General features: G+C 60.7%; 53 protein-coding genes (1 of these 53 running past the window's edge). 27 read left to right on the top strand and 26 right to left on the bottom strand.

Annotated features, from left to right (window positions below; genetic code table 11):
* The 8 genes from ACXAIC_RS08710 to ACXAIC_RS08675 all read right to left on the bottom strand — a co-directional run.
* On the bottom strand, positions 1–626 hold the 5' portion of the coding sequence (locus ACXAIC_RS08710) for an ABC transporter ATP-binding protein (RefSeq protein WP_475175941.1). Its footprint begins 481 nt before the window's first position; 626 of the gene's 1,107 nt are visible here — the first part of the coding sequence; it begins with the start codon at positions 624–626; its stop codon lies off the left edge, out of view.
* Positions 627–630: 4 nt separating this feature from the next.
* The gene (locus tag ACXAIC_RS08705; protein ID WP_475175937.1) at positions 631–1,413 is read right to left on the bottom strand and encodes an ABC transporter permease; all 783 of its coding nucleotides are present in this window, start codon (positions 1,411–1,413) and stop codon (positions 631–633) included.
* Complete coding sequence (locus ACXAIC_RS08700) at positions 1,410–2,417, bottom strand: ABC transporter permease (RefSeq protein ID WP_475175932.1); 1,008 nt, start codon at positions 2,415–2,417, stop codon at positions 1,410–1,412. Before ACXAIC_RS08700 ends, ACXAIC_RS08705 begins: the two co-directional genes overlap by 4 nt.
* Before the next feature lie 130 nt (positions 2,418–2,547).
* Positions 2,548–3,654: an ABC transporter substrate-binding protein gene (locus ACXAIC_RS08695; protein ID WP_475175930.1), complete on the bottom strand. Its 1,107-nt coding sequence runs from the start codon at positions 3,652–3,654 to the stop codon at positions 2,548–2,550.
* A 72-nt stretch (positions 3,655–3,726) separates the two neighbouring features.
* Positions 3,727–4,839 (bottom strand): NAD/NADP octopine/nopaline dehydrogenase family protein, encoded by a 1,113-nt coding sequence (locus tag ACXAIC_RS08690; protein WP_475175926.1) that lies wholly within the window; start codon positions 4,837–4,839, stop codon positions 3,727–3,729.
* The gene (locus ACXAIC_RS08685) at positions 4,836–5,420 is read right to left on the bottom strand and encodes a peroxidase-related enzyme (RefSeq protein WP_475175923.1); all 585 of its coding nucleotides are present in this window, start codon (positions 5,418–5,420) and stop codon (positions 4,836–4,838) included. Before ACXAIC_RS08685 ends, ACXAIC_RS08690 begins: the two co-directional genes overlap by 4 nt.
* Positions 5,417–5,914: a hypothetical protein gene (locus tag ACXAIC_RS08680; protein WP_475175920.1), complete on the bottom strand. Its 498-nt coding sequence runs from the start codon at positions 5,912–5,914 to the stop codon at positions 5,417–5,419. The genes ACXAIC_RS08685 and ACXAIC_RS08680 overlap by 4 nt, the downstream gene beginning before the upstream one ends.
* Positions 5,911–7,398, bottom strand: coding sequence for an NAD(P)-binding domain-containing protein (locus ACXAIC_RS08675; protein WP_475175918.1), 1,488 nt, complete (start codon positions 7,396–7,398; stop codon positions 5,911–5,913). The genes ACXAIC_RS08680 and ACXAIC_RS08675 overlap by 4 nt, the downstream gene beginning before the upstream one ends.
* Positions 7,399–8,392: 994 nt before the next feature.
* Here ACXAIC_RS08675 and ACXAIC_RS08670 point away from each other — a divergent pair.
* The 9 genes from ACXAIC_RS08670 (at position 8,393) to ACXAIC_RS08630 (ending at position 15,763) form a co-directional block, all read left to right on the top strand.
* Positions 8,393–9,478 (top strand): BMP family ABC transporter substrate-binding protein, encoded by a 1,086-nt coding sequence (locus ACXAIC_RS08670; RefSeq protein ID WP_475175914.1) that lies wholly within the window; start codon positions 8,393–8,395, stop codon positions 9,476–9,478.
* A gap of 15 nt (positions 9,479–9,493) precedes the next feature.
* The gene (locus ACXAIC_RS08665; protein ID WP_475175911.1) at positions 9,494–10,999 is read left to right on the top strand and encodes an ABC transporter ATP-binding protein; all 1,506 of its coding nucleotides are present in this window, start codon (positions 9,494–9,496) and stop codon (positions 10,997–10,999) included.
* Entirely contained in the window at positions 10,992–12,131 is a 1,140-nt protein-coding gene (locus ACXAIC_RS08660) for an ABC transporter permease (protein WP_475175907.1), read from the top strand. Before ACXAIC_RS08665 ends, ACXAIC_RS08660 begins: the two co-directional genes overlap by 8 nt.
* Positions 12,128–13,018, top strand: coding sequence for an ABC transporter permease (locus tag ACXAIC_RS08655; protein ID WP_475175902.1), 891 nt, complete (start codon positions 12,128–12,130; stop codon positions 13,016–13,018). The genes ACXAIC_RS08660 and ACXAIC_RS08655 overlap by 4 nt, the downstream gene beginning before the upstream one ends.
* 37 nt (positions 13,019–13,055) lie before the next feature.
* Positions 13,056–13,478 carry a 2-oxoglutarate and iron-dependent oxygenase domain-containing protein gene (locus ACXAIC_RS08650; RefSeq protein WP_475175897.1) on the top strand — a complete coding sequence of 141 codons (423 nt, stop codon included), beginning with the start codon at positions 13,056–13,058 and terminating at the stop codon, positions 13,476–13,478.
* 33 nt (positions 13,479–13,511) lie between these two features.
* Positions 13,512–14,039 (top strand): isopenicillin N synthase family dioxygenase, encoded by a 528-nt coding sequence (locus ACXAIC_RS08645; protein WP_475175894.1) that lies wholly within the window; start codon positions 13,512–13,514, stop codon positions 14,037–14,039.
* A gap of 9 nt (positions 14,040–14,048) precedes the next feature.
* The gene (locus ACXAIC_RS08640) at positions 14,049–14,438 is read left to right on the top strand and encodes a VOC family protein (RefSeq protein WP_475175889.1); all 390 of its coding nucleotides are present in this window, start codon (positions 14,049–14,051) and stop codon (positions 14,436–14,438) included.
* A gap of 88 nt (positions 14,439–14,526) precedes the next feature.
* Positions 14,527–15,210: a cysteine hydrolase family protein gene (locus ACXAIC_RS08635; RefSeq protein WP_475175888.1), complete on the top strand. Its 684-nt coding sequence runs from the start codon at positions 14,527–14,529 to the stop codon at positions 15,208–15,210.
* 76 nt (positions 15,211–15,286) lie between these two features.
* Complete coding sequence (locus tag ACXAIC_RS08630) at positions 15,287–15,763, top strand: Lrp/AsnC family transcriptional regulator (protein ID WP_475175884.1); 477 nt, start codon at positions 15,287–15,289, stop codon at positions 15,761–15,763.
* A gap of 57 nt (positions 15,764–15,820) precedes the next feature.
* Here ACXAIC_RS08630 and ACXAIC_RS08625 read toward each other — a convergent pair whose 3' ends face one another.
* From ACXAIC_RS08625 to phnF, 10 genes are all read right to left on the bottom strand, one after another.
* On the bottom strand, positions 15,821–17,458 hold the full coding sequence (locus tag ACXAIC_RS08625; RefSeq protein ID WP_475175881.1) for a dihydroxyacetone kinase subunit DhaK: 1,638 nt from the start codon (positions 17,456–17,458) through the stop codon (positions 15,821–15,823).
* Positions 17,459–17,469: 11 nt separating this feature from the next.
* Positions 17,470–18,465, bottom strand: a complete 996-nt coding sequence (locus ACXAIC_RS08620; RefSeq protein WP_475175877.1) for an ABC transporter ATP-binding protein — start codon at positions 18,463–18,465, stop codon at positions 17,470–17,472.
* On the bottom strand, positions 18,458–19,555 hold the full coding sequence (locus ACXAIC_RS08615; protein WP_475175874.1) for an ABC transporter ATP-binding protein: 1,098 nt from the start codon (positions 19,553–19,555) through the stop codon (positions 18,458–18,460). Before ACXAIC_RS08615 ends, ACXAIC_RS08620 begins: the two co-directional genes overlap by 8 nt.
* Positions 19,556–19,567: 12 nt before the next feature.
* Complete coding sequence (locus ACXAIC_RS08610; RefSeq protein WP_475175871.1) at positions 19,568–19,756, bottom strand: hypothetical protein; 189 nt, start codon at positions 19,754–19,756, stop codon at positions 19,568–19,570.
* Positions 19,753–20,694, bottom strand: coding sequence for a carbohydrate ABC transporter permease (locus ACXAIC_RS08605; RefSeq protein ID WP_475175867.1), 942 nt, complete (start codon positions 20,692–20,694; stop codon positions 19,753–19,755). The genes ACXAIC_RS08610 and ACXAIC_RS08605 overlap by 4 nt, the downstream gene beginning before the upstream one ends.
* Positions 20,691–21,638: a carbohydrate ABC transporter permease gene (locus ACXAIC_RS08600; RefSeq protein ID WP_475175864.1), complete on the bottom strand. Its 948-nt coding sequence runs from the start codon at positions 21,636–21,638 to the stop codon at positions 20,691–20,693. Before ACXAIC_RS08600 ends, ACXAIC_RS08605 begins: the two co-directional genes overlap by 4 nt.
* A 140-nt stretch (positions 21,639–21,778) precedes the next feature.
* On the bottom strand, positions 21,779–23,098 hold the full coding sequence (locus ACXAIC_RS08595; RefSeq protein WP_475175859.1) for an ABC transporter substrate-binding protein: 1,320 nt from the start codon (positions 23,096–23,098) through the stop codon (positions 21,779–21,781).
* A gap of 255 nt (positions 23,099–23,353) precedes the next feature.
* Positions 23,354–24,382, bottom strand: a complete 1,029-nt coding sequence (locus tag ACXAIC_RS08590; RefSeq protein WP_475175855.1) for a LacI family DNA-binding transcriptional regulator — start codon at positions 24,380–24,382, stop codon at positions 23,354–23,356.
* 191 nt (positions 24,383–24,573) lie between these two features.
* Positions 24,574–25,167 (bottom strand): hypothetical protein, encoded by a 594-nt coding sequence (locus ACXAIC_RS08585; protein WP_475175853.1) that lies wholly within the window; start codon positions 25,165–25,167, stop codon positions 24,574–24,576.
* A gap of 62 nt (positions 25,168–25,229) precedes the next feature.
* Positions 25,230–25,970 (bottom strand): phosphonate metabolism transcriptional regulator PhnF, encoded by a 741-nt coding sequence (phnF, locus tag ACXAIC_RS08580; RefSeq protein WP_475175851.1) that lies wholly within the window; start codon positions 25,968–25,970, stop codon positions 25,230–25,232.
* Positions 25,971–26,212: 242 nt separating this feature from the next.
* Here phnF and phnG point away from each other — a divergent pair, with 242 nt between their 5' ends.
* The 9 genes from phnG to phnN all read left to right on the top strand — a co-directional run bounded on the left by phnG (position 26,213) and on the right by phnN (position 33,465).
* On the top strand, positions 26,213–26,626 hold the full coding sequence (phnG, locus tag ACXAIC_RS08575) for a phosphonate C-P lyase system protein PhnG (protein ID WP_475176408.1): 414 nt from the start codon (positions 26,213–26,215) through the stop codon (positions 26,624–26,626).
* Complete coding sequence (phnH, locus tag ACXAIC_RS08570; protein WP_475175849.1) at positions 26,626–27,267, top strand: phosphonate C-P lyase system protein PhnH; 642 nt, start codon at positions 26,626–26,628, stop codon at positions 27,265–27,267. The genes phnG and phnH overlap by 1 nt, the downstream gene beginning before the upstream one ends.
* Before the next feature lie 4 nt (positions 27,268–27,271).
* Positions 27,272–28,393, top strand: coding sequence for a carbon-phosphorus lyase complex subunit (locus ACXAIC_RS08565; RefSeq protein WP_475175845.1), 1,122 nt, complete (start codon positions 27,272–27,274; stop codon positions 28,391–28,393).
* Positions 28,390–29,319, top strand: a complete 930-nt coding sequence (locus tag ACXAIC_RS08560; protein ID WP_475175841.1) for an alpha-D-ribose 1-methylphosphonate 5-phosphate C-P-lyase PhnJ — start codon at positions 28,390–28,392, stop codon at positions 29,317–29,319. Before ACXAIC_RS08565 ends, ACXAIC_RS08560 begins: the two co-directional genes overlap by 4 nt.
* Entirely contained in the window at positions 29,316–30,104 is a 789-nt protein-coding gene (gene phnK / locus ACXAIC_RS08555) for a phosphonate C-P lyase system protein PhnK (RefSeq protein WP_475175836.1), read from the top strand. The genes ACXAIC_RS08560 and phnK overlap by 4 nt, the downstream gene beginning before the upstream one ends.
* Positions 30,105–30,117: 13 nt before the next feature.
* Positions 30,118–30,822, top strand: coding sequence for a phosphonate C-P lyase system protein PhnL (gene phnL / locus ACXAIC_RS08550; protein WP_475175832.1), 705 nt, complete (start codon positions 30,118–30,120; stop codon positions 30,820–30,822).
* Between the two features lie 90 nt (positions 30,823–30,912).
* Positions 30,913–31,692 carry a DUF1045 domain-containing protein gene (locus tag ACXAIC_RS08545; RefSeq protein ID WP_475175831.1) on the top strand — a complete coding sequence of 260 codons (780 nt, stop codon included), beginning with the start codon at positions 30,913–30,915 and terminating at the stop codon, positions 31,690–31,692.
* The gene (locus ACXAIC_RS08540; protein ID WP_475175826.1) at positions 31,689–32,834 is read left to right on the top strand and encodes an alpha-D-ribose 1-methylphosphonate 5-triphosphate diphosphatase; all 1,146 of its coding nucleotides are present in this window, start codon (positions 31,689–31,691) and stop codon (positions 32,832–32,834) included. Before ACXAIC_RS08545 ends, ACXAIC_RS08540 begins: the two co-directional genes overlap by 4 nt.
* A complete protein-coding gene (phnN, locus tag ACXAIC_RS08535) occupies positions 32,827–33,465 on the top strand; it encodes a phosphonate metabolism protein/1,5-bisphosphokinase (PRPP-forming) PhnN (protein WP_475175823.1) in 639 nt (212 codons plus the stop codon). The genes ACXAIC_RS08540 and phnN overlap by 8 nt, the downstream gene beginning before the upstream one ends.
* A gap of 40 nt (positions 33,466–33,505) precedes the next feature.
* On the opposite strand, the gene ACXAIC_RS08530 is transcribed toward phnN, so the two are convergent.
* Entirely contained in the window at positions 33,506–34,309 is an 804-nt protein-coding gene (locus ACXAIC_RS08530; protein ID WP_475175820.1) for a ChbG/HpnK family deacetylase, read from the bottom strand.
* Positions 34,310–34,467: 158 nt separating this feature from the next.
* On the opposite strand from ACXAIC_RS08530, the gene ACXAIC_RS08525 reads away from it, so the two are divergent.
* Positions 34,468–35,310 (top strand): hypothetical protein, encoded by an 843-nt coding sequence (locus ACXAIC_RS08525; protein ID WP_475175815.1) that lies wholly within the window; start codon positions 34,468–34,470, stop codon positions 35,308–35,310.
* 75 nt (positions 35,311–35,385) lie between these two features.
* Here the strand turns inward: ACXAIC_RS08525 and ACXAIC_RS08520 are convergent, their stop codons facing one another.
* From ACXAIC_RS08520 to ACXAIC_RS08500, 5 genes are all read right to left on the bottom strand, one after another.
* Entirely contained in the window at positions 35,386–38,286 is a 2,901-nt protein-coding gene (locus ACXAIC_RS08520) for an AsmA family protein (RefSeq protein ID WP_475175812.1), read from the bottom strand.
* A 138-nt stretch (positions 38,287–38,424) separates the two neighbouring features.
* Positions 38,425–39,582 carry a DUF1513 domain-containing protein gene (locus tag ACXAIC_RS08515; RefSeq protein WP_475175808.1) on the bottom strand — a complete coding sequence of 386 codons (1,158 nt, stop codon included), beginning with the start codon at positions 39,580–39,582 and terminating at the stop codon, positions 38,425–38,427.
* Entirely contained in the window at positions 39,563–40,636 is a 1,074-nt protein-coding gene (locus tag ACXAIC_RS08510) for an imelysin family protein (protein WP_475175805.1), read from the bottom strand. The genes ACXAIC_RS08515 and ACXAIC_RS08510 overlap by 20 nt, the downstream gene beginning before the upstream one ends.
* Positions 40,636–42,165 carry a di-heme oxidoreductase family protein gene (locus ACXAIC_RS08505; protein ID WP_475175801.1) on the bottom strand — a complete coding sequence of 510 codons (1,530 nt, stop codon included), beginning with the start codon at positions 42,163–42,165 and terminating at the stop codon, positions 40,636–40,638. Before ACXAIC_RS08505 ends, ACXAIC_RS08510 begins: the two co-directional genes overlap by 1 nt.
* 86 nt (positions 42,166–42,251) lie before the next feature.
* Entirely contained in the window at positions 42,252–43,514 is a 1,263-nt protein-coding gene (locus tag ACXAIC_RS08500; RefSeq protein ID WP_475175797.1) for an imelysin family protein, read from the bottom strand.
* A gap of 359 nt (positions 43,515–43,873) precedes the next feature.
* On the opposite strand from ACXAIC_RS08500, the gene ACXAIC_RS08495 reads away from it, so the two are divergent.
* A complete protein-coding gene (locus ACXAIC_RS08495) occupies positions 43,874–44,350 on the top strand; it encodes a tellurite resistance TerB family protein (RefSeq protein ID WP_475175793.1) in 477 nt (158 codons plus the stop codon).
* Between the two features lie 128 nt (positions 44,351–44,478).
* Entirely contained in the window at positions 44,479–45,234 is a 756-nt protein-coding gene (locus tag ACXAIC_RS08490) for a glutamine amidotransferase (protein ID WP_475175788.1), read from the top strand.
* A 25-nt stretch (positions 45,235–45,259) separates the two neighbouring features.
* Here ACXAIC_RS08490 and ACXAIC_RS08485 read toward each other — a convergent pair whose 3' ends face one another.
* On the bottom strand, positions 45,260–46,708 hold the full coding sequence (locus ACXAIC_RS08485) for a DUF6880 family protein (RefSeq protein WP_475175784.1): 1,449 nt from the start codon (positions 46,706–46,708) through the stop codon (positions 45,260–45,262).
* 18 nt (positions 46,709–46,726) lie between these two features.
* Complete coding sequence (gene pyc / locus ACXAIC_RS08480) at positions 46,727–50,167, bottom strand: pyruvate carboxylase (protein WP_475175779.1); 3,441 nt, start codon at positions 50,165–50,167, stop codon at positions 46,727–46,729.
* Between the two features lie 143 nt (positions 50,168–50,310).
* On the opposite strand from pyc, the gene ACXAIC_RS08475 reads away from it, so the two are divergent.
* The 6 genes from ACXAIC_RS08475 (at position 50,311) to ACXAIC_RS08450 (ending at position 57,384) form a co-directional block, all read left to right on the top strand.
* Positions 50,311–50,520 (top strand): hypothetical protein, encoded by a 210-nt coding sequence (locus ACXAIC_RS08475; RefSeq protein WP_475175775.1) that lies wholly within the window; start codon positions 50,311–50,313, stop codon positions 50,518–50,520.
* 542 nt (positions 50,521–51,062) lie between these two features.
* Positions 51,063–54,245 carry a helicase-related protein gene (locus ACXAIC_RS08470; protein WP_475175772.1) on the top strand — a complete coding sequence of 1,061 codons (3,183 nt, stop codon included), beginning with the start codon at positions 51,063–51,065 and terminating at the stop codon, positions 54,243–54,245.
* Positions 54,246–54,280: 35 nt separating this feature from the next.
* Entirely contained in the window at positions 54,281–54,646 is a 366-nt protein-coding gene (locus ACXAIC_RS08465) for an RNA-binding S4 domain-containing protein (RefSeq protein ID WP_475176405.1), read from the top strand.
* A gap of 224 nt (positions 54,647–54,870) precedes the next feature.
* Positions 54,871–55,203: a ferredoxin FdxA gene (gene fdxA / locus ACXAIC_RS08460; protein WP_475175767.1), complete on the top strand. Its 333-nt coding sequence runs from the start codon at positions 54,871–54,873 to the stop codon at positions 55,201–55,203.
* A 455-nt stretch (positions 55,204–55,658) separates the two neighbouring features.
* On the top strand, positions 55,659–56,249 hold the full coding sequence (locus ACXAIC_RS08455) for a CarD family transcriptional regulator (RefSeq protein ID WP_475175763.1): 591 nt from the start codon (positions 55,659–55,661) through the stop codon (positions 56,247–56,249).
* 271 nt (positions 56,250–56,520) lie between these two features.
* Positions 56,521–57,384 (top strand): RNA polymerase factor sigma-32, encoded by an 864-nt coding sequence (locus ACXAIC_RS08450; RefSeq protein ID WP_475175759.1) that lies wholly within the window; start codon positions 56,521–56,523, stop codon positions 57,382–57,384.
* The last annotated feature ends 287 nt before the right edge of the window (positions 57,385–57,671 follow it).

Below are 57,671 nucleotides of genomic sequence, written 5' to 3'. Positions count from 1 at the left end.
ATGGTCAAGGCCTCGTCCTGATCATGGGTCACGAAAAAGAAGGTCTTGGAGGTGCGCCTCTGGATGGATTTCAGCTCCGTCTGGACCTGGCCGCGCAATTTGGCATCCAGCGCGCCCAAGGGCTCATCCAGCAGCAACAGCGCCGGGTCCGGCGCCAGCGCCCGGGCCAGAGCCACCCGCTGCCGCTGCCCGCCCGACAGCTGATCGGGCAGCCGGTCTGCCAGGGCGGTGAGTTCCAGAAACCCCATCAGATCGTCACAGCGCGCGGTGATCACCCGTTTGCCGAGCCCTTTCAGCTCCAGCCCGAAGGCAATGTTCCGGCGCACGGTCATATGGGGAAACAGGGCATAGTCCTGAAACACCATATTGACCTTGCGCCGGTTCGGCGGCAGCCGGGTGACATCTTCACCATTGACGATCACCCGGCCCGAGGTCGGCGTCTCAAACCCGCCGAGAATGCGCAAGGTGGTCGACTTGCCGCAGCCGGACGGACCGAGAAAGGTGACGAACTCGCCTTCTCGGATCGACAGGCTGAGGCTTTTAAGGGCCTGCGTGTCTCCAAAACTCTTGCTGACCCCCTCCAGCCGGACGATGTCTTGCGCAGAGCTGTTATGTATGTCTGGCATCTTGTTATCCTTTTTTCAGCCTGCGCATGGAGCGTTCCGCCCAGATCCCCAAAAGGGCGGTCAGAACAAGAACCACGGTTGAAATGGCATTGATTTCCGGAGACATGCCCGAGCGCAACTTGGCGAAGATCAGCACCGGCAGGGTCGGCTGATAGCCGCCCAGGAAGAAAGAGCGGACAAAGTCGTCAAAACTGATCAGCATGCAGAACACCCCACCACCGATCAGCGCCGGGCGCAGATAGGGCAGCACCACCCGGAGAAAGGCAATCAGCGGATCGGCCCCCAGATCCCGGGCCGCATCCAGATAGCTGGGCGGCAGCGTGCTTAGCCGGGCGGAGACGATCAGCACGACAAAGGGCACATTATGCACCGCGTGGCACCAGATGATGGCGCCGGTACCGGGAGGAATGCCCCAGAGCTGGGCATAGATCCGGAAGGAAATGGCCGAGATGATGCCCGGAATCAGAGCCGGCAGCAGCGTCAGCCCGTAAATCAGCCCCTTGCCGGCAAAACCGCGCCCGTTGAGCAGAACCGCAATCCAGACACCGACACACAGGGACACCAGGGTGGAGGCTATCCCGATCACCATGGAATAGCCGAAGGCGGTCATGACTTCAGTGTTTTCAAACACCCGCATGTACCAGTCCAGGGTCCAGGAGCGGATCGGAAAGCCGATAAACTTGGAATCCTTGAAACCCATCAGGACCATCAGCGCCAGAGGCACGAAGATATAAAGGACAAAGGCCCAATAGAGCATCGCCATGATCAGGCGGGTGTGGCGGGTCATCGGGGCGCTCCCTTCTGAAGCCGCGTCATCAGGCGGCCGAAGACCAAGCTAATGGCAAGGGCGGTGACAAACATCAGACAGGCAAAGGCCGCCCCCGTGGGCCATTCATCCCCGGCCGTATGGAAAAACCCGGCAATGGTCTGGGCGAAGACCGTGGTTGAAGGCCCGCCCAGCAAAATGGGGGTGGCGTAATAGCCGGTCGAAATCAGGAAAACGAGCGTACATCCGGACGACACCCCTTCCAGGGACAGCGGCAGAGTGACCCGCCAGAAGCGCGTCCAGGGCCCGGCCCCCAGATCCGCAGCGGCATCTGTATAGCTGCGCGGCAGTTTTTCCAGCGCCGAATAGAGGGGCAGCAGCATGTAGAGCGCACTCAGATAGATGATACCGACCGACAGGGAAAAGCCCGTATACATGAAGGGGATCGGACGGTCGATCAGGCCCGCCCACTTGAGCACCAGGTTCACGGCGCCATTGTTGCCCAAGAGGATCATGACGGCATAGGTGCGCACGATCTCGCCAACCCAGAACGGGATCAGCAGCAGCAGCAGAAACACCATCTGGTTGGAGCGTTTCACATGGCGGGCCAGAAAATAGGCGACCGGATAGGTCAGGATCAGGGTGGCCAGGGTCAGCGTCGCGGCAAAGAGCAGCGTGCGCAGAAACGGCATCAGGAAAATGGAACTGCCGAAAAACCGTGTGTAATTGTCCAGCGTGTAGTGATGCAGGTGGCCGGGCGCAACCGGATAGGCATCCACAAAGCTCACATAGAACATTTGGATCATGGGCCCGAGATGCTGGGTAAGCACCCAGATCACCGGGAAGGCCGCCAGAAGCGCGAATTGCCGTGTGGGCGAACTCAGCAGAAGAGCAGCAAAGGCCTGATAGACCCCTGCGCTGGAGACAGCGCCCCAAAAGCTCCGCCGGTCATGGCGCCCGTCTTGCCCGTCATCATCCTGCCGCAGGGAAGCGGCCGCCGGTCCAGGCGGAACTTTTCCTGACATTGATATTTCCTTTAAACAGACCGCAAATCTGATATCCGCCGCCGCGCAACAAGTCCTGTGCGCAGCGGCGCTGAATAAGACGGCCAATCCGTCAAAGGAGCCCCGCAAGTGGAGCTCCCTGCGGCAGTCCCTAGGCGGCCTTGACCTCTTCCACGGCCGGATCAACAAGATCGTATTTCATCTTGTTGGCTTCGGCGCGGAAAAATTTCAGATTGGCAATCTGATCTTCCGGGAAGCTTGTGGAGGCCTTTTCCGCATCCGTCAGAAATTGCGACGCGTCCTTGTAGGTGGAGATGAAACCCGAGGCCTTGGTCATCTCCGCCCCGATTTCCCCCGATGCCAGCAGCGCATTCAAGAACGTATAGGCATTGTCCGGGTTGGGGGCATTGTTGGCCACGTTATAAGTATAAACAAAGCCATAGCTGCCTTCCTTCGGAATGCTCATGGCGACCGGGAAACCGTCATTCATCAGGGCGGCAACCGGGCCGTTCCAGGCACAGGCGAGGGAGATGTCCTGATTGACGAACATCTGCTGCACCTCGGCGCCGCTGTCATAATATTTGCGCACCAGCGGTTTCTTATCGATCAGATAGTCTCGCGCTTCGGCAACAATCCGGGCTGCTTTTTCCGGGTCGTCCATATAGGCGACCATGTTGCCGTCATAGCCCATTTTCAGCATCACGATGGACATCATGTCCTGTAGCACATAGGCGGTCTGCCCGGCATATTTTTCAGAGAACAGCGTGTCCCAGGTTGCAGCATCCTCCGGCGACACCAGATCGGTGTTGTAGGCCAGAACCTCCATGCCGGACAGGATCGGCGCCCCCCATTTGTGGCCATTGATCGTCGCCCAGTCGCTTTCTGAATAGACCGGGTTGATATTGCCCCAGTTTGACAGACGGCCGGTGTCCAGCGGGGCCAGAAGGTCGCTGTCGATGAATTGCAGGAAGCGGTGACCGGCCACGGTCACGATGTCGACGGTCGGGTTCGCCGCTTCGGCCGCCAGCAGGTTGAACTGCTTACCCTGATCATCCACCAGACGAATGTTCACCTTGATGCCGGTCTCGTCTTCAAACTGTTTCTTGAACGCGTCGGGGACGAAATTGGCATAGGTCCAGATATTCACCTCCCCGCCAGCCGCCTGGGAGCGGCGCAAATAGGCTGGGGATGCCAGCACGGCTCCGGTGGCCGCAGCTGTTCCAAGAAAGGTTCTTCTGTTCAAAGTGAATTTGGTCATGTCGTTCTCCATGTTTCGCCTTGAGCCGGTTGTCCGGTCTTGCGGCGCAGTCCCCTCATCCGCCCGGTCAGGTCAGCCCTCACCGGCCGCTCCCGCCAAGTGGCCCCTCTGGGCCGCCCGGCACAAGTCCTCTAACGTCATCTTATCCAGTCCGAGGGCGGGAAGCAGATCGTTTTCAGCAAAAAAATCCCGTCCATACATGGCCGAGAAGATTTCGACCCCAGCCCGGTGGAGCCGGGCCGGGCATCCGGCCAGTTCGCCAAGGGCAACCGTCACGGCAAGGCCGAACGGCACATCCTCCGTCACATAGCGGCTGTCGGCGGTTGACGGCCCGGTGCCGCCCCGGCCCAGCTTGTCCATTTCCTGGTTCATCTCGCTGATGGAGGCCACCGGAACATGAAAGGACAGATGAAAATGCTCGAAAATCGTGCGGACCGGCAGCCCCAGCTTACGGGCAATGGCAAGGCGCTCCTCGTCCAGCGCCTCCAGCAGCCGCCCAACAGTCGGCGTGACATTCTCGCCCTGGCCCCAGGTTTCGCCCTTTTCCATGCGGGTCATGTTGGCCAGCGCAATGCCCATATGGTTCTGGGGATTGAGGTTGGACAGGCTGATGGCCAGAAGCCCGTCGCGCAGCTGAAACCGCTTCCCGAACATATGTTCACACAAGGATTGACCGGCAGCGACCGCGTTTTCCGGCAGCACGCACATGTCGACCAGAGAGCGCACCGTGTTGACCTGAACCTTTTCCGGCCCCTGTCTGCGCCCTGTGACCACCGTCGTGCCCCAGGCGATCACCGGCAGGCTAACGCCGCGCCGGGCCAGTGCATCGGCAAGATAAAGCGCTCCGAAAGAGGCATGTGAGGAAATCACCACCGGCTGATGATCCCGCAAATGGGGCACCAGGGCATCCATGACCGGTTTGTGACTATAGCCGGGAACCGCGATGAGAACCACATCATTGGCTGCAGCCAGCTCCTGGGCCGACACCGCAATAGCGGGCGAAAAGCTGAGTTCGACGGCCCCGGACGAGGTTAGCGTGCCCGTTTCCCGAAGGCCCGCCGTGCTTTTTCCGGAAGGCGACCAGAGCATCGGCGCATGCCCCAATTGATGCAACAGAGCTGACGTGCCGAAAGCGATCGAACCGGCGCCTGCAATCCCGACCTTGAGAGGTTTCTGGTCAATCATGAGGGCACCTTTCGTACCGGATCACCAAGCACATGCATAAGGCGATTGGCCCAGCCAAACAGGGCGGAGGACAGAATAAGATCGAGGATCTCGGCTTCGTCCAGACCTGCCGCCTTCAAGGCCGTTATCTGGTCCGGCGTGGCCTCCGGCGGGCTTTTCGACAGGCTATAGGCAAAGTCAAAAATCGCCCGGTCACGGGCAGAAAGATCCGCCTCTGTGCCTTTGGCAAAGAGCGCATCGGTCACTGCCGTATCCTTGGCAATCTGTACATGGCGGCTGGCATGGACAGCCGCGCAATAGATGCAGTGATTGACCATGGAGGCGGCAAGCGCGCCAAGCTCCCGTTCGTCCCGGGACAGTCCCCCCTTGTCATACATGATCGCGTTGAAGAGCGGCGAGCGGACTTTCAGCGTTTCAACATCATGGGCGAGCGTCAGCACATAGGCCGAGACCTTCGTGTTGGACGGGGTCACCTTCAGGGCGTCGAGCTGTTCGGGCGTTGCCTCGTCCAGCTTCACCGGCGCCACCCTTGGGCTCCACTCGGGAACGGTCCGGGTGAACTTGCGGATGACATCACTCATGCCCCCATCCCTTTCAGCAGCTGCAGGCCGGCAAAGACGCGGACTTGATAGGACATGAAGGCATTGATTTCACACAAGCGCACGATGTCCGCATCGCTCACCCCCTTGTCTTGCAGGGCCGTGATGTCCGCAGCTTCCACCTCCCGTGTCTTGGCTGTCACTTTGTCCATGAAGGCACACACATGGTCGAGGCCAAGCGCGCTGCCCGTCTCAGCAGGATCGGCGAGCTTCGCGATGTGCGGATCGCTGATCAGCGCCCTGTAGCGGTCAAAAAGGGCCAACGCCCCATTAAGCGCGGCCACCCTTGCGGACAACGCCGCCCGCAGATCAGGCGTCCAGCCGCCCGGGTCCTGAGGGGTTAAAACCGCCTCTTCCGTCTCCTGGGTCAGGGCCAGAATGTTGCCGCGCAAGTCAAGCGCATCCGACAGTGCTGCAGTGCGCGCTGGGGCCAACAGATCCAGCAAAGTGCTTTTTTCAGGACAGCCCGCGCTCATGACACTTCTCCTACCGGGTACGACGGCTGCTGCGGCAACGGGGTTGGCGTCCACTCAGATCCGTCCAGCTCGGGCTTGGAATAGTTCAAGAACCCTTGCCAATGCACCAGCGTATCTTCCCGGTAAAGTTGGGAGGCAATGGCCTTGGCCAGCCAGCTGGCCCCGTCAGAAATGCCCGGAATATCTCCGGAGACCTTGCCCAGACTGGCTGTTGCGCCGTAGTTGAAACAATAAACATTGGCGAGCCAGGGCGCGTTTCCACGTGTCTTTTCCCGGAAGGTGAAGTCCCCGTTCAGATAGGGAAACAGGCTGAGGTCCTCATTTTTTTCCTCATCCGGCGCCGTATAGACGTCCCGCCAAAGTTCGATTTCACGGGCCGCCGGGCCGAATTCGGACCGGGCCATGGGTTCAACGGAAAAGCCGGTTCCCAGAATGACAAAATCCGCCTCGTGGATGTTGTTCCCGCCGAGAAAAAGCGTCAGACCCCGGCCGGTCTCCTCAACTTTGGTCACGGGCAGATCGAAATGGAAATGTGCGTTCTTGTGCCGGGACACCCGCAAGGTGGACCCATGAGGCGGCGGCGTCTGGGTCGCGAAGGAATAATTCATGAATCGCCAGCGCCATTCATCAGACATGGCGCCGTAGCCTGCGGTGAAGCCATAGCTCCCGATGCCCATCATCTTGTTGATGGTCGGCATGTCCTTGCGCCGGATCAGGTGGCGCACTTCGGCCGCGCCATGTTCCAGCGCTTCGGCTGCATTGTCGACCGCCGAGGCGCCAACCCCGATCACCGCCACCTTCTTGTCCTTCAGCGCGGCAAAGTCGATCGGATCGGCACTATGGGCCCAATAGGTGCGGGAAACCCCTTCCATGAAACCGGGAATGTTCGGGATGCCCGTGCCATCCCGCCCAGTGGCCATCACAAGTTTGCGGGTCAGGATTGTCTTTTGTCCCGCCCCACTCACATGCAGGCGCAGCAGATCGCCCTCCGGCTCGATAAGATCCAGGGCGACACCATTTTCAACCGGAATGTTGAAGACCGCCCGGTACCACTTGAGATAGTCCATCCACATGGGCCGGGGGATCTTATCGAGCTCGTCCCAGGCTGCTGCCCCGAACTGGGCCCTGAACCAGGCCTGGAAGGTCAGGAGCCCATGGCCATAGGCCGGGCCGGTCAGGGTCTTGGGGGAGCGCAAGGTTTCCATTCTGGCGTAGGTCAGCCAGGGCCCTTCCAGACCTTCTGGGCTGCGGTCCAGCACCCGGATGTTGTCAATGCCACCCGTGCGCAGGGCCATCCAGGCGAGCAGACCGCACATGCCCCCGCCGATAATGACGACATCGCTCACGGCTTCCCCGCCAACTTCTCTTTGCGGCACCCAGGATTTTCCCGGCCAGCAAAGATAGGTCAGGCTCTCCCACAACCGTTCTTCCAGCACCGCAAGACCGGCGCCGTCCAGCGGAAAAGGGGAACTCGAGTCAGACATGATACAATCCTTCTTTCTCCGCGTCAGCGGTCCTGCCGGAGTGGGGGGCCATCTTCCCATGTCCTGTCCGAGGGCAGCACCTCTGTGTGACGGCTGGACAAATGGCGGGCTCGCGGCGCCCTTAAAAGCAGGTGCTGAACAGCTTTCCTCAATGCAAGGCAGCGCGAAACGGGACAGTGGCTGGGGGAACAGAACACTCCCCGGATAGACCGTTGGTATAAGCATCTGAAATGAGTGTGTAAATGCCACACCGGCACGAAAACGTCCGGCGCACCGGCCATCCTATGCCTGTAGGTCCTGCTGCGCTTCGGCACCTGGTCCGGACCTTGGAACGGGCCCTGCGGATAGGCATCGCCATCCCATCTGAGCACGCCCCCCCTGCCCCGAGGCGCGCGCCGGTCAGAGGGCTCACGTCTTCCGGAGCTGCCCGCCTCCCTGCCACGTTTCAAACAGAAGCCAAACCCATCCATAACGACTATGGTGACAATTCAAATTGTCGAATTCATCACATTAATTTAGCAAAAATTTCTAAAATTGAGGTCATTTGATAGAATCAAATGAATAAAGAAAGATCAAAAATCAACTGCCTCCACCCAAAACATTTGAGCTGAGACGCTGCAAGCCCCTACGTTCAATCGCGGTTCGTCGGACCAGTCAGTTTTTGGAAAGCTTTCATGGAACACGGCCGATCGGCCCACCGTCATGCATAAAGCAAAACCACAACTCAAAAAAGCTCAACATTCAATCTTAATGATTATTTTCTGAACAGCAGAAGCATACTTAATAGACAAATTCCCCCTATTTGATCTGAATCAGAATTTTTACTTGACGGTCTAATTTTTTCCTTCGTACGATAAAGATCTCGTTCCGAAAATTCGAAATATCCGAACCCTATCAAATCGCTTTTAAGGTGATTTTTCGATTTGCGCGCGTCAACCGCACGAATTCGATGAAGTGTGGGCAGATTAAAATAATCTTAGACAGGAGACCCAAAATGGAGAGACTTCGGAAGGCCGCTCTCTTTGCTGGAATTGGTGCACTCGGACTTGCCCAATTTACAGTCGGCGCATCTGCAGACTTCGCAGCTGAGGGCAACCCGAAGCCCGCTGTTATTCTCTTTGGCGATGCCAATGACGGCGGCTGGTCCCAGTCGATTGACGAGTCCCGCAAGACGCTTGAAGCCGAGCTGGGTGTGCGCATTCCCCAGGCGGAAAATATCGCTGAATCGGCAACCGCCATACGTCCGGCGGCCGAACTGTTCATTGAACGCGGCGCCAACATCATTTTGGGTTCTGCATTCGGCTATTCCGACACATTCAAGGAACTGTCCGAACAATATCCGGACACGGTTTTCATCAATCCGGCCGGCACAACCAACGGCCCCAATCTGAAAAGCATTTATGGCCGCACCTATGAAAGCCAATACCTGTGCGGCATGGTCGCCGGCGGCCTGACCAAATCCAACAAGATTGGATTTGTTGCCGCCAATCCGTTTGGTCTCGTCAACTGGACCGTCAATGCCTACCTGCTCGGCGCCCGGCAGGTGAACCCGGACGCGAACCTCTCCGTTGTCTTCACAGGCGCCTGGGCAGATCCGGTCAAGGAGCGTGCAGCGGCGGAAGCCCTGATTGAGCAGGGTGTTGACGTCATCGGCCAGCATGTGGACACCCCCACCGTTCAGGTTGTTGCCGGTGAGCATAATATCTATGGAACCGGCCACCACCGCGACCTGTCCGAATTCAGCGCCGCGACCCAATGTTCCTCCATCTGGACCTGGGACCGGTTCTTGAAGCCGGAAATTGAAAAGATCTCCGCTGGCACGTTCGAACCGGCTGAATATGGCGCTTTCCTGTCCATCAAGGACGGCCTGATCGATATCGCCTGCTGCGGTGAGGCCGTGTCCGACGAGCTGAAAGCAAAGGTGATGGCAGAACGTGACGCGATCATCGCGGGCAAGCAGATCTTCGCAGGTCCCCTGTCCGACCGGGACGGAACACAAAGGGTCAAGGACGGCGAGGTGCTATCAGACGGCGACCTTTGGAACATGGACTGGTACGTCGACGGCGTGTCCGGGCAGTAGACTGGTCACCCGCTCATGGCCAACGCACTGAGACTGAATGCTGTTTCGAAGAGCTTCGGAAGCTTCAAGGCACTTGACCAGGTGGATTTCACGGTGCGATCCGGCGAAGTCCACACCCTTCTGGGAGAAAACGGCGCAGGCAAGTCCACATTGATGAACATTGCCTGCGGCCTTTACGCTCCCGACCATGGCAGCGTGGAAATGGACGGCAACGCCATTTCCCTGTCCGATCCCCGGGACGCGGCGGCACAGGGCATCGGCATGGTGCACCAGCACTTCAAGCTGGTGCCCGCCTTCTCGGTTCTGGAAAACCTTGTGCTGTTCAATCCCCGCCGTTCCGAACAGGAGACCGCAGACAAAGCGGAAACCCTGGCGCGTGAAATGGGCTTCGAACTCAATCTGAAACAACGGACGGACACCCTAAGCGTGGCCGAGCAGCAGCGTCTGGAGATCCTGAAAGTGCTGGTGGCCGGAGCCCGCTTCCTCATTCTGGACGAGCCCACCGCTGTGCTCAGCGACCGGGAGGCCAAAGTCCTGATGGGCCTGATACGCGGTCTTGCCGATGCCGGGAGCGCTGTGATCCTGGTCACCCACAAACTGCATGAAGCTCTCCAGCACAGCGACCGGATTACGGTAATGCGGGGCGGGCGCAAGGTTGCCGAGACAGTTCCTGCAGCCATGGACCCGGTCAAACTCACCACGCTGATTGTCGGCGAACAGGTGATCGAAACACCAGCTCCGTCCCCCGCCACCGGCGCCACCCGCGTCCGCCTGTCCGAGGTGCGTGTTGCGGGCAAGGGCGGCACCAGGGGCCTCGACGGCGCCGGGTTCCGGGTGCGCAGCGGCGAAATTTATGGTGTGGCAGGCGTTTCCGGCAACGGCCAGAACGAACTGGCAGACGCCATCATGGGACTGGCAGAGGTAAACGGCGGCAGCATCGAATTTGAAGGCCATGGCGACATTGCCCCGCTTGGACCGGGGGCCCGCCGGAAGACCGGCCTGGCCGCCATTCCCGTGGACCGCTACCGCCACGGCCTCGCCGGGCGCCGCAGCGTTGCGGACAATTATGCGGTCAATGGGGTTCTTGCAGGCCGCTACGGCAGCTGGGCCTGGTTCAACCGCTCACTGGCGCGCAAACACGCCCAGAACGCCATTGTGGCCTTTGATGTCCAGGGCGTCCGCGGCATGGGCATGCGGGCCGGGCTTCTGTCCGGCGGCAATGCGCAAAAGCTTGTCATCGCCCGGGAATTTGAGAGGGAGCCGGACGTGGTGCTGGCACACAGCCCCTCCCGCGGGCTCGATATCCGGGCGGGCGCGGCCGTTCATGACCGCCTGCGGGCAGCCCGCAACCGGGGCGCCGCCGTGATCCTGATCAGTGAGGATCTTGATGAGATCTTTCTTTTGTCCGACCGCATCGGCGTCCTCTCTGCCGGGCGCATGGTCGCCGAATTTGACGCCCCGGCCGACCGGAACGAGGTGGGACAGGCCATGATTTCCCGTGACGGACTCCGGCATGACTGACCAGACAGCAAATGCGCACCCCGCCGCCAACCCAGACCAGCACACCGGTGCCGCGCCGCGCAAACGCCGGCTTCGGCTTGTCCCGCTCCTGGAAGCACGGCAGACCGTTGCCGAAAGCCATCGGGTGGTGTGCTATGGCCTCAGTCTGCTGGCGGCCTTTGCGCTCTCGGTTGGGCTGCTGGCTTCAGCGGGCGTGTCTCCTCTGGACCTGATCCGGGAAGTCACTACGGTCGCGTTTTCCAGCCCCCGTGCGCTCGGCTCGGTCCTGGCGCAAGCCGCGCCACTGGCCATTGCAGGCCTGGCAACAGCGGTCGCCTTCCGGGCAAATTTCTGGAACATCGGCCTGGAAGGGCAAATGATCCTGGGAGCCATCTTTGCAACAGCGGTCGCCCTGTATGATATCGGACCGGAGCCCCTGCGCCTGCTGCTGATGGCCCTGGCGGCCATGGCCGGTGGCATCTTCTGGATCACCGGCCCGGCCCTTCTCAAACACCGCCTTGGTGTCAGCGAGGTCATTACCACCTTGCTGCTGAACTATGTGGCCTTCAACCTGCTTCTGCACCTGCTCTACGGCCCCTGGAAAGACCCGGTCAGCAGCTTTCCCCATTCAGCGCAATATGACGCCTTTGAGCGGCTGCCCCTGCTGGGCTGGCTCAATCTGACCTGGACCCTGCCGCTGGCCGCCCTTCTGGCGCTGGGGCTCTGGTGGATCCTCTCCCGCAGCCGCGTTGGCTATCTGCTTGATCTGACAAGCTCGAACACGGACATGGCCCGGGCCGTCGGCGTGCCCGTCGCCGGGCTCACCTTCGCGGCCATGCTGGCGTCCGGCGCCATTGGCGGACTGACCGGCTTTTCCATCGTGGCCGGGGTGGAATTCCGCATGACCCAGGATTTTTTCTCCGGTTATCTTTTTTCCGGCGTTCTGATTGCCTTTCTCGGCCGCAATCATCCCATCGGGGTCGTCGCAGTCGCTTTTTTCATGGCGGTTCTGTTTCTGGTTGGCCAAAGCCTGCAGGTTTTCTTTCAGGTGCCCTCCGCTCTTGTGCAGCTCGTCCAGGCACTCTTCATCCTCTGCGTGGCCGCCTCTGAATTCTTCCTCACCTACCGCATGCACTGGAGGGCCCCCGCATGACCGAGTTTCTGCTGAACTGGCTGCTCAACGTGCCCGCCTTTGCCGTGCCATTTGCCCTGGCCGCGCTCGGGCTGATCCTCAGCGAGAGGGCCGGGATCCTCAATCTCGGGGCGGAAGGGTTCATGCTGGCGGGGGCCCTTGCCGGGATCGGCCTGATGATCAACGGCGCTTCGCCCGTCACGGCCCTTGGCGGCGCGGTTCTGGCGGGCAGTGCCATGGGGCTGTTTTTTGCCTTTCTCACCGCAAGCCTGCGGATCAACCATGTGATTGCCGGTCTCGCTCTGGTTTTCTTCGCTGACGCGCTGACCCGCTACATCGCCTCTGATGCGGGCTGGACCAACAAGGCGGTCCATGGCCTGGAACCGGTGTTTCTGGGGCAGGACATTCTTGTCTGGGCAACCCCTTTCTTGTGCATGGGCTGTGCCTTTCTCCTGAACCGGACCCGTTTTGGGCTGTCCTTGCGCGCCGTTGGCGAGAACCCGGCCGCCGCCGATGCCGCTGGCATTGACGTGACAACCATCCGCATTCTGGCCCTGGTGCTGGGGTCTGCGCTGATTGGCCTTGCCGGAGGGTATCTCACGGTCGCCGTTTCCAAGATCTGGACAGGCTCCGTGGTCGGCGGGCGGGGCTGGATTGCCATCGCCCTGGTCATTTTCGCCCGCTGGCATCCCTGGCGCGCCTTGCTGGGGGCCATTCTGTTCGGCTGTATCGAGGCACTGATCCCCCGCATTGCGGCGACCGGCGCAGATGTTCCGCGCTACTTCCTGCAGATGACGCCCTATGTGGCCACGCTGGCAGTCATGATCTGGACCGCGACCCGAAAATCCGAGAGCGGCGCACAACCAGCAGCCCTTGGACTGCACCACATCCGGGAAGACCGCACCTGATGCCCTTTCCAAAGCCTCAAACCAGGGAGTACAGCACATGATTGTCTACGAACCGCCCCATGCCGCGACCGAAATTCCGGTCATCGACCTCACGGACAGCTTTTCTGACGATCTGACCAAGCGCAAGAAAGTGGCCTGGGAAATTCACAAGGGCTGTGTCGATACCGGATTTTTCTACGTCAAGAACCATGGCATTTCCCAGGAAGACATGGACGCCCAGCTGGCTCTGGCCGCACGATTTTTCGACCTGCCGCTTGACGAGAAGATGAAGCTGGATTCCAAGAATGAGGATTCCACCCGAGGCTATGAGCCGATGGCGGCCCAGACCCTGGATGAAGGCTCCCCGCCGGATCTCAAAGAAGGGTTCATGTCCAGCGTCGATGCCGATGAAACCCACCGCTACACCCAGCTGAAAGTTCCCGGAACAGGCCGTAACCAGTGGCCGGAAAGCTTCCCTTAGTTCAAACAGGAATATGAAGCTTATACCCAGAAGGTGCTTGGACTTGGCCGGCATCTGGCCCGGATCGTTGCCTTGTCCCTGGACTTGCCGGAAGACTATTTCGATGAGAGCCTGGAAGAACCGCTGCATTACTGCCGCATCCTGAAATATCCGCCCATGCCCAAGGATGCCGCGCCGAACCAGCTTGGCGCAGGCGCCCATTCCGACTGGGGTCTGCTGACACTGCTGCTGCAGGATGATGTCGGCGGCCTTGAAGTGCGCAATGCGGACGGCCAGTGGATTTCGGCACCGCCGGTCAAGGGCACCTACATTATCAATCTGGGCGAAATGTTCCCGGTGATCACCAATGATCTTTACAAGGCGACCATGCACCGGGTGCTGAATAATACCAGCGACAAGACACGCTATTCCTGCCCGACCTTCTGCGATCCGGAATATTTCTACAAGGTGGCCTGCGCTCCCACGATCCTGGAAAAGGACGGGGCCGCGAAGTACCCGGAAATGACCGCTGGCGAACATCTGCGCGCCCAGTTTGAAAAAACCTTCGGCACGGCGGCATAGGGCAGACCCATGAATCTCCTCATGCAAGTCAGCCTGTTTTCCGAGACCTTTATCGAACTCTCGGAATTCTACCGGGATCTCTTTGATCTGGAAGAAGTTGAAAGCCTGCGCTCGGAGGTCTTCCGGGGCTATATGTCCGGCGATGTCATGATCGGCTTCAGCGCCCTGGCGGCCTATGAGATGCTGGGCCTTGAAGAGCGCAAACCCGGCGATGGTGATCAGACAGCCCTCACCTTGAAGTTTGCCTCCAAAGAGGATCTGGAAACCTGCCTGGCCAGAGCGAATGAGCGGGGCGCGACCGTCGTGAAGGACCCGTTCATGACCTATTACCACTGGTACATGGCCGTGCTGCGGGACCCGGATGGCAATGCGATCCGCCTGGCCTGCCCCACCCCGTGATCCGGCCGGGTCCTGAAGGACCCGAACATGAAGAGGCCGGGGCCTGGCGGCCCCGGCATCCCCAACCAGCAGAAAGAGGACAATCCGAGTGATCAAGGCTCTTGTGTATGGCACGGAAAAAGAGATCCCTGACGATCCGTTCCGCCAATGGGTCAGCCTTGCGGACACGGCCATCATCTCCATCGACATGCATCAGGGGCATTTGTCGAAAGACCCCATGTGCCCCTGCCCCGCACCCCGGGGCCGGGAAATCATTGAACCCGTCAATCAGTTTCACCGCGACGCCCGAGCGCTCGGCATCCCTGTGATCCATGTGCGCTCGATCCTGCGCAAGACCGGCGAAGACGATTTGAAAGGCCAGCACCCGGCGGCGTGGCGCTCGCTTGTTTCCCTTTATGCCGCCCCCATCCCGGGGATCGATCAACATGCCATCCAGGGATCAAAATGGACAGAATTTGCGACAGAGGTTCTGGAGACGGACCTGATTGTTGAGACCAAACGGCGCCTGTCTCCGTTCTATCCGACGGATCTGGATTTCCTGCTGCGCTCCATGGGCATCAAACGCGTCGTCCTGAATGGCGGCATGACCGATTGCTGCGTTCTGAACGCAACCTTTGATGCCTCGAACCTTGGCTACCGGGTCTGTGTGGCAGCCGATCTGGTGCGCGGGTCGAACGCGGAGATGGAAGACGCTGCGCTCAAAATGGTGTCGCTCCACACAGGTCTGGTCATGTCTTCTGAGAATATTCTTGAGGTTTGGCGCAACAGCTGACATTGACAAGCCTCCCCCAAAAAGCCATCCCTTTCAGCTCAAATCCGTAATTCAGCGATCAAAAGACCGGAATGAGATGGTAAAACTGGATCAAATTGATTGCCGTATTCTTGATGAGCTGCAACGGGATGCGGGCCAGTCCCAGCGGGAGCTGGCCGACAAGGTCGGCCTGTCGCAAAATGCCTGCTGGCGGCGCCTGAAGGCGCTGGAGGCGGCCAAGGCGATCCGCAAACACACCGTGCTGCTAAACCGGGAAAAGCTCGGCGCCGGGCTGGTAGTGATCATGATGATCCGCACCCGGCACCATTCGGCCAGCTGGCTGGCCACCTTCCGTGACCATGTCTCTTCGATCCGCGATGTGGTCGATTTCTACCGGATCGGCGGTGACTATGACTATCTCATCAAGGTGGTGACCAGCGACATGGCAAGCTACGACGCGATCTACCAGCGCCTGATTTCCGAAGTCGAGCTGGAAAACGTGACCTCCTATTTCGCCATGGAAGCCATCGAGGAACAGCGGCCCATTCCCTTCGCCCGCACGGGCAGCGCCTGAGCCGGGCCAGGCATTTTTCCGCAAATCGGGCTGGCCCCCCCTCTCTCCTCCGGGATATCAGCCAGCCAAGGCAGGCGCGGCGGCGAGTTGCTCAAACAACCGCGCCACAGCCTCCGCCCCCGGATCATTGTGGCCTGAAAGATTTGCTTCCGATACGTAACTCGCCCGGCCGGCCCGGGCCCGTGTAATACGGGACGTCGCGTCCGCCCCCTGCCGGGCTTCCCTTGCCGCCGCCTCAACCCCCTTGTCGAGGACGTTCAGCGCGGGCATCAGAGCGTCGATCATCGTCCGGTCGCCGGGCGCGGCCCCGCCAACCTGCATCACCCGGTCAAGCCCCGCCTTCAGGGCCCCAATGGCATCACGCCCGCTGGAGGAGGCATCTCCTGCCGCCGCAAAGAAGATCGCCAGCAGAACACCGGAGGAACCACCCATTGTCTGGCTCAGCTCCAAGCCGATGGCCCTGTAAAGCTGGGTCAGATCGGCAAGCGGCAACCGGTCCCGGGCCTCGATCAGGGCGCGGGCGGCTGTCGCAAGCGTGCTGCCCGTATCCCCATCCCCCGATTTGGCGTCAAGAGCGTTCAGATCGTCCTCCGCCGCAATCAGAATGTTGCAGCACCGCTCAATAAAAGCCCCCGTGCCCACGTTTTTGGACGGTAGCGGCTGGATCGGCGACAAGCCATCCGGCAAGGGGAGAACGGCAACGGGCCCCAGGGCAAGGCAGCCGGGCCAGGCCCAGGGGGCGACGGGCGCCTGAAGCAGCGCTTCCTCCGCCTTGCTGACCGGCAGCAGGGAGACGGAAAAGCCGTGCATGTCCAGCGAGGTCATCAAGGGGGCTGGGCCGACCAGCCAGCGGATCTGGCCACCGATCCGCGACTGGGTCAGCTCTTCGGCCAGAACCGACATCTCCAGCGGCGTTGTCCCGCCGAGATTGTTCAAAAGCGCCACATGCGGGCCGGGTGCAAGGGCTCCCTCCAACCGGTCGACCACCATGCCCATCGCGGTTCTGGCATTGGAAAAGGCAACCTGTTCAACACCTGCTTCCCCATGAATGCCAAGGCCGAGTTCCGCCATGCCCGGCTCGATGCGCTCTTCCTTGGGCGAACCTGGAATGGTGCAGGTGTCCAGGGACATGCCGATGGAAACGGCCCCGGCAATCACCCGCTGCGCCGCCTCCGTTACCGTGTCGAGATCCGCACCCTGATCCGCCAGCGCCCCGGTCATTTTATGCACAAACAGGGTTCCGGCAACGCCGCGGGCCTGGGGCAGATCCGGAAGGGCCACATCATCATCCACGATCACCATATTCACCTTCAGGCCGAAGGCCCGGGCCCGCTCCACCGCAAGGCCGAAATTCAGCCGGTCGCCGGTGTAGTTCTTGACGATGACCAGACATCCAGCCTTGCCCGTGACCGCTAAAATGCCCGCCAGCACGGCATCAACCGAAGGTGAGGCAAAGACTTCTCCGCACACTGCCGCCGTCAGCATGCCTTGACCGACAAATCCGGCATGGCTCGGCTCATGCCCCGAGCCGCCACCGGACACCAGCGCCACTTTCGACTTGTCCCAGTCGTTGCGAACCACCACCTTGATATGCGGATACCCGTCCAGCCGCGCCAGACGCCCCCCGGCCGTGCGCAAGGCCCCGTCAATGGCTTCAGTGACGAGTTTGTCCTTTGAGTTGATGAACTGCTTCATGTTCCCTCTCCTCAGGTCAGGCGAACGCCGCTGGCGTCGAAGAAAAGCGGATTGTGCGGTTGAATGGCGATCATGTCGCCGGGCTCAAGGTCCATATGCGGATCCGACAGGGTGACGACCTCGTGGCCCTCAAGGGTCAGATGCAGACGGGTCTGATCCCCCAGATGCTCAACCCGCCGCACGGTCGACGGCTTGCCGTCCCCGGTCTTGATATGTTCAGGCCGCAAGCCGATCCGGGACGCCCCTGAAGGGGCCCCTGCAAACAGATCTGCCGGCAGAATATTGATTCTCGGCTGCCCCAGCCGGCCTGCCACATAAAGATTGACCGGGTTCTCGTAAATCTCGCGCGGCGTGCCGAACTGCACCAGCTTGCCCTGATCCAGTACCCCCACATGAGTGGACATGGTCATCGCCTCGATCTGATCATGGGTGACATAAAGCAGCGTTGCGCCCAGATTGGCCTGAATGCGCTTCAACTCGATCCGCAGATCCGAGCGCAGCTTTGCGTCCAGGGAGCTGAGCGGCTCGTCCATCAAATAGATATTCGGGTCGCGGACCAGCGCCCGTCCAATGGACACACGCTGCATTTCCCCGCCGGACAGAGCGGTCGCCCGGTTGTTGAGCTTGTGGGAGATCCTGAGAACCTCGGCAACGTCCCCCACCTTGCGCTCGATTTCCGCCTCAGCGGTTTTCAGGAGCGGCGAGCGCAGAGGAAAGGCCAGATTGTCCCGGACGCTCATATGCGGATAGAGCGAATATTGCTGGAACACCATGGCCACATTGCGCTGGGCCGGGGTTTCCCCGGCAACGGACCGTCCGGCAATGACCACGTCGCCTTCATCCGGCTCTTCCAGGCCGGAAATCAAGCGCAGGATCGTGGTCTTGCCCGCCCCGGTCGGCCCCAGCAGGGTTACAAAGGCCCCGTTGGGTATGGTCATGGAAACAGCGTCCACGGCCACTGTCTCACCGAAAGTCTTGGACAGATTGCTCAGACGCACTTCAGACATGGGACAGCACTCCCTCATTGAGCGCAGAGCGCAACGCCCGGCCGGTCTGATTGTCAAACAAGGTGGCCCTCGCCCCGTTAAAGGCCAGCCCGACCGTCTCGCCGGGCCGGGCCGGCTGGCTGGAGGCAATCCGGGCTTTCAGCTCCCCGCCCGCCGTCTTCAGCGTGACAATCTGGGTCGTGCCGAGATATTCGGCCGCGACCACCTCGCCTCTTGTGTCGCCATCATCGCGCAGGGCGATCTGTTCCGGGCGGATGCCATAGACAAGATCGCCTTCAAAGGGTTCTCGGACCATCGGCACCGCAAGATCCACATGATGCAGTTTCACGCTGGACATGCCCGGATGCACCTCTCCATGAAAGCGCAGAAAATTCATGGCGGGCGAACCGATGAAATCGGCCACGAACATGGTCGCGGGCTTGTCGTAGATATCCTGCGGCGTGCCAAACTGCTCAATGACGCCGTGGTTCATGACGACAATCTTGTCGCCCATCTGCATGGCTTCCAGCTGGTCATGGGTCACATAGACCGTCGTTGCGCCCATCCTGTCGTGCAGGGCACGCAACTCCTCGGCCATGCGTTCGCGGAATTCAGCATCCAGCGCCCCGAGCGGCTCGTCCATCATGAAAGCTTTCGGCTCGCGCACAATGGCCCGCCCCAGCGCCACCCGCTGACGGTCGCCGCCGGACAGGCCGCTCACCGGCCGGTCCAAAATGTCCTCAATCCCCAGAATGCGGGCAACCTCGGCCACCTTCTCCCGGACCCGGGCTTTTCCCATGCCCTGGCTGACCAGCGGATAGCTGATATTGCGCCGGACATTCATATGCGGATAGAGCGCGAACATCTGAAAGACAAAGGCAATGTCGCGCTGGCGCGCGGGCCTCTGGCCTACTTCCTCATTGTCGATATAGATCTCGCCCGATGTGGGCAGCTCCAGTCCGGCAATCATGCGCAAGGTGGTGGTCTTGCCGCAGCCCGACGGGCCCAGCAGCATGAAGAACTCGCCATCCTCGATCTTGAACGAGGACGACTGGACGGCGGTGAAGTCACCGAACTCCTTGCAGAGATTGTTGATCACGATCTCAGCCATGGGGCCTGCCTCTCACTCCCGGAAATGGCTGACAACGATGAACATCACCGTGCCCGTCAGCGTCACAATGAACGAATAGGTGTAGGCCCACAGCACAACCGGCTGCATCAGCATGATCACTCCGAGGGCAATCAGGATGGAGGCCAGCATTTCCCAGGGCCCGCGCCGCAAGCGCATCAATCCGTTTACGAACTGGCTCATTTGCGCACCGCTCCGAAGGTGATGCCGCGCAGCAGGTGTTTGCGCAGCAGGATCGTGAAGACCATGACCGGCACCAGGAACAGGGTCGCTCCGGCGGCCACCGCCGGCCAGTCCTGGCCGCCAACACCGATGATGGTCGGAATGAAGGGCGGCGCGGTCTGGGCTGTGCCGGAGGTCAGGAGCACGGCAAAGGCATATTCATTCCAGGAAAAGATCAGGCAGAAGATGGCGGTCGAGGCAATGCCCGTTGCCGCCTGGGGCAGCACCACCTTGCTGAAGGCCTGAAAGCGGGTGTAGCCGTCAATCAGCGCCGCCTCTTCATATTCGCGCGGGATCTCGTCCATGAAGCCTTTCAGCAGCCAGACCGCCAGCGAGATATTGACCGCCGTATAGAGCAGGATCATGCCCAGATGGGTGTCGGACAGGCCCAGCGTGCGGAACATCAGGAAGATCGGAATGGCCACTGCAATCGGCGGCATCATCCGGGTCGAGAGGATGAAGAACAGAAGATCGTCCTTGAGGGGCACCTTGAACCGGGAAAAGGCATAGGCGGCCAGCGTGCCCAGGAACACGGACAGGAAGGTGGAGCCAAAGCCGATGATGACCGAATTCAAAAACCGCTCGCCATAGCGGGACGGCCCGGCAATCACCATGTCCCGGTTGCGCACGATGGCCTCATACCAGGTGGCAGGCGGCGGCAACGCCTCAAGCTGCTCCGGCGAAACCCTGGTGCGGGTCGTGAACAGGTTCACATAGCCTTCCAGCGACGGTTCAAACTGCACTTTGGGCGGATAGGCGATGGCATCCACCGGCGACTTGAACCCGGTCGTGAGGATCCAGAGCAGAGGCAGCAGGGTGATTGCCGCATAAATGGCTACCAAGACCCCGGCCAGCCATTTTTGCGGCGCCGAGGGTTCGGTAATGGAATAGCTGCTCATCTTTCTTTCACCTTGTTCAAGGCTTTCACATAGATCGATGCCAGGCCGAAAACGGTCACGAACAGGATGATCGCGTAGGCAGACGCATAGCCCGTGCGCCATTTCTCAAAGGCTTCGCGTTTCAGATTGATGGAGGTGAGTTCGGTCACCGAGCCGGGGCCGCCGCCGGTCAGCTGCACCACCAGATCGAACATCTTGAAATTCTCAATGCCCCGGAACAGCACCGCCAGCATCAGGAAGGGCAGCACCATGGGAAGCGTGATTGTCCAGAACTGCCGCCATTGGCTGGCCCGGTCGATCTCCGCCGCTTCGTAAATATAGTCGGGGATGGAGCGCAGCCCGGCGAGGCAGATCAGCATCACAAAGGGCGTCCACATCCAGGTGTCCACAATCACGATGGACCAGGGAGCAAGGCTCACGTCACCAATCATCTGAAAGGACGACGGATCGATCCCGGTCAGGAAGGAAATCCCGTAATTGAACAGGCCGATCTGCGGCTGGTAGAGAAAGGTCCAGAAATTACCCACCACCGCCGGGGACAGCATCATCGGCAGCACAATCAAGGTGGTCCAGAGGTCATTGCCCTTGAATTTCCGGTTGATCAGCCAGGCCAGGGTGAATCCGATCAGGACCTGCAGGACAATCGTCCAGAACAGGAAATGAGCCGTCGCCTGCATGGTCAGCCAGATGTCTTCATCGGTCAGGATGCGCTCATAGTTGCGCAGGCCGATATAATCGACCTCCCGGTTGGGCCGGTTGGCGCGAAAATTGGTGAAACTCAGATTGATGGTCCAGATCAGCGGGAAAATATTGACGGCGAGCAGCAGAAAGATGGTCGGCAGAACAAACAGCCAGGCAATGGCCCGGTCGCTCAGCCCGCGCAATTTGGCCGCAACTAAAGTCGGCGTCGCTTTGGCCACGCGGTCAATCGAAGTCTCTGACATGGGGTGCCCACTTGTTCACGGGTAGAAGATCCAGGTCATCCGGCGGACAGGAGGGACGGGATGCCCCCGGTCCCGCCCGCCGGAAACTGGTGCTCTCAGGCCTCCGGCCACAGGGACCGGCCCCCTGAGCGGCGCCGCCTTTAAAGCTTGCCTTCGTCCTCGAAGACTTCAGTCCAATCTTCGATCAGCTTGTCGAGCGCTTCCTGTGCCGTGCCCTGATCGGCCACCACATAGTCATGCAGGCGTTTTTGCATCGCCAGCAGCAGCTCCGCGTAAGCAGGCTCTTGCCAGAAATCCATCACCCCATCCATGGCCAGCAGAAAATCGGCCGCAAAGGGCGCGCTGTCGGCAAAGTTCGGATCATTGAGGACGCTGACATGGCAGGAATAGCCGCCGAGATCCCACCACTTCTTCTGGACATCGGGCTGGGCGAACCATTTGATATATTCCAGGGCGGCGTCCTTCTTGTCGGAATAGGCCACCACGGAAATTCCCTGTCCGCCAAGGGTTGAAGCCTCTTTCAGCTGGCCCGGATTGACGAAGAACCCGATCTTGTCACCGCCCACATCCGGATCCGCATAAAGACCGGGGAAGAAGGCGAACCAGTTCATGGCCATGGCCACCTGGCCGGATTTGAACGCATCCAGCGACTGTTCCATGTAACTGTCAGTGTAGCCCGGAGGGGTCGAGGTCTTGTAGAGCTCCTTGTAGAACTCCAGCCCGGCGACCGCCTCAGGCGAATTGACAGCACCTTCCATGTCGTATTTGCCCGGCGTGTTCTCATATTTGAAGCCGAACGGATACATGGCGCTGGTCGCGCCCATGGTGATGCCTTCCGAGCCGCGCTCGGTGAAGATCGCAACGCCGTAGCGTTTCTGGCCGTCAATTTCGCGGCCCTGGAAGAATCTGGCGACTTCCAGCAGCTCCATCTGGGTTTTCGGCGGGGTCAGATCGCGGCCATGTTCAGACTTGAAGGCTTGCTGGATCTCCGGCTTTTCAAACCAGTCCTTGCGGTAGAACCAGCCATTGGCATCGCCCATGGCCGGCAGCGCATAGTAGTTTGGTGTGCCCTTGGGCCAGGTGGAATAGGCATAGACGGTTGCGGGTGCAAAATCGTCCATGCTGATCTCTTCTTTCTCGAAAAAGTCGTTCAGCTTGACGTAATGGCCATTTTCCGCACCGCCGCCGATCCACTGGCTGTCGCCGATCAGCAGATCACACAATTTGCCGCCAGAATTGAGTTCGTTCAGCATCCTGTCGGCGAAATTCGGCCAGGGCACGAATTCGAATTTCATCGTATGCCCGGACTGGGCCTCAAATTCCTTGGACAATTCCACAAGCGCATTGGCCGGGTCCCAGGCCGCCCAACACAGGGTGAGTTCATCGGCCTTGGCTTGAGACAAGCCGAGCCCGGTCGCCGCCACAAGAGCGGACGCCGCGAGTCGTGTCGCAGTTTTCATCGCTGATTTCCTCCCGAAAAGGTCGCGCGCCGGGGCTAGCCGGGCGGCAGCACTCCTCCAAGTGCAGGATCAGCCTATTTGACATACGTATATCAAGTCAATCAAAAAACTGACATACGTCTTTCTTCTTTCGGCAAAAACGAATTCAAACCGTTACAGACGCTGCGTCAAAACAAAAGAAACCAGCCGCAGAGTCACCAGGCCGGACGGCACATCAATGCATTGGAAGACAAGGCACCCTGAGGCCAGCAGAGATCAATAAAGATTTTCACGCAAGACGATCTCGATGCGGATCTGCTCCTGCGCCGCATAGATATCAGCATCATCGCATTTGGCCCTCAGCACCCGGAGGGCACTGCGCGCCAGATGGCCGACATTCTGAACGATGATGGCATCCAGCTCCCCGTCGATCAGGCCCTGTCGGGTAACAGAAGTCAGGTCATGGGCAAGGACCACGAGATCCCGCCCGGCACCGTGGGTCCGCAAAGCATCCAGCATGGCCGCATTGCCCGAGCCCATGGAATAGACCGCCTTTAGGTCTCCATGGGTGTCCAGCGCCCGCTTCAGCGTCACGCCGATGCGCTGCGGGTCATCATGGAATTCGATGGTCGGCAGGGCTTTCAGAGCGGGAAAGTCCCGGGACAGGACCTCATCCAGACCAAAGCGCCGCTCGATACTGTCCCGTGCCACCATGGAATTGGTGGCAACCAGAATGCAACCGGTCTCCCGCCGCAGAAACCGGCCCAGCAGCGCGCCCGCCGTCTGGCCGGCTGAAAAATTGTCAATGCCGACAAAGTGATCGCACCGGGAATTTGGCAGGTCGGAGACCAGCGCCACCACATAGACCCCCGCGCTTTTCAGATGGGCAATGGCATCACGCACCTGGGGCGTTTCCGGCACCATGAGCGCCACCCCGTCGAGCCGGGTCAGATCCAGCGATTTCAGCCGTTTGACGATGGCATGGGGATCGGCAGCATTGACCTCAAGCAAGGCCACATCGGCCCGGTCGGTCACCTGGGCCCCGGCCGCTTCGCGGACCGCAGCGGCAACGGATTCGACAAAATGGTTTGGCCCGTCCGGCAACACGAAAACAAAGTTATAGCGGCGCTTTTTGGCCAGATTGGCGGCATTCGTGTCACGCACATACCCGAGCTTACGGACCGCTTCCTTGACCCGCTCGGCATTTTTCGGCCGCACATCCGCCCGCCCGTTCAACACCCTGTCGACGGTGGACAGGCTCACGCCCGCCTCACGTGCAATGTCATGGACTGTCGGTTTCACCATTCATCTCCCGCCGCCCGCCAATCTGAAGCGGCCAGCTGACACACGTCAATCAAAATAAACGAAAGCAGCCCGTTACCTCGTGATTTTTAAGGAAACTCATGGGGTTATGGTGAAGAAGACCAGGGTGGAAACTCTGGTTCGGCAGATTATCCTCCCACTTGCCGCCCCCTCTGGGCGAACAAACCTCCACCTCATCTGCAAAGATAGTCCGCAACCGGCCCATCGGCCCACAGCTGGACTTCAATGTATTTCTCAAAGGGCCGCGCCTCGTATCCTTGATATTCATCCCCCGCCCGGCCATCCGGCAAGCCGTAGCGGGAAACCAGTTCGGGCAACTCTTCCAAGAGGAACACCTTGCCGTGATAGGGCTGAACCTGCTGGGGCGGCAGTCCAAAATCCGGGCCGAAGCCCATGGAGATGAAACTGTCCGGATAGGTGACACTGACACACCCTTCAGGCAGGGACCGCCAGTCGAGCGTGACGCAGCCCGTATCCGGATAAAGTCCTGCAAACCAGGGACAGGTGCCAAGAATGAAATAATGCGGCGATGCCCGCTTCGGCCGCCCGCCCCGGGCCTTGAAAAGGGTCCGCAGCTTCTCTTCCGTGCGGGCGCGGAACGCCATATAGGCGCTGCCGAACACCCGGCGGAAGGCGGGATTTTGCAGCTTTCGCTGCCGCAGCCGGTCAAGAACCCCGTCCAGAGCCTCCGGCCCCAGATCTGAAAGGTTCTGGAAAGGCCGGTCCGAGCGGGAGTAGTAGTGGGTGATGTGCTCAGGCAGGTTCATGGGCACGGGTCCCTGACGAAAAGGCGGTTCGAGAACATCGTGCGATAAGTCTGCCCGAGGCTCTAAACCAATCCGTTCACCACCAGCTGGATCCGGTCGGCGGCGGCACAGCCACGGGTGAACTGGAGCGGGCGGCCGGACATGTCCAGGTTGATGCTTTCCAGCACCAGAACCGGCTGGCCCAAGGGGATACCCAGCTGCTGTGCGTCCTGAGCCTCGACCAGTTCGGCGGTGATGCGGGTTTCCTTGCGCTGATAGTCGTCAATACCCGCCGCCTTCAAGGCGGCCGTAATCGAGCCGCTCTGGGCATAGTCATTTACGAAATTGGGCACCCGCGCCTGCTCGAACCAGCTGCTGCCCACGATCATCGGCACGCTGTCGGCCACCCGCAGCGTTCTGACGCGGATCAGTATGGTGCCCAGTGGCACGTCCAGGTGATGGGCCAGAAGCGCATCGGCCTCTTCCAGGGCCGAGCCGATCAGCCGGCCGCTCGGCGCCCGGTCCTGGCCGGAGACAATCTCGGAAAAGCGCGTGCGCGGGCCAATCGGATAGCTGAGCGGGGCGGAGGCCACAAAAGTGCCCCGGCCCTGGTCTGCCCGCAAGATGCCTTCCGCCGTAAGCGCGGCAATCGCCCGCCGGACCGTGTGCCGGTTCACACCGAAGCGCAGGGCCAGCTCGGATTCCGGCGGCAGACGGCTGCCGGTCTCGAAACCGCCGCTGACAATTTCAGCCTTCAGCGTTTCCATGATCTGGCGCCAGACGGCAATGCCTGCGCTGCGGTCGAGAATAGTGGTGGTCGTCATGCCTCCGTCATCAAATTTCGCTACCAAAGAGTCAACAGGATTATTTGTATAGACAAATAGACATTATGTCGTTATGAGATGTCTCTGCAAGCTCCCGCACACCCCCTCTCCTGACCGCCAGCACAAAGGCGCGACACATGACCGACACGTTCTCTCCCACAGGATCTCCCCCCAACAGCACGGCGGATGCGCCCGCATCTTCCGGCTCCGCCAGCCCTGCGCATTCAGAGCGCCAAAAGATCATGGCAACGCTTGCAGCTGCCCCGCCGGCCGCCCTTGCCGAACGGTTTGATACCCTCGCCCCACCCGCCTTTGAAATGGTGCGCCCACCCGAGACCGGTCTTGTCATGGTGCGCGGCCGCATGGGCGGCACCGGCAGCCCGTTCAACCTGGGCGAAGTTACCGTGACCCGCTGCGTGGTGCGCCTTGAGAGCGGCGAGACCGGCAGCGCCTACAGCCTCGGGCGCAACAAGGAAAAGGCGGTTCAGTCCGCGATCATCGACGCCCTGTGGCAGCACGAGGACACCCGCCGCACCGTTGAAGAATTGGTGATCGCACCGCTGGCCGTCACCGAGGCGGACGCGAAAGAGACGGTGCGCCAGGAAACCGAAGCCACCAAGGTCAACTTCTTCACCATGGTCCGGGGAGACAATTGATGAGCCTGTCACAAACATCCGCTCCAAACGCGGGAGCAACTCCGGCCCTCGCCCCCGGCTTTGCCGATCCGGTACATGACGCGCAAAGCTGTTTCCGCTCGGTCATGAGTGCCATGGCCCGGCCCGGCGCCACCCAGCCGCTGAACACCTGCGCGCTGACCCCGCCGGCCCCGCTGACGGCCACAGCCGCCGCCATCGTGCTGACCTTGTGCGACTATGACACGCCGCTCTGGCTGGATCGGCCCCTGATGCAGTCGGAACCGGTGAAGGCGTTTTTGCGCTTTCACACGGGCGCCCCGATTGTCAGCGAACCGGTCGAGGCCGCCTTTGCCCTGTTCAGCCACCCGGCAGCGATGGTGCCCCTGGCCAGCTTCAATCAGGGGTCGCCGGAATATCCGGACCGCTCAACCACACTGATCCTGACCGGTCAGGACCTCAACGCGGCGCCCGCCGTCACCCTGGACGGCCCCGGCCTGAAAACTCCCGCTCCCTTTGGAAGCGGCCCGGTACCACCGGTGTTCTGGGATCAGGTGGCAGCCAACACCCGCCAGTTCCCAAGGGGCGTTGACCTGATTTTTGCAGGCACCGGCGAAATAGCGGCCCTGCCCCGTTCCACCCGCACCACACCTCTGGAGGCCTGAACCCATGTATGTTGCCGTCAAGGGGGGCGAAACAGCCATCCGCAACGCCCACAAGCTGCTCGACAAGCGCCGCCGGGGCGACACGTCCATTCCCGCACTCACGCTCGAGCAGATTGCACAGCAGCTTTCCCATTCCGTCGCCCGGGTCATGGGGGAAGGCTCGCTTTATGACGAGACCCTGGCCGCACTGGCGATCAAACAGGCCCGGGGTGACCTGATCGAGGCCGCTTTCCTGATGCGGGCCTACCGCACCACCCTGCCCCGGTTCGGCTACAGCCAGCCGGTCGACACGGCCAAGATGCTGATCGAACGGCGGGTGTCGGCCACCTACAAGGACCTGCCCGGCGGACAGGTGCTCGGCCCGACCTTTGACTACAGCCACAGGCTGCTGGATTTTGCCCTTGCGGCCGAAGACGACGGCGCAGAGAGGCCTGTGGAGACAACAGAACAGACGGACACGGCCATGCCGCGCGTCTCCGATCTGCTTGGCGATGAGGGCTTGATGGAAACCGACCCCGTGAGCGATGAAAGCGCACCGGTCGGCGACCTCACCCGTGAGCCCCTCGCCTTTCCCGCGGACCGGGACCTGAGGCTGCAGAACCTCGCCCGGGGCGATGAAGGCTTTCTCTTGGCCCTCGCCTATTCCACCCAGCGCGGCTATGGCCGCACCCACCCATTTGCCGGGGAAATCCGCTATGGCGAGGTGGAAGTGGAGTTCTTTGCCGAAGAGCTTGGCTTTGCTGTCACCCTTGGCACCATCAAGGTGACCGAGTGCCAGATGGTCAACCAGTTCCAGGGCTCGGCCCAGGCCGCCCCCGCTTTCACACGGGGCTATGGCCTCGTCTTCGGTCAGGTGGAACGCAAGGCCATGTCCATGGCCATGGTCGACCGGTCGATGCGCTGGCAGGAACTGGGCGAAGAACCGTCCGCACCCGCCCAGGACGTTGAATTTGTCCTCTCCCATTCCGACAACATCCAGGCGACCGGCTTCGTCGAACACCTGAAGCTGCCCCATTATGTGGACTTCCAGGCCGAACTCGGCCTCGTCCGGCAAATGCGCGCCGAATGGTTTGAAAAACGCCGCCAAGAGAGTGAAGACGATACCAGCCAGGAGGCCGCAGAATGAACGACACGGCTCAGATCTTTGATCAGGGCGAATATAATTTCGCCTATCTCGATGAACAGACCAAACGCATGATCCGAAGAGCAATCCTGAAGGGGATCGCAATCCCCGGCTATCAGGTGCCCTTTGCCAGCCGGGAAATGCCGATGCCCTATGGCTGGGGCACCGGCGGGGTGCAAGTGACCGCCGCGATCCTGGGCAAATCCGACTGCCTGAAGATGATCGACCAGGGCTCGGACGACACCACCAACGCAGTGTCCTTGCGCGGTTTCTTTGAAAAGACTGCCGGCATCAGGACCACCTATGAGACCTCGGAAGCCACGGTGATCCAGACCCGCCACCGCATTCCGGAAAAAGATCTCACCGAAGACCAGATCCTTGTCTTTCAGGTGCCGATCCCCGAGCCGCTGCGCTTTCTGGAGCCCCGGGAAAGCGAAACCCGCAAGATGCATGCCCTGGCTGACTACGGCTTGATGCATGTGAAGCTTTATGAAGACATTGCCAAGAACGGCCACATCGCCACCACCTATGACTATCCGGTGAAGGTGAATGACCGCTATGTGATGGACCCCTCCCCCACACCGAAATTCGACAATCCGAAGATCGATGAGATGGCCGCGCTGCAGCTTTACGGCGCGGGCCGGGAAAAACGCATCTATGCGATCCCGCCCTACACCAAGGTGAAGAGCCTCGACTTTGAGGACTATCCGTTCGAGGTCCAGACATTCGACAAGCCCTGCGGCCTGTGCGGCGCCCGGAATGTCTATCTGGACGAGGTCATTCTCGATGACCGGGGCGGACGGATGTTCGTCTGTTCCGACAGTAACCATTGCGAAGAGCGGCGTGCTGCCGGCCATCGCGGTCCCATGGCCGCCGACCCGGCTGCGACCCAGATCGCCGGAGCGGCGCCGCAGGAGGATCGTATATGAGCCTGTTTCAAGCCGAAGACCCGCTGCTGCAGGTACACAAGGTCACCCGCTATTATGGTGACCGGATCGGGTGCCGGGAGGTCTCCTTCGACCTGTGGCCCGGCGAAGTGCTGGCCATCGTCGGCGAGAGCGGCTCGGGCAAGACCACCTTGCTCAACTGCCTGTCCACCCGCCTTGCGCCGACGGCCGGCGCCATTGAATACCGCTTGCGCGACGGCACCATGCGCAATCTCTATGAGCTGAGCGAGGCCGAGCGCCGTCTGCTGATGCGCACGGACTGGGGCTTTGTGCACCAGAACGCTGCCGACGGCCTGCGCATGAACGTGTCGGCCGGGGCCAATGTGGGCGAGCGGCTGATGGCCATTGGCGACCGCCACTACGGCAAGATCCGCGCGACGGCCGATGACTGGCTTGGCCGGGTGGAAATCGAGAGCGACCGGATCGATGATGACCCCCGCTCCTTTTCCGGCGGCATGCGCCAGCGCCTGCAGATCGCCCGGAACCTGGTGACCCGCCCGCGCCTTGTCTTCATGGACGAGCCGACCGGCGGGCTGGATGTCTCCGTTCAGGCCCGGCTTCTGGACCTGCTGCGCCGGCTGGTGGCCGATCTCGGCCTGTCGGTGGTGATCGTCACCCACGATCTGGCGGTCGCCCGTCTCCTCTCCCACCGGATCATGGTCATGCGCCACGGCAACGTGATCGAGGCCGGGCTGACCGATCAGGTGCTGGACGACCCGCGCGAACCCTATACCCAGCTCCTCGTCTCTTCCATTCTTCAGGTTTGAGGAAGGTTATCAAATGCCTGTCCGTCTTTATCTCAACAATGTCGGCAAGACCTTCACCATGCATCTTCAGGGCGGCGCGGTCATTCCCGTGGTCAACAAGGTGGAGTTTTCCGTCAATGCCGGGGAATGTGTCGTACTTGGCGGCCCCTCCGGCGCCGGAAAAAGCTCCATCTTGAAGATGATTTACGGCAATTACCGCTGCGACCAGGGCCAGATCCTGGTCACCTGCGGCGACACCATCCTCAACATGGCCGGCGCCGAACCCCGCGAGATTCTGAAGCTGCGCGAGGACACAATCGGCTATGTCAGCCAGTTCCTGCGCACCATACCGCGCGTCTCTGCCGAGGACATTGTCGCCGAACCCCTGATCTCACGAGGGGCAAGCGAGGCCGAGGCCCTGGAAACGGCCCGCGCGCTGCTGGCCCGGCTGAATGTTCCCGAGCGGCTGTGGACCCTGCCCCCCGCCACCTTCTCCGGCGGCGAGCAGCAGCGGGTGAACATTGCCCGGGGCTTCATCGCTTATTATCCCATCCTGCTTCTGGACGAGCCGACGGCCTCCCTCGATGCGGCCAACCGGGCCGTGGTGGTGCGGCTGGTGGAAGAAAAGAAAGAACAGGGCGTTGCCATGGTCGGCATTCTGCATGACCAGGATGTGCGCGAGGAAATTGCCGACCGGATCATTGACGTCTCCGCCTTCGCAGCGGAAACCGCCGCCTGAGGGACGACACACGGTTTGCTCTCTTCTCGCAAACACTTGCAGGCGGACGGAAACTGTCACAGAACAGTCACCGCCCGCCTTTAAAGCCTGATGGCTTTCCTTCGCACCGAGCTTGCTGGTTCCGACATGCGCTATGCCCTTTATTTCGCCGCCCCTGCGGATGATCCCCTCATGAAGCTGGGCGCCAGCTGGCTGGGGCGGGACCCGTTCACCGGCGCGCCCGTGCCCCAACCCGGGATCGACGGCCTGACCGCCTCCCGGCTTGCGGCCCTGACAGACAGCCCCCGCCGCTACGGCTTCCACGGCACCTTGAAGGCCCCGTTCCATTTGCGGGACGGCAAGAGCGAAGCGGACCTGATCACAGCCTGCCGGGCATTTGCTGCCGAAACCGCCCCTTTCCGGATTGACGGCCTGTCGGTCAACCGGCTCGGCAAGTTCGTGGCCCTGACCCCGGACCAGCCGGAGCCGGAACTGGCCGCCTTCGCCGCTCTCTGTGTCAAGGCTTTCGAAGCGTTCCGCGCGCCACTGGACGCAGCAGATCTGGAACGCAGGCGCAAGAGCGGCCTGTCTCAGATGCAGGACACCTATCTGACGGACTGGGGCTATCCCTATATTTTCGATGAGTTCCGCTTTCACATGACATTGTCGAACGAGCTGGACGATCCGGCGGAGGCCGAGGCCTTTGCGGCCGCCGCCCGGCCCTATTTTGCCGCCGTCACCGGCACCCCCCGCGCCTGCACCACCTTCGCCCTTTATAGGGAACCGGAGCGCGGCGCACCCTTCACCCTTCACACCCTGTTTGAGCTGACCGGCGCCACCCCCGCCGCAGATGCACAAGCGGCCCACCTGACCCGCAAGGAGATCCCATGAGCCAGCCACAGCCCCTCTTCAAAAACGCCAGGCTTGTTCTGGCCGACGAGGTGATTGACGGATCCTTGAGCGTGGACGGAACCGGCACCATCGCCGCCATTGACACTCCTTCGGACGCCCCCGGTCATGACTGCGAGGGCGACTATCTGCTGCCCGGACTGGTGGAATTGCACACGGACCACCTGGAAACCCACTATGCGCCGCGCCCGAAAGTGCGCTGGAACACGGTCTCCGCCGTTCAGGCCCATGATGCCCAGATCGCCTGCGCCGGTATCACCACCGTCTTCGATGCCCTGCGTGTGGGCATGGATGAGGATGCGGATCTTGGCTATGCCGACATGCGCGCCCTGGCCGATGCCATCGAGACCGGCCAGCGCGAACACCGGCTGCGCGCCGACCATTTCATCCACCTGCGCTGCGAAGTTTCGGCCCCTGATGTGCTCGACGCCTTCAAGGTTTTTGAGGACGATGACAGCATCCGGCTGATCTCCCTGATGGACCACACGCCCGGCCAGCGCCAGTTCGTCTCTCTGGACGCCTACAAGACCTACTATCAGGGCAAGAAGGGCTTTTCCGACGACGAGATCAACGCCTTCATCAAGCAGCGCCAGAAGCGGGCCAACGGCCTTGCCCCGGACAACCGCAAGAAACTGTCCGCCATTGCCCAGGAACGCGGCATCGCAATTGCCAGCCATGACGATGCCACAACGGACCATGTGGATGAGGCCTTAGCCCTGAAGACAAAGATCGCCGAATTCCCGACCACAGTGGAGGCGGCCAAGGCCTCCCATGAGGCCGGGATGGCGGTTTTGATGGGCGCACCCAATGTGGTGCGCGGCGGCTCCCATTCCGGCAATGTCTCGGCCAGAGAGTTGGCCGAAGCGGGCCATCTTGATGTGCTGTCCTCAGACTATGTACCGGTGTCGCTGATCCAGGCGGCCTTCCAGCTGGCGGAGGAAATTGACGCCATCAGCCTGCCGGATGCGGTTGCCATGGTCACCGCCACTCCGGCCAAAGCCATCGGCCTGACCGACCGGGGCGTTCTCAGCCCGGGCCTGCGTGCCGACCTGATCCAGGTGAAGCTGGTGGGCAATGTGCCGATCGTGCGCGGGGTCTGGCGGGAAGGCCGCCGCGTTGCCTGAGGCAGCAGGCCCCTCCGGTACTGGCAAACTGGGGACTGGCAAACTGGATGCTGGCAAACTGGGGCCCGGCAGAATGGTGCTGGTGGTCGGCCCCAGCGGCGCGGGCAAGGACACGCTGATGTCCGCCCTGAAGGATCAGCTCGCCGGACGCGAGGATGTGCATTTTGCCCGCCGGGCCATCACCCGGCCCTGCGACCCTGCCGCCGAGGACCATGCCACCTTGACCCGGGCGGAATTCGACATGCTCGTGGCCAGCGGCCGCACCGCCCTTTCCTGGGAAGCCCATGGGCTCGGCTATGTCATTCCCAAAAGCTATGACGCGCGGATCTCCGCAGGCGATACGGTGATCGCCAATGGCTCGCGCCGGGTCCTGAAACAAGCCTCGGACAAATACCGGACCGCGCTGGTACTGCTGATTACCGCGCCAATTGCGGTTCTGGCGGACCGGCTCGCCGCGCGCGGCCGCGAAAGCCGCGAGGAAATTGAGCAGCGGCTGAAACGCGCCGATCTGGAACCGGACCCTTTTCCCGGCCTCATCCGGATTGAAAACACCGGTACGGTGGCAACAGGCGTGGCCACCATGATGGCCGCCCTTGGCTATGACAGCGGCTCCCCGGATGGCGGGGAATAAGCCGGTCTCAAAGCAGTGACAAGCAGAAGTTCCAACCGGTCTAAACAGCCTGAAGGTCCCTGTAGCTGATCAGTTCGATCTGGCGGTCTTCAATTGCCTGCAGCACGACCGGATCGGTCAAGGTGGCCAGACAGGACACCCGGTCGTCGCGCACATCCTCATAACCTTCATGGCCCATGTCTGTCAGATCCGGACTGTCTGCTGCAGGGTGATCAATGAAGATATAGGTTTGTCCGGGCTCCAAATGCGCCAGCCCCTCGGCAAAAGCAGTCACCCGTGCCTGCACTGTGCAGGGATGTTTCGGATATCCGGGAAAGCGCGGCAGGCCGTGAGCAAACGGATCCTCCATCAAACCATAGCGCTGGCAGAGATCCGCAACGGCTTGCCCCACCCGTTGATCGAAACTGGAAAACCCCGCCGCCATATGAGCACTGACATGGGAGGCTTGCGGAAACAGCCGCAGCCCCAGCTGGATCTGGGAATCCAGTTCGGCGGCAATCTCTTCCAGGCGCCAGTCACAGTCTTGCAGGCTGCGGCGCCCGTCCCCCGCTCTCGGGGTGAGCAAGGGAGGGAAGTGACCGGTCTCATCCACCAGGCTTTTGGAAGCCGTCAACGGCCGCCATTTGATCGCGTCCCATTCGCTCGTCAGGGTCAAATGAATGCCGATATCAATGTCCGGCTGCCTGGCAAACAGCTCTGCCGCGTGGGTGACCCAGCCACAGGGCATCATCACTTCCACGCTGCGCGCAATTCCCTCCGTTGACGCTGTCAGGCAGCCGAGATTGCACGCCCAGCAGGAGCCGGCATCGTCCGCCCGCACCAAAAGTCTGGTCTTCTGTGCCATGTCTTTCCGTCCTTTCTGCCTTCCAAACCAAATCCTAGCCCCGCCCCGTCTGCCCCGAAACCAATCAATGTGCAGGCGCTGACGAAATTTGAGTAGATCCACTCAAGCGGACCTTGCGGCAGCTTGCTACGGTCTTCCGACAGTGATGGAGGACACCTTTGGCCGAAGCCTTTTTCCTGCCCTATGAATATGTGGACCACCTGATCAATCCGGGGCTGCAGACCGGAGCTGGCCCCGTAGCACTCAACCAGTACCTTTGCCAGACACGCTCCAATGGCGGCAATGACAGCGTGCATAGCTTTTTCAAGAACTTCCGCTGGATCAAGAACAAACACGGCATCACGCTAAACCAGCATGTGGGCGGCAGCGAACTCGACAAGGCCCTGAAGGGACAAGGCAATGACAAGACGTTTGTTGCGATCTGGAACTTCATGCTGACCAACAAGGAGCTTCTGGACAAGTGGACAGTGGAAGTGTGTGGCCGGGCACACAAGGACGGCACCAAGGATGTACGCAAGACCGGAAAAATCAAACGGCTCTATTTTGACAAGATGTCGGACCGGGCAGCATTGCAGGAAATGGTCAAGGACCGCTTCTTCGGGATGGACTGCATCGGCTTCGTGCAGAACTTCATGATTTGGGTCGGCGAACAGGCCAAATACGAGAAAGCGGTTCCCGAGCTGTATCCGACCAGGATCTGCAAGATTAACATAGATGACGTTTCAGAAGTAAAGCCCCTGGACTTCATGATCTGGGACGGCCACGTCGCCCTTGTGGACTGGATCTGGTACAAAATTGACGACAAAGCCGTCATGATCGACATGTGCCAAAGTTCCAGCGGGGAAGCTCTCGGCCCTCAATGCAATCAATATGTCGTCTTGCGCCAGACCGGCGGCAAGGCCCAGAACGGCGGGCGGCAATTCACCATTTCATCTGGAACCCCGGCCCCACCCGTCCGCAAACTCTTCACAATCTGGCGGCGGGACGGGTTCTGGTACTAATACGTAGCGTAATTCCCGCGGCCGTCGGGAGAACGCAGAGGACAGAGACCGGGAGGCAGGGTCCCTCGCCGCCCCCTATTCCTCTGTCTTCTTTTTCTTGCCAAAGACCGAACCCAGCAGACCGGCGGGCAGGCCGAAGCCCTCTTCCACCGCCTGCAACACCTCTTCGTCGTCGACCTCCCCGTCAATGACCTTCTGCACATCGATCTGGGTGCTGCCGCCCGTTGCGCGCTGAAGGGCCTCATTGGCCGTATCCACCAGCCCTTGCGGGACATCCTTGCCGCCCTGCAGGATGGACATCAGCTCGCCACCGGAGGATCTCAAGGTTTCATAGGCTTTTTTCGGGTCTTTCAGGATGCCGGCAATATCCGGATAGATTTTCGGGTCCGCCCAGGGACCCTCAATCACGATTGGCACGCCGAGCCCGGCCATTTTCTTGTCTTCCCCCTTGCGCCGGGGCATGGGCGGCTGGCCTTCCAGGGTTGGGACAATCACCGGCTCCACCCGCCAGTTGAGGCTCTGCTGCGGCAGATCCGTCGTGCCCTTGCCACTCATGCGCAGCAAGGGCCCGGCCATTGCCAGATCCTCACTGGTGGCCAAGCCGTTTTCGATGCGGAATGAAGCGGACAGAGAATTGAAATCAGTCTTTTCAGCTGCGTTTTCCTGCCAGCCCAGCAGGGTTTCCACCGACAGCCCGCGCACCATTTTGGGAATGTTGACGCCCTTGACCGCGCCGTCGGTAAACTGGAAGCCCGCCGTGCCGTTCAGACCCTGAACCAGCGCCTGTTCCGAGCCCCCCCTGGAGGTCACATCCAGGTCAATCTGCGCCTTGCCCTCGATCCAGTCAAACCCGGCCGCGTCGCGCAAAAGCGGATAACTGTTCAAGCCGGACAGGTTGAAAGCCGCAGACAGTTCCGGCACCGCGGACGCGCCGTTGAGGGTAACAGCGCCCGTGCCCGCCCCGTCATATAGGGAAAGCTTGTCAAGATTGGCGGTCAGAACGCCGTCCTGAATGGCCACGGAGAGCGCGCTTTCGCCGGTCTTGATCTTGTCCAGACGGATTTCCCGGGCCGTGACTTTGAAATCCGCGTCAACGGCCTGTAGGCCCTTGAAGTCGATCGGCGCTGTGCTCCAGCCGCTCGTTCCTTGCGCAGCCCCGCTTGCAGACGCGCTCCCGGCTCCGCCGCCAGACCCGGACGCCGCAGCCCCCCCGGAAGACCCGCTTCCGCCTTGGTTGCCGCCGCCGCCAAGATACGGATCCAGCACCAATTCGCGCAGGGCCAGCCGGGCGGTCACTTTCGGCTTGCCGCCAAAGGCAATCCGGCCATTGGCCTCACCGCTGGTGCTGTCGAGCATGAACCGGGTTTCCTCAAAGGAAATCGCATCCGGCTGGACCCCGAAAATGCCGGAGGCCTTGAAGGCCTTCAAGCCGCCGCCTGCACCCAAAGGCTGGCCCATCCAGGCCATCAGCCCGCGCAGATCCGCCGTTTCCACGCTCACGGCCCCATCGATCTGCCCGGGCAGGGCCACCTGCCCGTTGAACCCGGCGCCAAACCGGTTGCTTTTAAGGGAAACAGAGACTGGCGCGGCCTCACCGCCAAGCAATTTGGCGGAACTGACCTCGCCTTTCACGCTGAACGCTTCGCCGCGCCAGGCCAGGGCACCGCTTAAAGAGACGGGCTGGTCCAGCCCTTTGAGCGCCACATCCAAAGCCAGATCCGTCAGCTCGTCCGCAGCTGGATCACCGACCGCCGAAGCCAGTCCCAACCCGCCGACCCGGCCTTGCGAAATGGCAAGAGACCCGTTCATATCGAGCCCGGCCAGCAACTCCGTCCCTGTCAGACCAGCGGTTTCAAAGGCCAGATCCGCCCCCAGCGTGCCGCTTGCGGGCAGGTCTTTGCCGGCCAGAAGCAACAGATCCTTGATGGACCCGTCTTTCAGAACCAGACGGCCGGACACTTCCGGCACCAGACCGGAGAGATCTGCATCCGCCGCCCCGCCTAGGGAAAGCTTGCCGAGCAGCACATGAAGATCCGCCAGAGACAGAACCGCTTCCGTTCCCGAGAGCTTGGCATCCAGGGAATAGGCCCCCGGGTCTGCGGCCAGATCCTGACCGGCCAGCGCCGCCAGCGCCTTCAGCGACGGACCCGTGGCGGTAATATCCAGCGCGGCCCGGGCCGGATGCAACCCGGCTTCCCCGCGTACGGTTGCCGTGTTGTCCCCGCTCGATACGGTCAGACTGACCGGCACCTGATCGCCGGCCGCAAGCCCCAGCGGGTTGGAAAGCTGGCCCTCTACGTCAACCGGAACCTCCTGCAAGCTAAAGCTTGAGGTCAGATCCACTTCGCCGCTGAGATCAGGCGCCGTCAGGCTCAGGTCCAGATTGCTGATGACAAGAGGAGCCTCCTGGCCGGGGGCCTTGTAGGTGAGCGTACCGCCGCTGATGTCCAGCCGGTCAACGCCGATGCTTTTCAGATAACTGCTGCTGGCGGCGGGCGTACCGGAGGGGGTTTGATCAGCGGTTTGCGGGGAAGTTCCGTCCTCCTCTGCGGGCAAGGCAGCGTCAGATCCCTCTTCAAGCCCCAGTTCGCGCCTGGGTTCCCAGCTGGTTGCCCCGCTTGGGCTCACTTCCAGATGAATGTCAGGCGCGTCCAGCCGGATGCCGGTGACGCGGATATTCCCGGAAATCAGTCCGCTCCAGGCCAGTCCGAATTCCATCCGCTCCGCTTTGGCAAACTCGATCCCGTCCGCGCCTGCTTCACCGGACACTCCGATATCCCGGGCGTCCAGCGTGAAACTGGGGAACAGGGACAGCGATACCGGCCCGTCCAGACGAACCCGCCAGCCCAGCCGCTTGTCGACTTCCGCGACCACCTGGCGCTTGATTTCGTCCTTGGGCAGGAAAAAGGGAACGACCAGAACGATCGTCACCAATACAATCACCAGACCACCAAGTCCGGCCAAAAGCCGTCTCATCTGAGCGTCTCCCTTAACGAATCGGCCACAATGTAGCCCAAACGGGTGCTGGAGCACACTGCCCTTTGTTTTTGGCAAAAGCGCGAAATTTTCAAAAACCGCAAGAGAGCGCTACGTCCACTCGCGGCATGCGGTCACTTATCCGATGCGCACCATGTGATTGTCCCAGGCGAATCCGGCCGGGCGGGACAGGATGTCGGCCGGTGTCTCCGGCTCACTCACCAGCGACAAGCCCCCGTTTCCATCGGAAATCAGGAAGTAGCCTTGCGCAGCCGGTGCCACACCGCAGCAATCGGCAATCGACTGGGCCCCGAGAAACGCCCCGGTTTGCGCATGCCAGAACAGGGTCTTGCCACCGCGCGGGGCGGAAGTGGCAACCACTTCGCCATCTGCACTGGCGGTAACCGAGCCGATGTAATTTTGAAGCGTTGCCGCTATCGCGTCCGGAATGCCGGTCAGCTGCACGCCCTCGTCCCGGGACACCACGGCAACCAGAGGCGGCGTCTGTGATTCCGAACCTTCAAACTGCCCCCCGACCCAGACGCGCCCGGCCCCGTCCAGCGCCATGTGCCGCAAAGACAGCTGATGCAGGGACGGGTCCAGCCGGTGCTCGGCCAGAAGATCCCCGGTCTGCGCGTCAATGAAAACAACCGACGGGCGCATGGTGCCGAGATTGAGTTTCTCCCGCGCCCTGTCCGGATGGGTTTCAATGCCCCCATTGGCGACCACGAGGGTCCGCCCGTCCGGTGCCAGCGCCAGATCGTGGGGGCCGATGCCGAATGTGTCCAGTTCACCGATCCGTTTGGCAGTCCGGCCACTGACATCATAGACCCCCAGAACCCCTCTGGCGGCCTCAAAGTCGTTTTCGGCCGAATAGAGCAGCCGACCATCCGCCGAAAAACAGCCATGCCCGTAAAAATGGCGCCCGCCGGCAGCGGCGATCACATCCGGTGACGTGTTCTCATAGGGCCTGATCACAAGCGCAAACGTACCCGGCCTCCGGGCAAAGGCCACCAGGCGCTTGCGGTCCGGAGAGACCGCGACCCCATGGCCCCGCCCGGGCAGGCTGATCCTGGCCAGCACTTCGCCATAGTCATTCAAAAGGCCGATGCCATAGGTGCCATCGGACTGTTTATAGGCGCTGACGAACAAAAGCGCGTCATCCCCCGCGCTTTTGTCCAGCAGGCTTTCTGACAGCGCGGAGCCGGAAAAGGCCGCAGATGCGGCCAGCCCGCCCAGGGCCGACAGGAAGCTGCGCCGGGAAAAGCCAAGCCGTTTAGTCACCGTCAAGGGCATTGAAGCCTCCTGCAAGATCCAGCGCGCCCGCCAGTTCCAGCGCCAACGTGTCCCGGACCGACTGGAGGGTGATTGCCAGCACCGACACCTGCTCATAGGCCTCGCCTTCCAGAAACGTCTTGCGCAGGGGAGGCTGCAGCTTGCCAAGCAGCGTCTGCGCATTGCCAAGTTCAAAGGACAGGGTGCCGAAGATCCATTTGAACTCATCGGGAGTCATGTCTTTCAACTCAAGGCTCGACACCGCATCGTGAATACCGCTGAGTTCGCCGGAGAGAAAGCGGATGCTGTTTCCGGAGCGGGAAAACGGAAACCGGCGCGGCTTGGCTTTGTCCCGGGAGGTGCCAAGCGCGGGAAGAATGTCCTGATCCCGGGCGATGATCAGGCCGGTCACGAGGCTGTTGAAGACAAACTCGATCGCCTCCTTGGACGTTCTGAACCTCTCATTGTCCGGCCCGGCGGACAAAAGCAGCGCGCTGTAGCCATCCGGGTCCGACCAGTCAAGCGAGACAGCCTGTGCAATCCCGGCGACATTTTCCGCAATCGCCAAGGCATAGGCACAGGTTTGGTCCTTGTGCTTGCCCTGCGCCCCAAGCACAGGAGCACCGGTCTTGGAAAAGGCCACAAGCTGGAATGCCGTCAGCCCCTGGAGGGCAACACTTTTGTCCTTCAGCGTGTCGGCTGTAATGGCTTCGGCCTCCCCGCTTGCATAGAATTTCCGGATCTGCCGCTGCGCCGTGCCGCGTGTATCGGGCATGAAGGCCAGCCGGTTAATGCGGTCATCTGTCAAAAGCGGACCGAAGCGCAAAAAATGAAGCCGGGAGAAATCCTCAACCGTGGCCGAAAAGCTCTGAGCCAGGTCCGTGGCCGTCGCCGCGTTGTGATCCTGACAGATGGCCGTGACCGCTGCAGGCAAGGAGGCCGCCGTTTCCGCAAAGCCTGAGGCTGCCGGGCGGACAAAGCCGATAATGAGGCTCTCGAGCGGCGGGTTGAAATCCGCCGCCCCGGCGGGGACAGCCAGACTGGCGGCAACAGCCGCCAAAACAAAGAAACGCATCAAAGTGACTCCAGAAATCGGATCAGGGACCGGCGGTCTTCCGGAGACAGGTCTGCAACCGTGTCCCGGGCCTCTTGCGCCTCGCCCCCATGCCATAGAATAGCCTCCAGTAGACTGCGTGCCCTTCCGTCATGCAAGAACCGTGTGTGGCCATTCACCATTTCGGTAAGGCCAATGCCCCAGAGCGGCGGAGTGCGCCATTCCCGGCCACCCGCGTCCCCCACCGGGCGCTGATCGGCCAGCCCTTCGCCCATATCGTGCAGCAGCAGGTCCGAATAGGGCCAGATCAGCTGAAACCGATGGGCCGGATTGGCCGCCTCCCGGCTGGTCACGAATTTGGGATGATGACAGGCCGGGCATCCGGCCTCGTAAAAGATCTTCTTGCCCCGCAGAACCTGCGGGTCGCCTGCCTTGCGCCGCACCGGCACGGCAAGGTTCTCCGAATAGAAGGTCACCAGATCCATGACCGGGTCCGGTGCCTCCGAGACACCCAGATGGGCCTGTTCCCCATGGGGTAGCGTCCGGCACGCAGCCTGCGCCTTTGTGCAGTCGCCGTAATTGTCCGGCTTGTCCGGCGAACTGATTCCTATGTCGCCGGAAAAGGCCCCGGCGGTCTGCGCGCGGATGGTCGGGTTGGAGGCTTTCCAGCCGAACCGGCCAAGGGTCAGCTTCCCGGTTGCCGGATCGCGCACGGTGCTGACTTTGCCGGAAATGCCGTCGCCATCCAGATCCTGCGGATCGGCCAGCGCGCGAATGTCCGCCGGATGAACCGCCTGAAGCAGCCCAAGCCCGATCATCGGCGGGGCAACACGCGGTGACATCAACGTATCCGGATGCATCTCCCCGAAGCCAAGATCCCGCAGCCGGTAAACCGGTTTTTTCAAGACGGCACTGTCTTCGCCCTTCAGCGGGACTTCGATCTCTTCAAGCTCAATGTCGAACCGGCCTTCTCCTGAGAGGCCCGGAACGGCAAAGGTCTGCAGCTGGCTACCATAGGTGGGTTCGGGCACAAGCAGAATGTCTTTTGCCGCCAGGGCGTCCCACTGCGCCTGCGTTTGCGGCGGGATCGACAGGCGCAGAAACAGCGAGACCGCCTCGTCGCCCGGCAGGGGCGGACGGCCCCGGCCGTCCTTCAGATGGCACCCCTGACAGGAGCGGGCATTGAAGAGCGGTCCCAGCCCGTCCGACGCCAGGGTAGAAGACGGAGACGACGCCCAAAGCTTCTTGAACAGCCCGTTGCCGAGCTTGAAGGCGTGCTCTTCCTCGAAAGTCAGATTGTCATTGGAATGGGAAAAAGCATCCCGGTTCAGGCGCTTTTTCGACGTGCCGGCGCCACCCTGCATGGGCTCGAACCGCTCCGGCTCGCTGAAACTCGTGGCGGGTTTCAAAACCGCTTTAACCTTGGCCTTGTCCTCGTCCGACAGATCATCCCTGTGGGAGACAAGGTCCCCTGCAAACGGGGCCGCGGCACCAAAAAACAAAAACAGGCTGGCGCAGCACAACAGGCGCAGCCGGGGGCCCAGTGACATAAATCGCATCCTGATCTTTCTCCGCGCTCCCCAAACCGCGGAGGACCCGTCAGGCAGACCCGAGGCCGCCTGACGGGGGATTTTGCTTACTCGAAGACAGCGCCCGGGTTGTCGAGGCTGTCGGAACCTTCAAAGGCGATCTCGTCGAGCTCAAGAACTTTGACGACGCGCTCGATGGATGCGGTCTGGTCGACCAGCGCATCAACGGCGGCCTGAACCACGGCATTGCCTTCTTCGTTGCCTTCGCCAATCATCTGGTCATAGGCTTCACCGCCTTCGGCGCGGGCCTTCATGACCTCAAAAGCTGCCAGGGTGGCGTCCAGCTTGGTCTTCATTTCCTCGGCAAGAGCCGGGTCCTTTGCGGCAACGAGATCCGCAATCGAGGCGCCATCGACGTCATTGCCAACCGGGCTCTTATATTGTCCGAAATAGACGTTCCGGATGCCGACAACATCATTGTAGTGGGACATGTGCGTATTGTCGGAGAAGCAATCATGCTCTTCTTCCGGATCGTGCAGCATCAGTCCGAGCTTGATGCGCTCACCGGCCAGTTCGCCATAGGAGAGCGAGCCCATGCCGGTCAGGATGGTGGCCAGACCGCCGGTTTCGCCCTTGCCGGCCAGCTCTTCACGGGCTGCGCCACCCGGAGCCCAGGCGCTTGCCATTTCCTGAAGGTCGGAAATCAGAAGATCGGTTGCGGCCTGAAGGTACTGGATGCGGCGCTCACAATTGCCGCCGGTGCAGTTTGCCGGGTCGAAATCGGTTGCCGGACGGGTGCCGGCCCCTGCATTGGTGCCGTTGAGGTCCTGGCCCCAGAGCAGGAACTCGATGGCGTGATAGCCGGTTGCCACATTGGCTTCCACTTCGCCGGCTTCCTGCAGTGTGTTGGCCAGAAGATCGGCGGTGATTTCGGTGGCATCGATGGTCTCGCCGCCCACTTTCAGGCTTGGATTGGCGATCACATTGGCCACGTAGAAATCGTTTTCTTCCGATTCATCGCCATAGGACGCATCAACGTAGTCGATCAGACCTTCATCCAGCGGCCAGGCATTCACCTTGCCTTCCCAATCGTCGACAATGGCATTGCCGAAGCGATAGGCTTCAGTCTGCTGATAAGGATTGCGGGCCGCAATCCAGGCTGCACGGGCCGCCTCCAGATTGGCTTCGCTCGGCTCTGCGGTCAGGGCGTCGATAGCCTTTTTCAGGTCCTTCGCTGTGGCGAGGGAATCTTCATACCCGGCCTGGGCCACGTCGCCATAGGTCGACAGGATATCGGCCGGGGCAGCGGCCAGAGCAGGCGTTGCAATCAATGCGGTTGCGGCCAAAAGACCGGCTCTAAAGGAAGTCATGGTTCCATCCCAACTCTTGAGGTGCCTGGGCCAAACGGGGGGGACCGCAGGCGAAATTTGGACAAGGTGGCCGCTTTCGGAGCGCCATATACGCACTGGAGAAACCATTTCATGAGACTGAAAGTCAAGAAATAAATTGAGAATTGTCAATACTTTAGAACGATTCAAAGAACATGACGCAAAGATGCCGGATTCTGCTCCCATGTAAGTTTATCTGGCTGTCAACAAAGCTTTGATGTGTTTTTGACAATCATGTAACTGGAACACCAATCTCAAGGGATCAAAACCAATCTGATAGGTCTCTATCAATTGAGTTGGTATAAGACAGGCAGACTATCGGGAAACAGGAAGGCCGGGACATGCTCAATGCGTTGAAAAGCTTTGTCAGGGACATCACCTTCGGAGACAGCGGCGGCAAGACCTTCGCCGAAGATGACACGCGCCTGGCCGCCGCCGCCCTCCTGTTCCATCTGATCGATATTGACGGCGTGATAGAGGAAAGCGAAAGCAGCAAGCTCCGCGAAATCCTCAAAAGCCATTACGGCCTCACCGAGACGGAAACATCCGATCTGATTGCCGCGGCCAAACAGCGGGACGAGGAAGCGGTTGACCTTTACGGCTTCACCTCCGTCCTGAAGCGCACCACCGATGAGACCGAACGGCTCGCCATTGTCGAAATGATGTGGCAGATCGTCTATGCGGACGGCCATGTACATGAATTCGAGGACAACACCATCTGGCGGGTGGCCGAGCTTTTGGGCGTGTCGACCCGGGACCGCATGACGCTGCGCCACAAGGTGGCCCAGACCGCACCGGACGCCCCCCACCACGACTGACAGTTCAAGAGACGGTCCCGCTCTTAAGTCCGCACTGTCCGGACAACATCCTCTTTTTGAACTGGTTTCCGAAAAAAGACAGGGCGCCCGGGCTCGCTTTTTCAAAGCGCGTCCCTCATATTTACCCCATGAGATTGCAGTCCGTTTCAATTGATATCCGCCCGAAAGTCCTGATTGTGCTCCATCAGGAGACCTCGTCTCCCGGCCGCGTCGGTCAGGAGCTGATCAAGCGCGGCTTTACCCTGGACATCCGCAAACCCCGTTTCGGCGATGCCCTGCCGGACACGATGGCAGACCATGCGGGCGCGGTGATTTTCGGCGGGCCGATGAGCGCCAACGATCCGGATGGCTTTGTTCAAAAGGAAATCGACTGGATCAAGGTGCCTCTTCGGGAAGAAAAACCGTTTCTCGGCATTTGCCTCGGGGCCCAGATGATGGTCAAGCATTTGGGCGGCACGGTAGCCGGTCATCGCGACCAGCTGGTGGAAATCGGGTATTATCCCTTGCTGCCGACAGAGGCCGGCAAAGCGCTGATGGACTGGCCCCAGAAGGTCTATCAATGGCACCGGGAAGGATTTGACTGTCCAGCCGGGGCAGAGCTTCTGGCCGGCGGGCCAACCTACCCCAACCAGGCGCTCCGGGCCGGCCCGGCAGCCTTTGGCATCCAGTTCCACCCGGAGCTGACCCACAAGATGATGGTCAAATGGACCACCAAAGCCGCCCCACGCATGGAATTACCAGGCGCCCAGCGCCGCCGGGACCATTTCGCCGGCCGTTTCGTCTATGACCCGGCCGTCAAAAAGTGGCTCGATGCCTTTTTGGACCTTTGGATCGGAACGGCCGCATCCCCCATCCGCCACACGCAGCTGAAGGCGGCGGAGTAATAGCCAAAAGTATCTTCAGGAACTGCTATTCCAGTTTCGACCAAAACCCATGCTTGCGGCCATGCTTCTTTTTCAAGCCAGCCCGGAAAGAGACATGGGTCTCCCCCCCTTTCACGGCGGCAGCCTCCGGATCCGACTGTGCGGCCAGATCGTCCAGCTTCAGGAGATACCCTGCAGCATGGCCATAGGCTTTTGACCGCCCGCTGTCCAAAACGTCGTTTATCAACGTACGGTAAAGAAGGGCGGCAGCCAGGGGGAAGTCCTCTTCAAGCGCCTCTGCCGCAAAGGGCAACAATTGGTACTGCCTGCCATCCCAGCCATCCCGATTGGCAATCACCAGCCGGGCAGCAAGATCCAGTTTCGGCCATTCCAGGCAAAAGTGAAGCGCCCGGTGAATGGTCCCGGAGGCCAGAACATGGTCAAATGCGCGATCAAGCGCGTCAAATTCATCAAAGTCCGGCAGAGCGTTCACATAGTCACGCAAACAGTCAGCCTCCAGCGTTTCCTCAAAATACGACCAGCGCAGCGACTGGGCCGCGTCCCCTTGCCCCAGCGCGTTGAGGATCTCCGCTTCAAGCGTCATTTTACGGATCGAGGCAGTTTCGCGGGCAGGCAAGTTATCAGCAAGATCTGCAAAGGAAGAGTATTTTAGTCCACCCGTTTTTTCCCTTCTCACCCATTCGAGAGCTTCCTCTGCGCGGCTGGCATTCAGCAAATGCTGCGCAATTCCAAGGATGTCTTGAGTGTTCGGGGACTTGGTCTCCTCAAGGGCGATCATGGTATCCAGATCACTTTGCTGTAACGCGATCATCTGCCGGATATCCCGGTATTGCGACGCAATTGAAAAATAGAAACGGCCCTTGGACGTCCCCTCTGCGGCTTCCTGTTTCTTCTGAAGCTTCGCCAGAACCTGCTCCCACGAAGCCAGGACATCCTCAGGCAAATGCTCAACGGCCATCTCAGCCACCATGGGAAGATAACCATGGCTGCTTGTTCCAAGCGCTGCCATGATCTTGTCCGGCAGGAGCGTTATTTCCTGCGGTGTCAGCCTCCCTGTTAACGTGCCTATGTTTTCAATGGCCTGTTCGTAGACATCCTGAATTTTGCCGCCGGAATCATCCACGCGGCAAAAAACCTCTTCATGGGTCGCAACGAACCGCAAGAGGCGGTCAACCCCCATCATGGGAGCCGCGTTGCCCAACTCTCCGTACGCGACCTCCACTGTTGCAGCAAGATCGTCCCGAAAGCCGCGCGCTTTGTCCCAGTCGATAAAACTGCGTGCCTTTTCCAGCGCAGTCAATCGGCGGTCAACAATCTTTGCAACAGCTTCCGGTCCTTTGTCCGCAGCAAGAGCTGCGGACACTTTCTTCCGGAAGGGAGCATTGTTTCCGCTTTCGCTCAGAACCAGTTCAGCAAGTTTCTTCGCACCAAGTTTTGTTAAGCTTTCGAGTGAGATAGCTGCTTTTCGAGCCATATTTCCACAAAATCCCGTTCAGCTTTCGAACACCACAAGCAGATCTTTGGCATCGATCTGGGTGCCCGGGGCCACCAGCACTTCCTTGACCGTGCCGTCCCGCTCCGCATGAAGCGCAGTTTCCATCTTCATGGCCTCGATCGAGACCAGCACGTCGCCAGCCGTGACCTCCTGACCGGCCGCAACCGCGACGGTGGAGATGACGCCCGGCATCGGTGCCCCCACATGGGCGGCATTGCCGTCTTCCGCCTTGCGCATGGCGGCGGCCCCGGTGGCCCCGTGGGCCCGGTCCGGCACCTTGACAATGCGCGGCTGGCCGTTCAGTTCGAAAAAGACTTTCTTCTCTCCCTTTTCATCTGTCTCCCCGAACGCCTGGCAGCGCACGACCAGGGTCTTGCCAGGCTCCAAATCCACCAGAATCTCGTCTCCCGGTTCCAGGCCGTAGAAATAGACCGGGGTCGGCAGAACCGAGGTCGGCCCATATTGCTGCTGGGCTTTTTCGAAATCGGTGAAGACCTTCGGATACATCAGATAGGCGGCCAGATCCGTATCATCGATCTCCCGGCCAGCGGCGCTCGACGCGTCTATGCGCTCCGCCTCCAGATCCGCCTCTTCCAGAAGCGAGCCCGGGCGCACGGTGATCGGCGTTTCCCCTTTCAAAACCTTCTTTTGCAGTGCCTGCGGCCATCCTCCCGGTGACTGGCCCAGATCCCCGTGGAGCATCTTCACCACGCTGTCCGGAAAGGCCACATCCTTGTCCGGGCTTTCAACCTCTTCCAAGGTCAGCCCCTGGCTCACCATCATGAGAGCCATATCGCCCACCACCTTGGAGGACGGGGTAACCTTGACGATATCCCCGAACATCCGGTTGGCATCCGCATAGGCCTGGGCCACCTCGTGCCAGCGGGTCTCAAGGCCAAGCGAGCGGGCCTGCTCCTTCAAATTGGTGAACTGGCCGCCGGGCATTTCATGCAAGTAGACTTCCGAGGCCCCGAACCTGAGATCGCTTTCAAAAGCCCGGTACTGGGTGCGCACCGCCTCCCAATAAAAGGAAATCTGACGGATCGTTTTCGCCTCCAGCCCCGTGTCCCGGTCACTGCCCCGGAGCGCTTCCACGATCGACCCGAGACAGGGCTGGGACGTAAGCCCTGAAAGGGCATCCATGGCCGCGTCCACCGCGTCAGCCCCGGCATCGACAGCCGCCAGCACCGTTGCCGCCGAAATACCGGACGTGTCATGGGTGTGAAAATGGATCGGCAGGCCAGTTTCCTCTTTCAAGGTGCGGATCAGGACCCTGGCCGCTTCCGGCTTCAACAGGCCGGCCATGTCCTTCAGGCCCAGAATATGCGCCCCGGCCGCCTCCAGCTCGCGGGCCAGGCCGACATAATATTTCAGGTCATATTTCGGCCGCGCGCTGTCCAGCAAATCCCCGGTGTAGCACAGCACACCTTCACACAGTTTGCCCGCTTCCTGGACCGCATCCATGGAAACGCGCATATTCTCGACCCAGTTGAGGCAGTCGAACACCCGGAACAGGTCAATGCCATTATCGGCGGCCTGTTTGACAAAGAACCGGACCACATTGTCCGGATAGTTGGTATATCCAACCCCGTTGGACCCGCGCAGCAGCATCTGCAACAGGATGTTGGGTGCTTTCTGTCGGATCTGATGCAGCCGCTCCCAGGGGCTTTCGGTAAGGAAGCGCATGGCAACATCAAACGTTGCCCCGCCCCAGCATTCCAGGGAAAAAAGCTGGGGCAGCCCGGCCGCATAGGCCTCGGCAATGGCCACGATATCGTGGGTGCGCATACGGGTTGCCAGCAGCGACTGGTGCGCATCGCGCATCGTCGTGTCGGTGACAAGGGCCCGTTGCTGCGCCTTCATCCAGTCCGCAAAACCCTTGGGGCCAAGATCGTCCAGCAGCTGGCGGGTGCCCGCCGGCCTGTTGTCGCCAAAATCCGGCACAACCGGCGCCGCCGCATCCTTGGGCGGACGCACCCGGCTTTTGGTTTCCGGATGGCCGTTCACCGACACATCGGCGATATAGGTCAAAAGCTTGGTCGCCCGGTCCTGGCGCCTTGTCTGCTCGAACAGGGCCGGAGTTTCGTCAATGAAACGGGTGGTGTAATTGTTGGCCCGGAAATCAGGGTGACCGATGATGTTTTCCAAAAACACCAGATTGGTGGCCACCCCCCGGATCCGGAATTCACGCAAGGCCCGGTCCATGCGCTTGCGCGCATCTTCCGCCGTCGGCGCCCAGGCAGTGACCTTTTCCAGCAGCGGATCGTAAAAGCGGGTGATCACCGCCCCTGAATAGGCGGTGCCGCCGTCAAGGCGGATGCCGAAGCCGGTCGCGCCCCGGTAGGCGGTAATGCGGCCATAGTCCGGAATGAAATTCTGTTCCGGATCTTCCGTAGTGATCCGGCACTGCATGGCATGGCCGTTCAGGCAGATGTCCGCTTGCGGCGGCACGCCACTTTCCGCCGTTCCGATCTTCGCCCCGTCGGCAATATGGATCTGCGCCTGGACAATATCGATCCCGGTGACCTCTTCGGTGACCGTATGCTCCACCTGCACCCGTGGATTGACCTCGATGAAATAGACGGACCCGGTGTCCGCATCCATCAGGAACTCAACGGTTCCGGCCCCGCGATAGTTCACCGCCCGGCCGATCTTCAGGCCATAGCCGCACAGCTCTTCCCGTTTTGCCGCATCCAGATAGGGAGCGGGCGCCCGCTCGACCACTTTCTGGTGGCGGCGCTGAATGGAACAGTCACGCTCGAACAGATGCACGACGGTGTCACCGTCCCCCAGGATCTGCACCTCCACATGGCGGGCGCGCTGGACCAGCTTTTCAAGATAGATCTCGTCCTTGCCGAAAGCAGCCTTGGCCTCCCGCTTGGCGGCAACAACTTCCTTTTCCAGCGTGGCTTCGTCAGGAATGACCCGCATGCCGCGCCCGCCGCCGCCCCAGGAGGCTTTCAGCATGACCGGGTAGCCGATCTCCAGCGCCTGGCGCTTGATCTCGCTCAGATCATCTGGCAGCGGGTCCGTTGCCGGCATGACCGGCACACCGGCCTCAATGGCCAGATTACGCGCTGCCACCTTGTTGCCGAGGCGGCGCATCGTTTCCGATTTCGGACCAATGAAGGTGATACCTGCCTGCTCGCAGGCATCAACGAATTCGGGGCTTTCCGACAACAGGCCATAGCCGGGATGAATGGCATCGGCGCCAGCATGTTTGGCAACCCGGATAATCTCGTCAATGGACAGATAGGCCTCGATCGGGCCAAGGCCCTTGCCGACCTGATAGGCTTCGTCCGCCTTGAACCGGTGCAGGGCCAGCTTGTCCTGTTCTGCATAGATCGCGACGGTTTTGAGCCCCAGTTCATTGGCTGCCCGGAACACCCGGATCGCAATTTCAGACCGGTTCGCAACGAGAATCTTGGTAATCGCCAAACGCCTTCTCCTCCCAAAGTTACGCCTAAGCACATTTGAACCCGGCCAGATTTCTACTGTGCTCTCAAGCTCTTGAAAAGGGCTGGACGGGCAAGCGCCCCAAAAGGCAGGCCAGAACGCCACCCACACACCTGAACAACATATTGAAAGAAAAAGGGAAAATCCCCAGTGCCGCGCAAGAAGCGCTGCCGCCAAAAAAGGTGCAGTGCAGCATTTTTGATCCCGCACAATGCCCTGCCGACCGTGAAACGCCCGGCCCGGCACCCATGGCCGCAAAACCGGGCTTGCCTTTTTGCATAAAACAGGAAACGCCCAAAGCAGGAACGAAAAGCCCGCTGACCTTAGAAACGTAAACAGACCGCTTCATTTTGAAACGGAAACGGGCATTTTACGGCCTGCAACACAGATTATGATTTTTTCGCCCGATTTTCATAGGTCTTTCAAACAGCGCACCTACCAGATCTTGTTGTAACAAACCCAAAACAGAGAAAAATCAGCGATTCGTCCGGGTTTCGTTCACCCTGTGTCCGTTCGTAAACACCTGCGCGGACCCGGCAGGACCACGGCTTCACACAAGATTAACCCTTGACAGGATTTTGCCTCCGGACGCAGCTGTTTCTGCCGAGCGACTCAAATCCTTGACGAGATTCAGGATTTCGTGGCGTAGATCAGACAAATCACTATATTTCGTAGGGAACAAATCCTGAATCACAAAGAGTCCGCGATTCGGTTTCGGTTTGTTCCAGACTCGTTCTCCACAGAAAAACACCCCATATCTGTCCGGCGAAAATTCGCCCAAAAGAAAGGGCGACACGCCGGTGCGGCCTGTGCTAGATACGCCGCACTAGATATAGGCGCTGCGCCCGAAGAAAGCCGACCGTAACCAATCAGTTCCATGCCTCGTCCCCAAACGTTGCCGCTGCCGCCGTCCGCCAGATCACGCACCGTGACTGCAGTTCTCGGCCCGACCAATACCGGCAAGACCCATCTGGCCATTGAGCGCATGCTTGCACAGCCCTCCGGGCTGATCGGCCTGCCCTTGCGTTTGCTCGCAAGAGAAGTCTATGGCCGCATCGTGGAGCGTGCGGGCACGGAGGCGGTGGCTCTTGTGACCGGCGAAGAAAAGATCGTGCCGAAGGCGCCCCGCTTCTGGGTGTCAACCGTCGAAGCCATGCCGCTGGATCTCAACACCGAGTTCGTGGCCATCGACGAAGTGCAGCTGGCCGGAAACCTGGACCGCGGCCATGTCTTCACCGAACGCATCTTGAACCTGCGCGGCCGCGCCGAAACGCTGCTTCTGGGGGCCGCGACCGCACGCCCGCTTCTGGAAAAGCTGCTGCCGGGCCTCAATGTCATCACCCGACCGCGCATGTCCATTCTCGAATATGCAGGCGCGCGCAAGGTGTCGCGCATGCCGTCCCGCTCGGCCGTGGTCGCCTTTTCCGCCGGAGAAGTCTATTCGATTGCCGAGCTTTTGCGCCGCCAGCGCGGCGGCGCCGCCGTTGTTCTCGGCTCCTTGAGCCCGCGCACCCGCAACGCCCAGGTGGAGTTGTTCCAAAACGGGGATGTGGACCACCTGGTGGCGACGGATGCCATTGGCATGGGGCTCAATCTGGATGTCCATCACATCGCCTTTGCAGGCAACCGCAAATATGACGGCTACCAGTACCGCCAGCTGACCCCTTCCGAAATGGGCCAGATCGCCGGACGCGCCGGGCGCCACACCCAGGACGGCACATTCGGGGTGACCGGCCGGGTCGAGCCGCTGGCTGACGAACTGGTCGAACAGATCGAAAGCCACCGGTTCGACAGTCTGAAAGTGCTGCAATGGCGCAACAGTTCGCTAGACTTCTCCTCTGCTGCACGCCTGCGGGCCAGCCTGGACGTTGTCCCGCGCGAGGAGGGCCTTGCGCGGGCCCCGACCGGCGACGACATTACGGCACTTGAACATCTGTTACGGGATTCCGTAATATCCGGGCTGGCAAGGGGCGAAAATGCAATTGAATTGTTATGGGACGTGTGTCAGGTCCCGGACTATCGGAAGATCGCTCCGGCAAACCACGCAGAGTTGCTGAGCACCATCTACACGCATCTGATGCAGGACAATCGTATCGCGGATGACTGGTTCACCCGTCAATTGGCCTTCGCAGACCGCACGGATGGTGATATCGACACTCTCGCAAACCGGATTGCCCATATCCGGACCTGGACATACGTCGCCAATCGCCCTGACTGGCTGGCCGATCCGGCCCATTGGCAGGGGGAAACCCGCGACATTGAAGACAGATTATCGGACGCCCTGCACGAACGCTTGACACAGCGTTTCGTTGACCGGCGGACAAGTGTATTGATGCGACGTTTGAGAGAGAACGCAATGCTGGAAGCAGAAATTACATCGAGTGGCGATGTGCTCGTGGAAGGTCAGCACATCGGGAACCTGCTTGGCTTCCGGTTTGCCCCTGATGCCGGGGCCGAAGGCCCGGACGGCAAGACCGTGCGCGCTGCCGCCCAGAAAGCCCTGACAACGGAAATCGAGACCCGTGCCGACAAGCTGGGCAAATCCGAGAACAGCGATTTCGTGCTGACCTCGGAAGCCGCCATCCGCTGGCGCGGCGAACCGGTGGCCAAGCTGGTGGCAGGAGAAGATGTGCTGGCACCGACGGCGCTTCTTCTAGCGGACGAGCATCTGACCGGCCCGGCCCGCGACACGGTGCAGGCCCGCATCGACCTGTGGGTCAAAGCGCAGATCGAAACCCTTTTAAAGCCGCTTGCGGATCTGAAGGCCGGTGAAGGGCTGGAAGGTCTGGCGCGGGGCATTGCCTTCCGTATCGTGGAAGGGCTCGGCATTCTGGAACGCCAGGAAGCAGCCGATGAAATCCGCCAGCTGGATCAGGACATGCGCGCCTCCCTGCGCAAGCACGGCGTACGCTTCGGTGCCTATACCGTATTTGTCCCCGCGCTCTTGAAACCGGCCCCGAGCCAGCTTCTCGCCCAGCTCTGGGCGCTGAAAAACGGCTCGCTTGACATGGCCGGCATGTCCGAACTGCCGCAACTGTCCGCCTCCGGCCGCACGTCCATTCCCGTCGATGAAAGCATCGACAAGTCCCTTTACAAAGTGGTCGGCTTCCGGGTCTGCGGCCCTAGAGCCGTGCGTGTCGACATTCTGGAACGTCTGGCGGATCTGATCCGGCCGCTGATTGCCTGGAAACCACTGGATGCGGAGGTGAGCCCACCGGACGGCGCCATCGCACAAGGCGGCGGCTTTACCGTCACAGTCGCCATGACCTCGCTTCTGGGCTGCGCGGGAGAAGACTTCTCTGCCGTCCTGAAATCCCTCGGCTACCGGCTGGAGACCAAAGAAATCCAGCGCCCTGCCGCGGCCAAGCCCGAAGCTGCAGACAAAACTGCAGCGCTGGCAGACGCCTCTGGGGCAGACACTGCTGCGCCTGAGGCCGCTGCGGCCGATCCCGCCGGGACGGAAGCAGGGACTGAAACAGCCCCGGCCGCACGGGCTGAAGCCGCGCCTGAAGACACGCTTGCTGAGGAACCGGACGCCGCCGCTAACGAGACCGCCCCCCCGGCAGAGGCTGCCGCTTCAGAAACCCCGGCGACCGATCCAGCCACGGCCACGGATGAGAACACTGCCGCTGCCGCCATTTCGCAGACGTCTCAGGACACCTCATCACAGGAGGGCGGCGCGGCCCAGCCCACAGACACGGCGGACGCCGCTGCAGACAGCGCAGACGCGCCCGAGCTTGAGACCGTTACCCTTGAAATCTGGCGTCCGGGCCGGCACGACCGGCGCCCGCGCGGCCGCCAGGACCAGCGCCGCGGCGACAACCGCAAGGGCCAGGGCCACAAGGGCGGACCGCGCGGCGAAGGCGAAAAACGCCAAGGCAAAGGTGGCGGCAAGGGGGGACAGAACCGAAGCCGGAGCGGCCAGCAGGGCGGCAACCGTTCCTTTGACGGCGGCAACCGGCGCAACACTCCACCGAAAGACAAGCCCATCGATCCGAATTCGCCCTTTGCAGCGCTGATGGCCCTGAAGGCGGATATGGACAACAAGGACAAGACGTAATCCCCGGAGAGCGCACACAAGAGGATGGCCCGGGGCTGCGGGTCGACAAGTGGCTCTGGTACGCCAGGGTCACCAAGTCCCGCTCCCTGGCCCAGAAACTGGCAACCTCGGGCCATGTGCGCATCAACAAGGACAAGATCTCCTCGGCCAGCAAGATCGTGCGGTTGGGAGATGTCCTGACCATTGGCCTGGAGCGCCGGGTTCTGGTGTTGAAAATCGCCGCCCTCGGCACACGGCGCGGCCCCTTTGCAGAAGCGCGCACCTTATACGAGGACCTCTCACCGCCGCCGCCACCCAGGGAGACCCGGCCACCGCCCGCGCCGGGCCAGCGGGAGGCAGGATCCGGCCGCCCCACAAAGCGGGAGCGGCGCAAGATGGACGCCTTCCGTAACGACACGTGAGGCAAAATCCTGCCGGATGCCGGAAAACAGAATAACTTTCTCTTTTCGGTCAAAAATCCGTCAACCTGTGCGCTTGCGCGTGTCAGCCAAAAACGATACCCAACACCGATCAGAGATTTTTCAGTGCGCAGCGCAGCACGGCGCCGCACACCAACGACCTGCCGGACGAGCCTTCGGATTGTCAGAACCGGACGCGTTCGCACCGGCCCGCAGCGAGGATACCGATGACCTACGTCGTCACAGACAACTGCATCAAGTGCAAATATACCGACTGTGTTGAAGTCTGCCCGGTGGACTGTTTCTACGAGGGCGAGAACTTCCTCGTCATCAATCCGGACGAATGCATTGACTGCGGCGTGTGTGAACCCGAATGCCCGGCGGAAGCGATTCTTCCCGACACCGAACCCGGTCTTGAAAAGTGGATCGAGGTGAATGCAGAATATTCCGAGAAGTGGCCGAACATAACCGAGAAGAAAGATCCGATGCCCGAGGCAGAGGAATTCGACGGCAAGAAAAACAAGTTCGAACAGTTCTTTTCGCCGAATCCACCGTCCTGATTCGGCACAGCCCTGAACATGCGACAGTGCGCCGCGGCCGGATCCCGGCCCGTGGCCGTTTGGATTCAGACATAAGAATCAAAGAATTGTAAAGGCGATCATGCGGCCGTTTCGCGGTGTTTGCGCAGCGCGAAAGGGTAACCCTTTAATTTTCCACAAAACTATGCTACGTATTAGAGATTAGTCACCAACCACGAGATCAACCCCCGCAATGGAGTTACACAACGTGTTCCGGTTTCTTGAGATCCCGGATGCGTCGACTCCCGGCACCTCACTTGAATGACCAAGGTTCTATCGTGGAAATCGTCGACTGACCAGCCCCGACACGCCGCATATCAACAGGCGTTCCTTCCATGGACCGCCGGGCGGTTTCGTGTCGCATAAGACAAGGCGGCCTCTTGAGGCCCAAGACAGGTCCGAATGGACCGGCAAACTGCGCAGGAGAGAATACGAGTATGGCAACGAACACCAAAAAGACCGCGCAGCGTCAAGGTTTTAAAACCGGCGAGTACATCGTTTATCCGGCCCATGGCGTCGGCCAGATTACCGCTATTGAAGAGCAGAACGTTGCGGGTCACTCTTTGGAGTTGCTCGTCATCGTTTTTGAGCAGGACAAGATGACCCTCCGCGTGCCTGTGGCGAAAATCGCCTCCGTCGGCATGCGCAAACTCGGCGACCCGGCTGCGGTCAAGAAGGCATTGGAAACCGTTCGCGGCCGTCCGCGGGTGAAACGCACCATGTGGAGCCGCCGGGCCCAGGAATATGAAGCAAAGATCAATTCCGGTGACCTGATTGCGATTTCTGAAGTCGTCCGCGACCTCTATCGCTCTGAGAGCCAGCCGGAACAGTCCTATTCCGAGCGTCAGCTTTATGAAGCAGCCCTCGACCGGATGGCCCGCGAAATCGCTGCGGTGAACAAATGTTCCGAAACCGAAGCGGTCAAGCAGATCGAGCAGAACCTTGCCAAGTCTCCGAGCCGGGCCAAGGCCGCTGCAGAAGCGGAAGCTGCAGCAGAAGAGGACGAGGACAAAGAAGAAGCCGCCTGATCCGGGGGCATCCGCAGCGTCCTGCTGCGCCCCGCATCCTGGAGGCGGAACCGCCCCTCGCATAGTCCATGGGCCCGTTCGCAAGACGGGCCCATTTTGTTTGCCCTGCGTCCCTTGCATGGCTGTTTCTGCCAAGGGGCTCCGCCCGGTTTTGCCAGACCTCGCGCGTCAATCACAAAGAAGTGCAAAAAAACAACGCCCTGACGTCAGTGAAGTGATCTAACCTGCACTTCGATACGTAGTTTCCCGATATCACATCGGAGCGTCAGTCATGTCGGCAAGTGAAAAACGGCAATTGGTTCAGGCGGCAATGAAAGCACCCTACCTCACGCGTGAGGAGGAGCAGGCGCTTGCGATCCGATGGCGGGACAACCGGGATAAGAAGGCGCTGGAGAAACTGTCCCTGTCGCACATGCGACTGGTCATTGCCGTTGCCTCCCGCTTCCGCAATTTCGGCCTGTCCCTCGGTGACCTCATTCAGGAAGGCCATGTGGGCCTGCTGGAAGCAGCTGCCCGGTTTGAGCCGGCCCGGGAGGTGCGCTTTTCCACCTATGCGACGTGGTGGATCCGCGCTTCCATTCAGGATTACATCCTGCGCAACTGGTCAATTGTGCGCGGCGGAACGTCTTCGTCACAGAAGGCACTTTTTTTCAACCTGCGCCGCCTGCGCGCCAAATTGTCCAGTAACCAGACACCGCTGACCGACAGCGAGCTGCATCAGAAGATCGCCGATGCCATAGGCGTCAAGCAGTCCGATGTGGCCCTGATGAATGCGCGCCTGTCCGGTCCGGACACGTCACTCAACGCGCCGGTGACTGATAGCGAAGGCTCCAGCGCCGACCGGCAGGATTTCCTCGTGTCCGATGCGCCCCTGCCGGATGAAGTCGTCACCGGCAGTATTGACGCGGAGCGGCGCCGGAAATGGCTGTGGACGGCCTTAAAAGTTTTGAGCGAGCGGGAGCTGCGCATTGTCAAAGAACGGCGCCTGTCCGAAGACGGCGCTACCTTGGAATCCCTGGGCGAAAAGCTCGGTATCTCCAAGGAGCGGGTGCGGCAGATTGAAAGCCGCGCCATGGAAAAGCTGAAATCCGCCCTTCTGGCGGCCCAGCCGGATCAAACGGCCTACCGGATCTGAGGGATCACAGGCTCTGAAGAGTCCTCACGCGAACCACACAAAGGCCCCGGGCGGAGATGCCCGGGCCTTAAGCGCGTTTGGAGGACCGGAGGTGCGGGTGAGGCTTATACATAGCGTAATTCCGGCGGCCACTCTCCTGAGCCTATGATGCGGGGTCGTAGCACACGCCCCAAGAGGCATAAAAGGAGAGTGACCATGTCAGAGTATGTTGGATTTGATGTTTCGAAGGAAGAGACTTCGTTCTGTGTGAAGGACCGGGATGGGAAGGTCGTTGGTCGTGGCAAGGT

It is taken from the genome of Roseibium sp. AWQ4_254, from assembly GCF_056161025.1.
The sequence above is the reverse complement of the archived record's forward strand: the minus strand, read 5'-3'. Positions and strand labels throughout refer to the sequence as shown.

Coding starts and splice junctions, on each gene's coding strand:
- ACXAIC_RS08605 (WP_475175867.1), bottom strand. CDS start 20,694: ATGAGCAGCTATTCCATTACCGAACCCTCGGCGCCGCAAAAATGGCTG.
- ACXAIC_RS08625 (WP_475175881.1), bottom strand. CDS start 17,458: ATGAAGCAGTTCATCAACTCAAAGGACAAACTCGTCACTGAAGCCATT.
- ACXAIC_RS08490 (WP_475175788.1), top strand. CDS start 44,479: ATGAGATTGCAGTCCGTTTCAATTGATATCCGCCCGAAAGTCCTGATT.
- ACXAIC_RS08660 (WP_475175907.1), top strand. CDS start 10,992: ATGACTGACCAGACAGCAAATGCGCACCCCGCCGCCAACCCAGACCAG.
- ACXAIC_RS08485 (WP_475175784.1), bottom strand. CDS start 46,708: ATGGCTCGAAAAGCAGCTATCTCACTCGAAAGCTTAACAAAACTTGGT.
- phnG (WP_475176408.1), top strand. CDS start 26,213: ATGGCAACGCTTGCAGCTGCCCCGCCGGCCGCCCTTGCCGAACGGTTT.
- ACXAIC_RS08595 (WP_475175859.1), bottom strand. CDS start 23,098: ATGAAAACTGCGACACGACTCGCGGCGTCCGCTCTTGTGGCGGCGACC.
- ACXAIC_RS08675 (WP_475175918.1), bottom strand. CDS start 7,398: ATGTCTGACTCGAGTTCCCCTTTTCCGCTGGACGGCGCCGGTCTTGCG.
- ACXAIC_RS08500 (WP_475175797.1), bottom strand. CDS start 43,514: ATGACTTCCTTTAGAGCCGGTCTTTTGGCCGCAACCGCATTGATTGCA.
- ACXAIC_RS08650 (WP_475175897.1), top strand. CDS start 13,056: ATGATTGTCTACGAACCGCCCCATGCCGCGACCGAAATTCCGGTCATC.
- ACXAIC_RS08600 (WP_475175864.1), bottom strand. CDS start 21,638: ATGTCAGAGACTTCGATTGACCGCGTGGCCAAAGCGACGCCGACTTTA.
- ACXAIC_RS08505 (WP_475175801.1), bottom strand. CDS start 42,165: ATGTCACTGGGCCCCCGGCTGCGCCTGTTGTGCTGCGCCAGCCTGTTT.
- ACXAIC_RS08540 (WP_475175826.1), top strand. CDS start 31,689: ATGAGCCAGCCACAGCCCCTCTTCAAAAACGCCAGGCTTGTTCTGGCC.
- ACXAIC_RS08670 (WP_475175914.1), top strand. CDS start 8,393: ATGGAGAGACTTCGGAAGGCCGCTCTCTTTGCTGGAATTGGTGCACTC.
- ACXAIC_RS08620 (WP_475175877.1), bottom strand. CDS start 18,465: ATGTCTGAAGTGCGTCTGAGCAATCTGTCCAAGACTTTCGGTGAGACA.
- ACXAIC_RS08530 (WP_475175820.1), bottom strand. CDS start 34,309: ATGGCACAGAAGACCAGACTTTTGGTGCGGGCGGACGATGCCGGCTCC.
- ACXAIC_RS08585 (WP_475175853.1), bottom strand. CDS start 25,167: ATGAACCTGCCTGAGCACATCACCCACTACTACTCCCGCTCGGACCGG.
- ACXAIC_RS08615 (WP_475175874.1), bottom strand. CDS start 19,555: ATGGCTGAGATCGTGATCAACAATCTCTGCAAGGAGTTCGGTGACTTC.
- phnH (WP_475175849.1), top strand. CDS start 26,626: ATGAGCCTGTCACAAACATCCGCTCCAAACGCGGGAGCAACTCCGGCC.
- ACXAIC_RS08655 (WP_475175902.1), top strand. CDS start 12,128: ATGACCGAGTTTCTGCTGAACTGGCTGCTCAACGTGCCCGCCTTTGCC.
- ACXAIC_RS08450 (WP_475175759.1), top strand. CDS start 56,521: ATGTCGGCAAGTGAAAAACGGCAATTGGTTCAGGCGGCAATGAAAGCA.
- ACXAIC_RS08680 (WP_475175920.1), bottom strand. CDS start 5,914: ATGAGCGCGGGCTGTCCTGAAAAAAGCACTTTGCTGGATCTGTTGGCC.
- ACXAIC_RS08565 (WP_475175845.1), top strand. CDS start 27,272: ATGTATGTTGCCGTCAAGGGGGGCGAAACAGCCATCCGCAACGCCCAC.
- ACXAIC_RS08510 (WP_475175805.1), bottom strand. CDS start 40,636: ATGCGTTTCTTTGTTTTGGCGGCTGTTGCCGCCAGTCTGGCTGTCCCC.
- ACXAIC_RS08705 (WP_475175937.1), bottom strand. CDS start 1,413: ATGACCCGCCACACCCGCCTGATCATGGCGATGCTCTATTGGGCCTTT.
- fdxA (WP_475175767.1), top strand. CDS start 54,871: ATGACCTACGTCGTCACAGACAACTGCATCAAGTGCAAATATACCGAC.
- ACXAIC_RS08690 (WP_475175926.1), bottom strand. CDS start 4,839: ATGATTGACCAGAAACCTCTCAAGGTCGGGATTGCAGGCGCCGGTTCG.
- ACXAIC_RS08665 (WP_475175911.1), top strand. CDS start 9,494: ATGGCCAACGCACTGAGACTGAATGCTGTTTCGAAGAGCTTCGGAAGC.
- ACXAIC_RS08470 (WP_475175772.1), top strand. CDS start 51,063: ATGCCTCGTCCCCAAACGTTGCCGCTGCCGCCGTCCGCCAGATCACGC.
- phnF (WP_475175851.1), bottom strand. CDS start 25,970: ATGACGACCACCACTATTCTCGACCGCAGCGCAGGCATTGCCGTCTGG.
- ACXAIC_RS08455 (WP_475175763.1), top strand. CDS start 55,659: ATGGCAACGAACACCAAAAAGACCGCGCAGCGTCAAGGTTTTAAAACC.
- ACXAIC_RS08515 (WP_475175808.1), bottom strand. CDS start 39,582: ATGCCCTTGACGGTGACTAAACGGCTTGGCTTTTCCCGGCGCAGCTTC.
- ACXAIC_RS08610 (WP_475175871.1), bottom strand. CDS start 19,756: ATGAGCCAGTTCGTAAACGGATTGATGCGCTTGCGGCGCGGGCCCTGG.
- ACXAIC_RS08495 (WP_475175793.1), top strand. CDS start 43,874: ATGCTCAATGCGTTGAAAAGCTTTGTCAGGGACATCACCTTCGGAGAC.
- ACXAIC_RS08695 (WP_475175930.1), bottom strand. CDS start 3,654: ATGACCAAATTCACTTTGAACAGAAGAACCTTTCTTGGAACAGCTGCG.
- ACXAIC_RS08685 (WP_475175923.1), bottom strand. CDS start 5,420: ATGAGTGATGTCATCCGCAAGTTCACCCGGACCGTTCCCGAGTGGAGC.
- ACXAIC_RS08545 (WP_475175831.1), top strand. CDS start 30,913: ATGGCTTTCCTTCGCACCGAGCTTGCTGGTTCCGACATGCGCTATGCC.
- ACXAIC_RS08590 (WP_475175855.1), bottom strand. CDS start 24,382: ATGGTGAAACCGACAGTCCATGACATTGCACGTGAGGCGGGCGTGAGC.
- ACXAIC_RS08630 (WP_475175884.1), top strand. CDS start 15,287: ATGGTAAAACTGGATCAAATTGATTGCCGTATTCTTGATGAGCTGCAA.
- ACXAIC_RS08520 (WP_475175812.1), bottom strand. CDS start 38,286: ATGAGACGGCTTTTGGCCGGACTTGGTGGTCTGGTGATTGTATTGGTG.
- ACXAIC_RS08700 (WP_475175932.1), bottom strand. CDS start 2,417: ATGTCAGGAAAAGTTCCGCCTGGACCGGCGGCCGCTTCCCTGCGGCAG.
- ACXAIC_RS08560 (WP_475175841.1), top strand. CDS start 28,390: ATGAACGACACGGCTCAGATCTTTGATCAGGGCGAATATAATTTCGCC.
- phnL (WP_475175832.1), top strand. CDS start 30,118: ATGCCTGTCCGTCTTTATCTCAACAATGTCGGCAAGACCTTCACCATG.
- phnK (WP_475175836.1), top strand. CDS start 29,316: ATGAGCCTGTTTCAAGCCGAAGACCCGCTGCTGCAGGTACACAAGGTC.
- ACXAIC_RS08640 (WP_475175889.1), top strand. CDS start 14,049: ATGAATCTCCTCATGCAAGTCAGCCTGTTTTCCGAGACCTTTATCGAA.